Genomic DNA, 57671 nt, shown 5'->3' on the forward strand with positions numbered 1-57671 from the left:
AACCACCAGTTCCCCAGCCGCAGTTAAAATAGAGCCCATCGACCGATGTCTTGCTGATCACCGGGCAGGCATCGGGGCAGGTATCCACAATGCCGCCCCACTGGCGGTTCATGCGAACCCGGCTGAAGGCGGGAAACAGTTCGCAAATGGCCTGCAGGGTGTGTTCGATGACGTGAAACGATCCCCGCTGACCGTAACCGTTGTAGGCATCGGTGCCGGCTCCAATCACCAGATCACCTTTGTCAGACTGGCTGATATAGCCGTGCACCGCATTGGACATCACCACGGTGTCGAGACAGGGTTTCAATGGTTCAGAGACCAATGCCTGCAGCGGTCGGGATTCCAGCGGAAGTCGCAATCCGGCCATGGCCGCCATCACACCGGAATTACCCGCCGTGACACAGGCCACCTTGCGAGCACCAATAAAACCCTGAGTGGTTTCGACACCAATAACCGTCCCATTCTGGCGACGGATGCCGGTCACCTCGGTTTGCTGAATCAAGTCGACGCCTAATGCATCAGCACCCCGCGCATAGCCCCAGGCCACGGCATCGTGGCGGGCGGTGCCGCCGCGCGGCTGCCAGGAGGCACCCAGTACCGGGTAACGGCAGTCGGGTGAGGTGTTTAACAAAGGTACGATGTCTTTGATCTGGGAAGGTGTCAGCACCTCACCATCAATACCGTTGAGTCGGTTGGCATTCACCCGGCGCTCGATGTCCCGCATGTCCTGCAGATTGTGCCCCAGGTTGAGCACACCGCGCTGGCTGAACATGACGTTAAAGTTCAACTCCTGGCTCAGCCCTTCCCAAAGTTTCATCGCCAGCTCGTACAGATGAGCAGCTTCGTCCCAGAGATAATTGGATCGGATAATGGTGGTATTGCGAGCGGTGTTGCCACCGCCCAGATAGCCTTTTTCCACCACCGCGACGTTGGTGATCCCATGTTCTTTGGCCAGATAGTAGGCCGTGGCCAGACCGTGGCCGCCACCGCCCACAATCACCACGTCGTAGTCGGTCTTGGGCTTGGGGTTACGCCACGCCCGCTGCCAGTTTTCGTGGTAGCTCAGGGCATTTTTGATGAGGCTCAGGCCGCTGTAGCGGGCCTTTGCAGAAGGCAGTTTCATGGTGTCGGTCCATTTGCAGTGATACTGCCTATTGGACCAATTGCCGCTTAGTGGCAGCTAGAAGGGAACTGACGACCTCTGGGTACAAAAACGACATTAGGCTCGAAAATGTCATAATCAGACAGTGATTAATCCACCATAATTGAAAATTTACGCCATAACGCCTAAAGTACAATCACCTCATGTCGTTTATGGTCTGTTTGTCATCCTATTAAAATGTCTCAGTCACTCCCCCAAACAACCGCTGCCAAACCCCAGTTATCGGTAGGTTTTATTCTGTTGCCACACTTCACACTGTCGCCGTTTGCCGCCTTTGCCGATGCGCTGCGACTGGCCGCCGATGAGGGTGATCACAGTCGCCAGATCCACTGCCAGTGGACGTTGATGAGCACCAGCCTGGACAGCATTGAATCCAGTTGTGGCGTAAAGGTGGAACCCTGGGAGACACTGCGCGACCCCTCAGACTTTGACTATATCGTTGTCGTTGGCGGCTTGTTGCATCAGGGGCCTACCGTCAGTCGCACAATCCTGGATTATCTCAGGCTGGCGGACCAACAACACGTAACCCTGATCGGGCTCTGCACCGGCTCTTTTGCGTTGATCCGTGCCGGGTTGTTGGACGGTCGCCGCTGCTGTGTGAGCTGGTTCCATTATCAGGATTTATTGGCAGAGTTTGACCAGGTCATCCCGGTGGCCGACCAGCTCTATGTGGACGACGGTGATCGTATCACTTGCGCCGGCGGTACTGCCTCGGCCGATCTTGCGGCAACCCTGATCGAACGGCACCTCGGTCTCAGTTGGGCGCGCAAGAGCCTGCGTATTCTCGTCATGGATCAACCACGCCCGGCAAACACACCGCAGCCTCAACCCGCCACCGAGAAATTGGCAGTGAACAACAAATGGGTAAAGAAAGCGCTGCTGTTGATGGAGCAAAATATGAGTCGACCGCTGGCAACCGACGACATTGCCGGTAAGCTCAACTTATCCAAGCGCCAATTGGAGCGGCTGTTCAACCAGGAAACGGGAGAGAGCCTGCAAAAGCTGTATCGCTCCATTCGCCTTCGATTTGGGCAATGGTTATTGCAGCACTCGCAACGGTCGATTACCGATATTGCCCAGGAATGCGGCTTTGCCGATACCGCACATTTTTCCCGGGCGTTCAAAGCCGCCTATGGTTGCAAGCCCACTGACATCAGGGGCGAGAACGCCAATGTCAGCAATAACCACACAACTGCGGTTCAGTTTATGAACGGTGAACCCGCCAATCCACCCACGACTGAAACTGACAGCAAATAGATGGGCATCACTGCTGCTCTGGCAGTCCTCGGTGAGCAATAATCTGCTTCCAAAGTGCCACTTCGTCAATGGTGATCCACTCCATGGTGACCTTACCATTGACCATGTAAGCCTGCGTCAGACCCATGATATAAACCGGTGCTCCGCTGGGGGCACCGAACTTTCCCCAACCGGTGTGGGTGGCTTCCACGCTCCAACGGAACGCGATGCGCAGCGGCTGGCCCGGATCACGGTTGACGATCAGGTGGTCAACACTGAAACGGGCATCGGGGAACGACGCCAGATAGTCAATGGCAAAGCGGTCAATGTCGCTGTGACCAATCAGGGTCTCGCTCCCCGGTGCTGACACGCAGGCACCTTCGGCATAGAGTTCACGAATCACCGCGGGTTCTTTCTCGCCCCAGCAACGGCTCCAGCCATTGGCGTAAACCTGGGCCTGCTCACTGTCATCAATCACATTGACATAGGTGCCCGCCACATCCGTGGCTGGAGAAAAGAACAGCACCTTGCCGTGAGCTTCAAGGTCATTGCGCGCCTGATGCAGAGCCAATTGCTCGGCATTGGTGCCCAGGCAATTGGCAAACGCCGACTGGTCACGAACCAGCCACTCCTCCACCACCTGATTTTTCTTCACCACGCACTCGGCGATAATTCTCGAGCGCACCGGTAATCCCGTGGCCTTGCCGTAGGCGCCACTGCCGGTATGAGTCATCACCGAGATCAATCGGTGAGAGGAAATAAAACCGGTCTCCTCATTGCCCTGCCAGATCACATCCTCACCCACCAACTGACGGTCCGGGAACTCGTGCAGAGTCTGCAAGGTCGCGGCAGTAACACTGGTGTTATCAGTGAGGATACCGCTGGGTGCGCGCACCAGCACATCGTCTGCGTAATAGCGCTTGAGTTTGGGGCCAACACCCCGGTCTTCCCAGATCTCGCGGGTGATGCCGAGAATATAGTCTGGCAGGTCTTTAAAGTGGGGGTCGAAGTCTTTCATGGGGTGTCTCATACCGACATTTTCGGGTTCGAATGCAATTATGGCAAATATTGGGGCAGTTGAAAGCGTTTCGCCAGAATAAAAGTGACTAAGACGTGGAAGAAAAGCGGCATTTGAATCAAGGATTCGAATACGCCCGTGTGGTACGATGAGGCCACATTTTCTAGCAGGCGACGTCCCGACAACATGACGAGAAAAACATTGCGCTTGAAGGCGGCAAGACATAAAGGTCAAAAACATGTCGATGAAGTGGTTGACAACGTCACTGATGGAGACCCAAAGAAACGATTCTTCAATGGCATCGCAATCAATCCTTCGCCGCGCATAAATCTGGAGTCAGGCTCTCCGAAACTCACAACACGAGCGATAGATTTGATCACGCCTATTGGAATGGGACAGCGAGGTTTGATTGTCGCTCCGCCGGGCTCCGGGAAAACGACGCTCCTGAAACAGGTTTGTCAGGCGGTGGGGAACGCTTACCCTGAGATCAAGCTGTATGCATTGCTCATTGATGAACGACCGGAAGAAGTAACGGATTTTAAACGAAGTGTACCCGCACAAGTACACGCCTCCTCTTCCGACGAAAGCTATGAACAACACGTACGCGTTGCCAATGAGCTGCTTGATGCCGCCTGCCGGGTAGCCGGCGAGGGTCACAACGTCATGATCGTTATTGATTCTCTGACAAGGCTGTCACGAGTCCATAATGCGGAGAGAAAAAGCAGTGGTCGCACTCTGTCAGGCGGAGTTGACGCCAGAGCCCTGGAAATACCGCGTAAGCTATTTGGTGCCGCCAGAAAGATCGAGAACGGTGGCTCGCTGACCATTCTGGCGACCATACTCGTCGATACTGGAAGCCGTATGGACCAAGTGATATTTGAAGAGTTCAAAGGCACAGGGAATATGGAAATCGTTTTGTCTCGAGAGACGGCGAATCAGCGAGTTTTTCCTGCCGTGGATATTGCCAAAAGCAGCACCCGCCGTGAGGAGCTGCTTCTAAACCCGAAGGATTTCAAGAGAGTAAGAGCATTAAGGAGAGCATTGTCCAGTTCTAACTCTGTAGCAAACACAGCAAGACTAATTGAACTACTCAGAGAATACTCAACGAATTCGGATCTATTAAGTGCTATCGACAAGGACGTATTATCTTCCAAGAGCTGACCATTGGCGGGCAGTGTACTGAGGGTTTGTGTCGTTATTGTTGCAATTGCTGGAATTTTCATCCAGGGTATACTGGATACCTACTTTCCTGTGATTTGGCTTTCTCTCATTGTACTTGTTAGTCGTCCAGCTTCGGATAGAGCTCCTGCCCCGCTGCAGGCGCCGAAACACCCATCCGGTCAAGGGTGCCGACATCCAATACTGGCGATGCATCAATATGCTGTGCATCCATCATCAGAGCAACACGCTGCAATGAAGAGATGATCATCATTTGCTCCCAGTCCTGCAGATCTGAGAACTGCCGAGTAAAATGTTCCTGCAGTGGAATCGGCGAATCTTTAAGCATCTCCGTCGCCTTGTCGGTTAGATAAGCATGGACCTTGCGTTTGTCTTCCGTAGAGCGCTCACGATAGACCAACTCCCGCTTTTCCAACCGATCCAGAATATTGGTTACCGTCGCCTGGCTCAGACTGATTTCGTTGGCCAGCTCACCAATGGTCACCTGGGCCTTATCCCGAATAGCCTGGAGTAACAGGATCTGTGGGGCCGTCAGGCCCGTTGTCTTGGCCAGGTGTTTGGAGTGGAGGTCGGTGGCTCTGATCACTCGGCGCAAGGACACCAATACTTCGTCGATACGGTTCAATGTAGTGACTCTTTTAAGTTGACATCACCTCATTATCCGACAAATAAGCCGCCTGAGCCATACCCAGTATCAGCGAATCATATCCAGGAAGTGACGGTGCTTTTCATAGTGATCCAATACGTCATTAATCAACTGCTCCTTGCTGTAACCCATCACATCATAGTTCTGGCTGCCTTCATTGAGGAACGGCTCAGCACGGTAGTAGTGCTGGTCTTGGGAGTTCTTGCCACCCTCCATGGTCGTCGCCAGGGTAAAACCCGGTCGCTGCAACCGTCTAAGCCGGATACTGTACTTAAAATCGATTTCTGAGCCGTGGTTAATGCTCAGGGTCACCCGATCATTGGCATTGTTTACCTTGGCCTGATAACCGCAGCTCTCCAGCTCGTCGGCGACAGACTGCAATGCGCTGGTGGCAGTCGAGGCGATATATTCTTTCACTGGCGAAGCCTTGGGCAACTGTGCAAGATTTTCAATCCGCTCCTTCCAGCTGTCTTCACCAGGATGACCGACGATGGATGAGGGGGTGGTGTTCATGGTATGGCGTAAACTTCGTCGCTTTAACAACTCAATGTGAAGCGACTTGTAGAGTGCGTAGATAATCAGGAGCAGTACTACTGAAAACGGCAGAGCACCAATTATCGTAGCAGTCTGCAAAGACGCCAGTCCACCTGCCAACAGCAAGATGATGGCAACGATGCCGATCATTGAACACCAGTAAAGGCGCTGCCAAACAGGTGTTTTGTCCTCACCATTGGAAGACAACATATTCACTACCAATGCCCCCGAATCCGCGGAGGTAACAAAGAAGATTACCACCATCACGATGGCCAAACCGGCTAGCAGGTTAGATAGAGGGAAATACTCCAAAAATTTAAATAAAGCCAGGGCATTGTTGTTCTTAACCGCTTGAGCCAGCTCCGGGCCCTGTTGGTTGATGATATCGATGGCACTGTTGCCAAAGATAGTCATCCAAAGAAAGGTAAAACCAGCGGGCACCAGCATCACACCAAGCACAAATTCCCGAATGCTCCTGCCGCGCGAGATACGCGCGATAAACATGCCGACAAAGGGAGACCATGATATCCACCACCCCCAGTAAAAAATAGTCCAACCGCCCAACCAATCCGTGGGATCATAAGCATAGAGGTTAAAGGTTTTGCTGACCAGATCAGACAGATAGTTGCCTGTATTCTGGACGAAGGTTTGCAGTAGTAGCAGTGAAGGCCCAACAATAAACACCAGCGTCATCAGCGAAATCGCCAGCGCCATGTTGACCTCTGACAGACGGCGAATTCCGCGATCCAGACCCGACAGCACCGAGGCGGTTGCAAAGGCAGTGACTGCGATGATGATAAGAATCTGTACTTGTACTGACTCGTTCACACCGCCGAGATAGTTGAGGCCGGCGTTGATCTGGGCCACACCGTATCCCAGAGAAGTCGCCACCCCCAACACGGTACCAATAATGGCGAAAATATCGACCGCGTTACCAATACCGCCATGCACTTTTTCACCGATCAGCGGATAAAGTGCGGAGCGCAGTGTCAGCGGCAAGCCATGACGATAACCGAAGTACGCCAGCGACAACCCGACAATTGCATAAATCGCCCAGGCGTGTAATCCCCAGTGGAAGAAAGTGAGTTTTAGGGATTCTCGGGCAGCATCCAGAGTACCGGGCTCACCCAGCGGAGGCTGAATGTAGTGCATAACGGGTTCAGCAACACCAAAAAAAAGCAGCCCAATACCAATACCGGCGGAGAACAGCATCGCGAACCATGTGGAGTAGCTGTAATCTGGTTGGGAGTGATCAGGCCCCAGTTTAATATCACCGAAGCGACTCAATGCAAAGTACACTACACTCAAACTGATGGTGGCCACAACCAGCACATAAAACCATCCAGCGGCCTCGACAATCTGCCCCTGGATGGTTTGAAAGTAGTCGGTCGCTGCCTCAGGGAACAACGCTGCAATGGCCACCATCAGGAAGATGATGGCAGAAGAAATAAAAAAGACGTGTGTGTGCAGTGAATTATTTTGCTTCATGAATGCTCAATCGTATGTCAAAGCTGGGATTCAGCAGTAGAGTCAGATAAAGAAATTGAATCCGGCAAAGAACTAGCCGGCAAATAGTTAACCAGCGTTGCGCCCAGGGCCTCTTCTAGCGGAGCGAGGTACTCTTCAAAGTGGCGCCAATGATCCAGACCACCGCGATACAACGGCTGCCTGACCTGTTCAGAACTCGCGGTGCGTACTTCTCGGCGATTTTGATGAAACGACAGGCAGGCATCATCGAAGGGCAGCCCGCAATAATCCAATAAGCGACGCACCTGAGGCTCAAAGTCCTCGACCAGCTGTTCATATTGAACCTGCAGGATTTGATCAGGAAACACTTTTTGCCAGTGCTCCATCAGCTGGACATAATCTCGGTAATAGCGACCTATGTCGTCGAGGGAATAGCTGAACTCCTGGCCCTGGGCAAACAGCTGTTTGTAGCCGCTAAAGCAACAGGCCATCGGGTGACGACGGGCATCAATGATCTTGGCGTTAGGTAGCATCAGCTTAATCAGGCCAATATGACGGAAGTTGTTGGGCATTTTATCGATAAAATGAGGGGCCCCCTGCCGAAACACCTGCGTGTCCCGTATATACTCCTGGCCGTATTGTTGTAAGCGTTCTTCATTCAGCTCCTCCAGTATCGCCGGGTAGCGGTGGTGATCCTGCAGTTTGCGTCGGCCATTGAGTCTATGCGCCAGATTAAGAATATTGGGCAACTCCAAGGTGCCGTCCACCTCGGGGTGGGACGACAGGATCTGCTCCAGCAGTGTCGAGCCTGCTCGCGGTAACCCAACGATAAAGATGGGGTCCGGCGCATCGTAACCCAGCCCTGCTTTCAACTGCACCAACTCCTCTGTCACCACCTGTCGTTGAAGCACCATCTCGTGCTGAATCCGGTCGTGTCGGTAACCGCTTTGTTGTTGCTTGGCCTGGTTACCCTGGCGGTAATAGTCAAAGGAGGCCTGGTAGTCTTCGCTATCTTCCAAGGCTTTGCCCAACGCAAAACACAGATGAATCCTATCCTCACCAGACAATGTCGTCCGAGACAAGAGAGACTTCATGCTGACTCTGTCTGATTCATTAAAAACGTAGGTTTTCAGATTCGCCAGCGACCAGTAGGCATCACCAAAACCCTCTCTCAGTTCGCTGGCCCGACGATAGGCATTGATCGCAGCGCTTTGGTCACCGCTGGTTTTGTAGGCATGCCCCAGAGACAGGTAGATCACCGATGGATTCGGTGTGAGATCAGCCCACTTGCTGTAGAGGCTTATCGCTTCTTCGTAACGGCCCAAGGCCAATGCCTGATTGGCTAGAGCCACAGCAGCCGATGGATTTTCCGGCAGCCGAAGACTTAATTCCAAAGCTTGGTCATACGCGAGCTGAAACTTCTGACGCTGCTTGAGCACATCAACATAGTCAAAGCGTGCCTGCACAAAATCCGGATGCATTTCTAGCACACTCTGCAACAGAAATTCTGCATCGTCGAGTATATTGAGTTCCAGGCCCAACCGAGCCAGCAGTCGCATAGCTTCGGGGTGATGAGGTGTTTTCTGAAGGAATGCCCGGCACAGCTTTTCCGCTTTGTAAAGCTTGCCTTCATGCAGCATACTGGTAACGCTCAGCAACTCCGGAGGCAGCGACTTTAGCCACTGCAGTTGCTGTTGTGCCGCCTGTTTGGCCTTGCCTGTTTCTAGTTGAACCAGGGCCGACCAGCTGGCCACCAGCGCTGGGTTACCTTGCACCGCGCGGCGGTAGTCGACCAGCGCTTGCGGCTCTTGTTGCTGCGCGATGCGGATGTGGCCGCGCTCTTGCCAGAGGCGACCAAACTCTGGGGCCGCTGCCTGCAGTTGTTCCAGAGTGTCCAGAGCTTCCCAAAAGCGCTTGGCATAGCGCTGGCAAACGGCTAGAACGTAGAGCGATTCTACGTCCTCAGCGTTATCTCGGAGCTGGCTCTTCGCCACCGCAATAGCTTTCACCAAATCGCCGCGCTTTAGCCAATCAGCAGCCGAGAGAGTCTCGTTTCCGTCAACCTTGATATCACTCACGGGTATACTGAACCTCTTAATAGGTCCAGCTTACGCGCATCCCCAGTGTGCGGGGTCGATTAGTCACCGTTCTCGGAATGTCGTCCATGGTACTGATAAACAATTCCGCCCGCTCGTCAGTCAGGTTCTGGGCATAAAATTCCAGATTCCACTGGTCCGTGCTCACACCAATGGCACCATCAAAGGTTGCGTAGCTATCCATTTCGTAACGATCACCAATCACAATCGAGCTATAGGCACTGCTGCTGTATTGACCGCTCAGCTGCCAATAGGCCTCCATTGCACTCAGCGCAAAGTGATAGCGCAGTCGCAGATTAGCCTGAAACTCGGGCGACATGGCCAGATCGCTACCCTGCTCGACAATAAATTCGCCGGAGCGCTCAGGTTTTTTCACTAATTCCGAATCATTGAAAGAGAATGCACCATTGATAGAGAGCTTATCCGTGGGCCAGTAAATCAGATCCCCTTCAATACCGCGCACCTCTGCCTCGCCGGAGTTGAAGGTACTGGTCAAGTTGGTGCCCAATCCACCGTCCTCAATGGGTTGTGGGTTAAAATAGGAGGTTTGCAGATTGCTCCACTCTACGTAATAGATGGCACCATTAAACTGCATAGATCCATCAAGCAACGTAGTTTTCCAACCAAATTCCAGATTGTCCAGCGTATCGGACTCAAACGACTGAGGCACCACCTCATTGGACGCGCGATTGAAACCGCCGGGGCGAAACCCCTCCGAATAGGTAGCGAACAGAAGTACATCGCCATTGGGTGCCCAATTAACGGTGGCCTTGAAAATGGTGTCCTTTTCGTTCTCGGGCTCCAACAGCTCATCGTAATTGCGCCCCCACTGTAAATCTTCTGGGCCTCGGTTGATAAAGTTCGAGGAGCCTACCATTTCCATGTCGATATCGTAGCGGCGAGCCCCCAGCGTCATGCTCCACTGGTCATTGAATCGGTAAGTCACTTCACCAAAGAAGGCCAACTGCTCCTGAGTGCGGGTAATGTCGTTAATAAATGCCACACCCGCCGGACGAACATTGGGGTTGGAATTGCTGGCCTCGCGAATGGGCTCATTGGGATGAAACCCCTGCACGACGGTCCCCTGGTAAATCCAATCACCTCGGTTAATAGACTCGGAATCATCGTAATAGACACCACCCACGAAGTGCCAGGTGGCATCCGGGTCGGTAGAGATACGAATTTCGTGCACTTCGCGTTCATACTCGCTCTCTCCCACAAAACCCATGATCGGAGCCTCACAACTGCTGTAAGACGGGTATTCACAGATATAGTAAGGAACAAACGAGCCCACATTGGCGTAACCCGCGTAATCGATGGAGGATTCGACTTCACGATCCAGGTAGGAACCGGTATAGATCACATCGAGCATGCCCAGACGGCCTTCCAGCGTCAAGGAGACATGTGTAAATTCGTCTTCAAGATCATCTTCAAAAAAGCGTGTCGCTTCCAGATCCCCTACTTCAGGGTCGTAATCAAACACTCCGTCAGTACCCAGCTCCTGGTCGGTCACCTGAACCAATAGCTCCCAATCGTCATCAATCGCGAGTTTCGCGCCAGCACGAACACCCCGGTAATAGGAGTCGTTAAAGTCTTCCTCCACCAAGTGCGAATTGTCGGCGGACTTGAACTCGGAGGACTCGAATTGTCCGCCAGTTTCGCCAGGACCATTGCCGTTTGAAAAAGCCGGGTTATCGAACTGATCCAGAGATACGGTGCTGGCGACATTGTCGATGTAACCACCATTGCGAACATCGTAAGCCGCCAGGCGTATGGCCAGCCGATCCTTGATCACTGGTATATTGACCATTGCCTCCAGAGAATAGTTTTCCGAACCCTCGTAGGTACTGGAGCCCGACGCAGACACACTGGCCTCCACTTCATCCAGCTTAGGCTTGTTGCTGATCAAGCGCACTGTTCCGGCCTGTGAGCTGGCACCAAACAGAGTCCCTTGAGGACCAGGTAAAACCTCTACCCGCTCCATATCGGTCACATAGATATCCAGGTTACGGCCCGCCGCTGTTACCGGCGCCTCATCAAGATAGAGTGCAACATTGGGTTCTGACCCGGCCGCACTCGACAGCATAACCGCCACCTGATCGGTGGAAATACCCCGTATATAGATGTTGTTTTGGCCGGGCCCGCGGCCGCCGAAATTCACATTGGGCAGAAACTTCAGATAGTCGCTGAAATCACCAATATTCAGCTCATCCAACGCTTCTCCACCAAGAGCTTGAACCGTGACAGGGATATCCTGCGTACTGGCCTCACGTTTGGTAGCGGTTACCACCACCTCTTCGATCTGCATTGCACTCACTGGCATGGCGCACGAAATGGCCATAGCAACGGCACTCGCCAGGTGATTTCTGAGAAATTGGCGCTGGATCATGTGGGGTCCCTGGGGTTGAGTTTATTTATAGCTCTAAATTATAGAAGACAAATTGTATGATCTCTATGATATTAAAGAACACATTTTATCCATGTATAACGTAGTTCGCAGAAGATAGTGCAAATTTGAAGTATTTTGCCCCCATTTCCGACAAGTTGATCAAATTGAACACTATGAAAATTGGTGTTTTATGACAACTCTAGATGCTTTAGATGGCTTAGTTAGGGTCGAACTAGACAATTCACACTGGCCAGCCTAAGCTGCCTGGATGTCTACAATACAACCTACAGCTACTGCAGTTTCCCTCGTTCTCGGCAGCGGCGGCGCCCGGGGTCTCGCTCATATCGGCGTTATCCGCTGGTTAGAGGAGCATGGATACCGAATAAGCTCGATTTCCGGATGTTCGATTGGTGCCCTCATCGGAGGCATCTACACCGCGGGCAAACTGGATGAATTCGAACATTGGATTCGTGCTATTCAGGCGCTCGATGTGCTGACACTTTTGGACGTATCACTGGTCAAGGGCGGCTTTATTAAGGGTGACAAGATCATCGACACCCTTAAGACCCTGGTCGGTGATTTTACCATCGAGGATCTGGACATCCCCTTTACGGCGGTGGCGACCGATATTGATAACGAAAGGGAAGTGTGGATCAATCGCGGTTCGCTGTTTGAAGCGATCCGAGCTTCCATTTCCCTGCCTCTGTTTTTTACACCGGTAGAGCGCAACGGCGTAAAGTTGATTGATGGCGGAATTCTGAATCCAGTGCCCATTGCGCCAACCTTTAATGACGACACGGATTTGACCATTGCGGTTAATCTGGGCGCCAGCCGAGACTGTTATGTCGAACTCGAAAAGCCGGAAGCAGCCGCTGACAACAACTCCTTTTTTGAAAATGGCATTAACAACTTTATTAAAAGCCTGATGTCCAGCGCCCCGAAACAGAAAGCACAATGGGGGATGTACGATGTGGCCGACCAGTCCTTTGATACGATGCAGAGCGCTATCGCCCGGCAAAAGCTAGCGGCGTACCCACCGGACAAGGTGATTCAAATTGCGCGAAATCAATGTGGCATTCTGGAGTTTGATCGTGCCGAGGAAATGATTCAGTTGGGTTACCAAAGGACTGCCGAAACACTGGCCTCTATGGACCATTCCGGAAATTGAGTACTATTGAAGCCTGACCCGCTGCTGACGTCAAGACCAGGTTACGGGGTAAACCACAGTTCCCGGCGCTGAATGGGGGTACCGGTTGGCAGAAGGGGATTGACCAACTGGACTCGATGACGGGTTTCAAAGTTGGATCGCCGAATCTGCTCCCCATGCCGTTCCCAAAAAAGTTTGTCGAACTCGCCATTGGCGATCATGTATTCCAACCCCTGTAGCAGGTCCTGCGCCAGCACCTCGTCATCGTTGCGTACAAAGAAATAGACGGCGGCAGGATATTGCAACACCAGGTGCTGATCGACGGCGAGCGTCAGGTGTTTGCGCTCTTCGAACTCTGTCCATACCTCTAAAGCGGAGCGCGGATAGTAGTCAATTCGTCTGCTGGCCAGCATCTTGAAGAGGCCTTCGTAGGTAGAAGATGATTCAACCGCAAAATGATTCCATTTGAGAATTTGGGTATCCGGCCAATCGTGTACTTGACCGGCGCGCAGCGCTGAAACACTCTTCTCCGTGTTGGCCGCTTTGAATAGATCAAGATTGCTGTAGGATATCAGCGGTATTCGCCAGCCGATCAGTCCCTTGAACAGAGGAATGGGGATTGCGCGCAGTTTGATCTCCCGCTCCTTGGTGGTCATAGTCCAGACTATATCCAACTCACTGTTCTCGGTCAGAATCCTCAGAGCTCGCCCCTCCCGGATGGAGGTGGTATTGGGCTTCAAGCGATAAGGTCGTTCCGAATGTGACAAAGCCTTCTCCAAAAGCGGAAGGACATAGTTTCGATTTGGGCCAATCTCCGCGAATTGAGCGGGATATTCGATATCCCTGGCCTGCGTGAACCCAGAATCCACCAATAAGGTTAACAGTGTTGCAGCCCACAGCATACGGGTGACAAGTCGACCCGATGCTTCATCGGGTATTGGGGGCGAGTGAGCAATCATGTTGATCCTGTGCTGTGTTGATCACCTGCGCGAAAGTCTCCCATTCGCACTATTTAAATAGAATAGCAGAGCCGGGAGATTGCCACTGAAAGACTGATACCACCTCTATTTCATCAAGCCCAGTTCATCCATGAAGTCACACAGGGAGCAAGTTTAGTCAAAGCTTGGGAGTAATTGAGTGGCTGGCGACAGTTGGGAAGATAATTGCTCACCGCAAGCCAATTATGCCGAGATAACTTGATAGTGTTTGCGAACATAGCGCTTGCTGCAGGTTAGCACTTCGTTTTCGCCAACCTGGATTTTCCATGAACGCCCTCCGTCGGGGGCATCAATCAGCAAGGCAATTTTCTGAGTGGCCTTCGATAAAATGACCAGCGGCACCTCTGGCCATTTCGGAATGCGGTAGATTTCCGTGCACACGATCGGCCTTTATTCCATCAATGCTGACACGGGACCGCTTTGCTCCAGGGAAAGCAGATGATGATATTTGTCCCACAGACTTGCTCGTTTGATCTTCAAGGTGTGAGTCAACAGGCCATTTTCGACACTCCACGGCTCGTCACAGACAATCACTCGCCCCATCTTTTCGTGGTTTTCAAGCTGGCTATTGAGTTCAACTGCCCAGGTTGCCAATGCTTGTTGGACCGATTCAGGGTCCATGGTTTGCGCTTCGGTGGAAAGCACGACCAGCATCACCGGCTGTGCCAGACCCAAGCCTTGCAGGCACAATTGGTCCACGTAAGGGTGTTTGGCAAATTTTTCTTCAATGGGAACCGGAGCTACGTATTTGCCTTTTGCTGTCTTGAACAGCTCGCTGACTCGCCCCGTCAATGTGAGAAAACCATCTTCGTCAATCCTGCCCCGATCACCAGTGTGAATCCAGCCATCCACTATGGTTTTTGAAGTCTGCTCGGCATTCTTCCAATAGCCACTGAACAAATAAGGCGTTCGAGCCAGTACCTCACCTTCGGTGGAGATCTTTATCTGGCAACCGGCGATCGGCCTGCCAACGGTACCGGGCTTGCGAAAATCCGGATCGCTGGCGGTGGCCGGTAATACTTCCGTTTGGCCCCAGACTTCACACAGTGGCAAACCCGCTTGCTCGTACCATTGGTGCAAGGAAACGGGTGTGGGGGCCGACCCCACCAAAGCGACCTTAACGCTGGACAGACCGAGAAAGTCTTTGACCTTGCGACCGGCCTCTACCGCCGTACTCCTGTCAGCAAACGCTTGTTCCAGCGTATCCCGACCAAACTCCGTCATCGCCCAGGTCTGAAAGTTGGCGTAGATTCGAGGCGCACCGAAAAACTGCGTCGGCCTGGCGTAGGCGACGTCAGACTGAAAGGTTTCCAGTGAACGATTAAAGAAAACCTGACAGCCGCTGTACAGGGACGACCCCCAGACAATGACGCGCTCGGCGATATGACTCAAGGGCAGGTAGGAAAACAACCGGCCTCTTTCATTGGTCGCATAGTGGTCACTGTAGCCCTTGGACGCCTGGTAGAGAAAGTTGAGGCTGATCATTACGCCTTTGGGAAGACCTGTGGTTCCCGAGGTATAAACAATGGAGGTCAATTCCTCACTGCTTCTGGGCTTGATGGTTGCCAGTGGTTCGATCGAGTCCCAGATGTCATTGAGGCAATGCCTGCAATCGTTGACCGGACCATCTTCTGTTGCCAGCAACAGCAAGGATTCGGGCAGCGAGGCTTTTATGCTCTCCCAGTTCGAAGCCGGCCCAATAATCAGAGCTTGCATATCGGAATGGTCAATTACGTATTGGACGGTATCCAGGTTCATGGTGGTAAATATTGAAACCGTGACATAACCAGCCATCATGTTCGCGAGATCAGCGATACACCAGCTGGGCGAGTTGTCGCTCAATATACCAATGCGAGCACCACGCTCTATGCCCTGTTGTTGGAGAAAACGGGCCAATTGCCTGGCTTTTTTGCCCACGTCTGCACGGGTCAGCATTTCCCAATTGCCGGTAAGGTCCGGCTTGTGCAGGTAGGGCGCCTCAGGCGACTGCGCCTCAAACTGCAGAAAGCTATCCACGGTGTTGGTTATCTTGTTCATGGGTTTGCCCTCAAAATTGGCGGTTCCGTAAAGCGTTACAGATCCAATGACTTGCCGATAATCATCTTCATCACTTCAGAGGTACCGGCAAAAATTCGGGTGATTCTGGCGTCGGCGTAGAGTCTCGATATTGGGTATTCATCCATATAGCCATGCCCGCCAAAGAACTGCAGACACTGATCCACAACCTCGCCCTGCAGTTCACTGCAGATAAGCTTGGCGGTGGCCGCATCGGTTGAATCGACGCTGCCGTCGTTGATATCTTCCACTAGCCGATCGAGGTAGGCTTGGGCAATATCAAGTTTGGCCTTGAGCCCGGCGAGGGTAAATTGAGTGTTCTGATAGGCGCCCAGCGGCTTGTCAAATACCTGCCGATCCTTGACATACGCCAGGGTTTCTTCAAATGCATGAACCGCCGTTGCCAGATTCCAGATCGCAACAACGGCGCGCTCCTCAGCCAGACCGCTCATCAGATAGTAAAAACCCTTGCCCTGCTCTCCGATCAGGTTGCCTTTGGGGACCTTGACGTTGTCGAACACCAGCTCGGCGGTATCCTGCGAGTGCATACCCATCTTTTTGAGCTTGCGCCCCCTGGCAAAGCCCTCAACACCGGCCTCAACTACCAACAGACTGATCGCCTCTTTAGCTTGATCACTGGTGCGGGCGGCCACCACAAAGACATCGCCAATAACACCGTTGGAGATAAATATTTTGCTGCCGTTGAGAAGATAGTGGTCACCCATGTCTTTTGCGGTGGTCCGCATCCCCGCCAGATTGGAGCCGAAATCCGGCTCCGTCATGGCAATGGCAAGTACGCTTTCACCCCTGACGGCAGCGGGAATGTATTTTTCCTTTAACGCCTCACTGGCGTACTTCAGAAAGTAAGGAGCGACTATGGTATTGTGCAGATACACCAGCAACCCACTTTCGCCACAGAGCCCCATTTCCTCCGCCATGATCTGCTCGTAGCGAAAATCGTTTATTCCGAGTCCGCCCAGATTTTCCGGGGCTGCCGGAATCAGAAAACCATAGTCGCCGGATTTTTTCCAGACCTCTTTGGATACATAGCCCTGCTCAAGAAATTCGTCTCGACGCGGAACCACTTCCTGTTGCATAAATGCGCGAAACGACTCGCGAAAGATATTGTGCTCTTCTTCAAAAATTCGGCGTTGCATGATGCTCAAACCCTCTCGATAAGAACCGCCATACCCTGCCCCGCACCCAGGCACATGGATAAAATGGCGTAGCGCCCGCAAGTATCCGCCAGGTGATCCATAGCGGTCAGCGCCATACGCACACCGGTCGCCCCTGGCGGATGCCCGATGGATATGCCGCCGCCATAAAGATTGGTGCGCTCACGAGGAATGCCCAACTGCTGCTCCGCGTGCAGATTAACCACGGCAAAGGCTTCGTTGATTTCGAAATAGTCGATGTCTGCCACTGCCAGGTCGCGGCGTTGCAACAGATTGGCGATGGCCGGCACCGGGCCACATCCCATAATACGCGGGGGCACACCCACCACTTCCCAGTCGACGACTCGCGCTTTGGGAGACAAGCCATTGGCAACCGCGCTTTCGCGATCTGCCACGATCACAAACGCGGCTCCGTCGGTCATACCACTGGCATTGCCCGCCGTTACGCGGCCGTTTTCCCGAAATGCAGGCCTAAGCGTCTTGAGTTTTTCCAGCGTGGTTTGCGGACGAGGAAACTCATCCTGTTCGAACAGGCGAGTGCCCCTTCGCTCAGGCACCTCGATCGGGGCGATCTGACGAGCCAGAAATCCCGACTCCATGGCCGCAGCGGCGCGTCGCTGGCTGGTCAGTGCGTATTCGTCCATGGCCTCTCGCGTGTAGCCGAAATCATCGGCCAGGGCCTCGGCGGTCCCCCCCATCAAGGTCAGATCAAAAGGGTCACGATAGGCATAATCGATGGTGTCCACGACCTGACTGTTGCCGCGTTTCATGCCCCAGCGACTGTCCACCAGTGCGTAGGGTGCACGCGAAGTATTTTCATAGCCACCGGCCAGTGCCACTCGACTGTGACCGGTGAGAATCTGCTCGGCCGCCGAAACAATAGCCTGGGTACCCGAGCCGCAGGCCCGTGATACGTTCAAAGCCCGACTGTCTTCCGCCATTCCCGCTTTCAGGGCGATCACACGACTGGCGTGGTAACCCCCCTGATCCACCGGTACCACATTGCCACAGACCAGGTGGTCCACCTGTTGCGCTGAAAGATTCTCAGACGCCAGCGTCGCCTTGGCGGCATGCGCCGCCAGATCGGTACCGGCAATGGCGGCCAGGGATTTACCAAAATCTCCAAAGGGAGTGCGCTTTCCACCACACAAGACAATTTCTGTTTTCATGAGACTCCACTCCGGCAACAAATCAATAATTGAATTTCGAAAACCAACGGTATGACTTAGACAGACATCATTAACCAAACAAGTATTTGTTTTTCTATTAGATCAAGTTTACCCCGGTTCGTCAAGTCAGCCCCTGTTGAATGCTTAGTCATTGAATTTATTAGTGTTTTGTTTGAAAATCTGATCTCTGTGAAAACCGGATGAATACTCATGAGCGGCAAATCAACTTCGAGCTCCAAGACAACAACCAAAGCGAGACGCTCTCACAACCGCGTCCAACCGCTACTGGATGCTGCCGCCAAGTTATTTGCCACCAAGGGTTACAAAGAAACCACGATGCGTGACATCGGCTCAGAGATCGGCATGCTGCCGGGGTCGGTTTACTACCACTTCAAATCCAAACAAGAGTTACTGTTAGCGGTTTATGAACAGGCCGTCACGGGCATCAAGACTCGGTTGCTGGCTGCCATTGCTGACGAACAGGACCCCTGGCGAAAACTCGAAGTCGCTGTTGTCACACACACCGAGACCATCCTGGACCAAAATGACTATGCCCACGTGATGATCGGTGTGCTGCCCGACAAGGCACCTGAGATCCAGCAGGAGCTCACGGCCTTGCGAGACGGCTACGAAGCCATTTTGATTGAGCTGATCGATGAACTCCCCGTGCGAAAAGGTATCGATCGCAAGCTCTTGAGGCTCATGCTCTTAGGCGCCATCAACTCCACTCAAATCTGGTATCAGGAAGGTACGATTTCGCCCGAGGAAATTGCACGTACCTTCGTAGGTTATATCAAAGATCCGGTCGCCAAATAGCCGACCGTCAATAGTTATAGCTCAGTTCGACCCCCCAGGTTCTTGGCGTGCCTCCCCAGGCGATACCGCCCAGTACGTTCAAGCCCCAGGTAAAGTGCTCTTCATCGGTCAGGTTTTTTCCGAACAGGGCAACCCCCCATTTGTCGTCTTCACTCAGAAAACGAACGCTTGCCGACACATCCTCGAAAGACGGTGAATCAATAAAATTACCATCGTCGAGTTTCATTTCTGCCGTGTGGCTGTAACTGATTCGAGACACCAGCACACCCCAATCCGCCACTTCCTGTTCATGAGTTAACGCCAGCATAATTTGCTGATCGGGTACTCGGCCAAACTCCAGGTCCTTCGCCTCCGGGTCCACAGTGCCATCGCCATCAATGTCAAAGTTATCGTAGCTGTCGTAGGATGCATCGGTGTAGCCGTAGTTGAGGTTTAACACAAGATTGTCCAGTAGCTGCGCCGTCAACTCTAGCTCAGCCCCTGCTATGGTCGCCGCAGCCGCATTGAGTGTCGTTTGCAACAAGGTCACTGGATCAACAACGGTGCGCTGGAGATCGTCATAGGTGTTGTAATAGATAGCGGCGTTAACTCTCAGGCGATCGTCCAAAAAGTCCGCCTTCACCCCCAACTCAAAGGCATCGACAATCTCTTCGTCATAAGGTGTCGTCAGCGGTGACCCGCGCATGGCAAATCCCCCGCTGCGAAAGCCCCGGGTAGCCGTACCGAAGAGCAGCACATTCTCAGCGGCCTGGTAGGATAAACTCACTTTCGGGGAAAAGTTGGTCCACTGCTCACTGTCTTGCGGGCCAAAGATACAGTCCATGACAACATCCGCATTGGGGTCACAAAACCCAGGGGTTGCCGCTGCACCAAAGGCAGCTGTGCGGGCTGTTTTTTCTTCCCTGGTATAACGCCCACCCAGATTGAGTGTCAGAGCGTCTGACAAATTGATATCCACATCTGCAAAAACGCCTTTGGAATTGTGGTCAAGCTTTGCTTGAGTGTTAACGTTCACCACCGGGTTTCTTTGCTCGACGTAATCCCAGGACTGTTTAAAATAATAGGCGCCGACCGTAAAGCGATAGTTATCCGAGAACTCAGAAGCGTAGCGAATTTCCTGACTGAATTGATCCTGATCCAAAGCTGCGGACTGTGAGAATATGTCGGCCGACATTGCGTCTATATCCACGCGATCCCGAGCATCTACCGCTCGATAGCCGGTGACTGATGTCAGGGTACCGTGACCCAAATCGTAGTTGACTTCCAGGGCATAGAAGTTGACGTCGCCATCCGTCAAACCTTCATCGCCCTGGTTGGTGGTAAATTTTTTTCGATCAGAATCGCTTAGCTGGAAGGTCACACCGCCATCACCTTCATTGCTGTACTTTTCAGCGATGAGCGTGAGATCCAGCTCATCGGAGGGTGTGTACTTCAATACACCCCGCAGCATTCTCGATTCGGACTCTCCCGATTCCCCACCCAGCGAGTTATTGCGAATATACCCGGATCGATTCTTATCCTGGACAGCTACTCTGACTGCAAGCTTATCCTCTAAAATCGGAGCCTCGAGGTAGCCGGCAAAGTCACTTCTCCCATAGCTGCCTGCGGTTATCTTTCCACCAAAGCCAAAGTCGCCGCTCGGCCGGGCTGATCGAACATTAAATGCACCAGCGGTAACATTGCGACCAAACAGCGTTCCTTGAGGACCACGAAGAATTTCAACCGACTCCAGATCGTACGAATCAAGCAACCCACCATAGTTTACGCCCCAGAAAACACCGTCTTGAACGAGGCCCGCGGTAGGTTCATCAGTCGGTACAGAACCACTCAGCCCCATGCCTCGTATAAAGACATTGGCCACACCGGCTCGTGTACCTGCGTTTTCAACCTCAACATTGGGTGACAGGTCTCCGAGATCAGCAAGGTTCTCAGCAAAGACGGCCTCCATTTGTGAGCTTCCGAATACCGATGCCGATACGGGTACATCCTGGAGGCTTTCGGCAGCCGCCCTCTTCCTTGCTGTAACCACCACCTCTTCTAATAAACTGTTGATGGTACTGCTTGAGTAGACGTCCGCAGATGTCAAGGATATCGCGCCAAAGATGGCTACACTCAAGGCGGTTTTTGTACTCAGATCGCTCTTTATTTTCATGTTGATACTCTCTTCGTGATTATGGTTAGAGTATCTCGTAACCCTATGGCAACCGGTTATTCAGAATGCGTCAGTGTGTGTTCAGGAGGCGCACACTTTGCTGCGGACTGTTCAGTGCTTTCTCATGGTCTCACTGGGCGTACAACCATAGACTTCTTTATAGGCACGGGAAAAGTGACCAAAGCTGGCGACACTGTATTTGTGTAATATATCGGCTACCTGTTCTCCGGCGGCGCAGTTACGCAGTTCCTCGTGAATGGCACGAATGCGCTTATTGGTGATATATTCTTTAGGGGTCTTACCGGTATAGGTTTTAAAGCCTTTCTGTAAGGTTCGCGTGGAGACACATACCGCTGCAGCCAACTCAGACAGGGAAATAGACTGCCTCAGGTGCTCTTCGATATAAGTGATAGCGCTACGAACATGCCTGGGGTTTTTGAGCACCGTTTCGCGCTTTAGAAAATGGCTGTAGTTATGTGGCTGGATATCCAGGAGCAACGACATCAACATCTTGTTAACCGACTGCAAAAAATGCTCGCTCGCCCCGACGTCGCCAAACAGTGACAGTTGCTCGCAGAAATACAAAAGACTGCGCAGCCATGACTGACTGTGTTCGTTTCCATCCGGCATACTCAAGTCAAAAACCAGGGGTTGTTTGATATCGGCGTTAAGTAACTGACAAAGATGCTGCTCCAGAGCTTCCCGTTCAAACAAAATGGTCAACCGGCGACTCCCGCGCCACAAACGCATCCGGTAGTTCTCAGAAGGAGAGATAACAACGGTTGAGCCCTTTACGGTTTGCGCTCGGTTGCGTTTGCTTTCGACTTCCGTGCACCCGGCCAATGTGGTCTGGGTAATAAAGCAGTCGCTCTGCTCGGGCAGTATTTCTATATCTTCGCCATAGGAACTGCAGAACAGCTTGGTGCCATAAAAGGAGATGCCATTCAACTGTGTAGCGGTGTTGGTTCGTCGGCCAATAACATCAAGCTTATGCGGACTGAGTTTTCGGACCACGAAGTCTTCTACCGCGTCGATGTCGGTCGATTGAAACATTGGATAACCGGTCAGGAGCATCGCATGATCATTATTCATCGTGTTCACCATTTTCCGCTACACCTATGGGTTAAAGTATTGCTCCGTACCGAATGCGAATAAGATCGGTAATCGCCTTCTCGTTGTCGCAGTTGCCTTCAATAACTGCAGTAATAATGCTGGCGGATTCGGGGCTGGTGTCGCCCTGCAACCAGCACTTAAGCTGTTCGGCAGCCTGTTGCGCCAGTAATCGGCGGGTACGGTCCAACAAGCGCTCACTCTTGCTGGCGTTAAACTTCGACTGTGATTGACTGCCGATGGCCGACACCAATTCCTCGATGCCCGATCCCGCCGTGGCGATGGTGCTGACAACCGGCACCTGTTGCGACTCTTCCCTGCGCAACTGCAGCATTGCTTTTAGCTGGCGTTCCGTGCGCTGCGCCAGAGGCGAGTCGGCCTTGTTAACCACCAGCACATCGGCGATTTCGAGAATGCCGGCTTTAATGGCCTGCACGTCATCACCCAGGCCCGGTGCGTTAATCACCACGTTAATATCTGCGACCTCGGCCACTTCAGTTTCGGACTGCCCGGCGCCGACGGTTTCCAGAATCACCACATCCCAACCGGCGGCATCGATCAGATCAACAACCCGGAGCACACTGGCCGACAATCCGCCCAAGTGACCGCGGGCAGAGAGCGAGCGAATAAACACGCCTGGGTCATCCGTGTGTTCGCCCATTCGGGTGCGGTCACCCAGCACCGAGCCGCCGCTGATCGGGCTGGAGGGATCAACCGCCACCACGGCTACGCGTTTATCCTGACCGCGCAGTTCTGTGATCAACGCGTTAATCAGCGTTGACTTGCCGGCACCGGGCGGCCCGGTGATGCCTATCACTTCCGCCTGGCCCGTAAACGGGCGAACGGCGTGATGCAGGGCATTACCGACATCCGCATGGGAGTCCACAAGACTGATGGCCCGCGCCAGCGAGGCCACCTCGCCGTTGCGCAGTCGCGACAGCAGGTTATCGACATAGTCGCTCACTTTGCTCATATCTCCCTCCCGGCATTTACGCCACAATCAGCGGATGACCGAAACCCAATTCCTCGCGCAGCAGCGCAATGATCTCGCCATGGGTTGCGCCCACTTCCGCGGCTTCCACCACTCGCGCAAACACATTTTCATCATCGCTGTTGGCGGCGCGGGTGAGATTATCAAGCGCCTTGTTGATCGCTTGCTGGCTGCGGCCCTCCTTAAAGGCTTTGAAGTTGTCGATATGGGCCTGCATTTTAATCGGATCCGGGCGACTGGTCGCTACTTGCTCACCGCTGTCCTCGTCGTCCCGGTAGCAGTTTACGCCGACGATTTTCTCTTCCCCGGTTTCGATCTGCTCCTGACGCGCCATGGCGGATTCCCCAATCATGCTCTGCACCAAACCGGTTTCAACGGCTTTGTACATACCGCCGGCGGCATCGACCTTTTCCATCACTTTCAGAATCTCTGCTTCCATCTGATCGGTAAGGCGCTCCACATAATAGGAACCGCCCAGAGGATCGATCACATCACACAGGTGCGCTTCTTCCCGCAGGATATTTTGGGTGGCCACCGCGATCTTGGCGGTCTCTTCGGTCGGGCAGGTGATGGGCTCGTCATAGGCATCGGTATGCATGGACTGAATACCGCCGAAGATGCCGGACATGGCTTGTACCGCCACTCGGGCAATATTATTGAGCGGCTGTTGGGCGGTCAGATCCACACCGGAGGTTTGGCCGTGAAACTTGAAGCGCCAGGAACGCGGATCTTTGGCGCCAAGGCGGTCGCGGGTAATGCGAGCCCAGATTCGACGCGCAGCTCGGAACTTGGCCACCTCTTCAAAGAAGCTGATAGAGATATCAAAAAAGAAAGTAAAACGCGGCAGAATCGAATCCGGATCCATACCACGAGCGATACAGTCTTCGGCGTGCTGGATCGCCGAAGAGAAGGTAAAGGCAATCGTCTCCGCGGGCGTCGCACCCGCCTGTTGCATGTGCTGCCCCACTATCGACATAGGATTCCAGTTGGGCACATGCTCGCGACAGTACTCGATATGGTCCACCAACACCCGGCGCGACCCCGGCAATGACAAGCGGTAGAACATATGGTTGGCCACAAAGTGGGAGATATAGTCACTCTGGTTGGAAGTGCCGGTAATCTTGTCCCAGGAAATCCCCCGGCGCTTGGCCACATTGAGCATAAAGGCAAACAAGGTAAACGGCGACGGATCGTTCATGGCCGCTGAAATCTGGTCCAGGGGAACACCATCGAGGCAAGTATCCATATGATCAACGGTATTAACCACTGTGCCGCAGGTGCCCAGCAAAGGCAGGGGAACTGTATCGCAATCCACTCCACGGAAACCGGAGTTACAGGGCAACAGGCTGATGGCATTGGCCCCCAGATTCAAAATGGACCGCACTCGCTCGTTATAGTCATCCGGCGTGCCTAAACCAATCAGCTGGCGCTGGGTCCAGGTGCGGCCGCGGTGCATGGTGGGGTAGATGCCCCGGGTGTAGGGGAACTGACCGGGAAAGCCCTGTTTATCCAGATACTGAGCTTGATCCGGTAACTGTTCCGGGGTATAGAGCGGCTCGATTTCGATGCCGGATATATTCTTGATAACGCGGTCATTGGAGCCGATTTGTTGGGCGTATTCCGACTGCCACTGTGCCTGCGCCTGTTTGACGCCTTTACTGTTTTTCTCGTAACTGCCCATCTTTAACCCCCGAATGCCTGTTGTTTCTTCTCACGAGATTCTGCCGCCAGACCTTTTGCACACTCGACGATATCGTCGCGCTGGGAGCCCGGTCCAAAAATGGCGCGCACGCCGGCTTTCAACAACATGGGGCGCTCCTGCTCAGGAATAATGCCGCCGACAAATACCTCCACGCTATCCAACCCCGCCTCGCGCAGCGCCGCCATCATTTCGGGGATGATCAGATGGTCTGTCGCCAAGGAGCTGATACCGATCAGGTCCACATCCTCCTGCAGGGCCAACTGCACCACGGACTGAATCTCTTGCCACGGTGGCGTGTAAATCACCTCCATGCCGGCATCGCGCAAGTAGGCCGCCACGATGCGGCTGCCGCGATCATGGCCATCCAGGCCAATTTTGGTGATCAAGGCACGCGCGGGACTGCCCTCAAGGTTGTGGGAGGTGACGGTAAGCGGTTGATTCATGAAAGCTACTCCAATGCCAGTGACTGTGAAGGGATCGAATGAAGGGAACTCAATTCCTTAACCAAACAACTATTTGCTTTTCTATTGGATCAAGATTTGAGCGCGTCGTCAAGTAGAGGTTAAAAAGCGGGCGTTTTGGTCAATTGGGGCCAAACGGTGGTTATGTTGTCTGACCTATGAGGAAGCGGATCGCTTGTTGGAGGTAGCCTCCTGACCCACCATTGAAATGACGAATTGTGAGGGGCATTTGTCCGAAATTTACAAATTTGGCAAAATTAAGAGCTTGAATAAGATTCATAAGCCTTAAACCAATGACAACCGAACAGCACCCACTACAGCAAGAACTAGACAACAACCTCACTAAATTCCCCCAGCAGGTCGCTAGGGTGTTTCATGGCCGAGGGCGTTTTTTTCCGGCACTCGAAAGCATAAATATTGAGTGGTATCCGCCGGTGTTGTTCGTTCAGTGTTATGAGGGGGAACTTGGCAGCGACGTTAGGTCTGCACTCGAGCAAGTGTTTGAACTCCATGCCAATGTTGAAACCGTGTTGGTACAATCCCGGCCCTGGCCCGATGTTGAAAACCAGATTCTGTTTACCCGCCGTAACGAAGAGCAATCGCTGCCTTTGGAATTTCATACCCCACTCACTGAAGAGCTGGTGTGTCACGTCAGCTTGGGTAAAAACCGCAATACCGGTGTGTTTCCCGATATGCGCAGCGGTTGGGCCTGGGTGCAAGAACACGCCTCTGGCAAGCGCGTGCTCAATCTGTTTTCTTATACCTCGGTATTTTCCCTGTTTGCCTTAAAAGGCGGCGCCAAGAAAGTTGTCAATATCGACATGTGCGGCAGCGCCACCAAAACCGCACAACTCAATCACGAGTTGAACGATCTACTCGATGAAAGAGTCTCGATTTGGAAAAAGAATATTCTTAAATCCAACAGCCAAATTGCCAAACAGTCAAAATTTGACATCATTGTTCTTGATCCGCCGCCTTTTCACAAAGGGTCGTTTAAGGGCTGGTCGGATTACCAGAAGCTGTTGCGGCGCTGTCGTAGTTATTTGAAAGTCGACGGTATCATTTTGGCAGCGCTGAATAATCAGCAGGTCACTTTTGCTGAGTTTGCAAGTGACATACTGGAGACGATTGAGGCGCCTGCAACCATTAAACAGTTGGCTCTTAACGAAGAAATTAAAGAACTGGAGCCCGATAAAGGGCTAAAACTTGCCTTGATTGAGTTGGGTTGACAATGTTCGATGGTGGGCTGTCGCAAAATGGCCTGAACGGGGCGCGTCTGCTCATACTCAAAACAGACTGTCGCCCCTGATTGTAAGCAGCTGTCAAGTGGCTAGTTTCCGTAATATACACTTCGTGCTGACTGACAAGTATGGAGAGTTTCACACTTTGATCATGATGCGTATAACAGGTACGAAATTTCTTTCTGAAATCCATTCTCTACGTCGCAGTATGTCATCCCAAAACCATCAATGAACCGCCAATGACAATGCCACCTCGCCCTGCTCTTCAGACTGACCAAGGTCCCCCGGCTTTCCATTCCCTAGAGAAAACCGTACCTTCCATTACAGGTGATGCGGCCGAGTTGCATTTTTTCATGTGCTCAGTCTTTCCCATGTATGCCGTCCCTGAATTAAGATCTCCGTGAGCTTTAGACCCAGGCCCTACCAAAAAACGGCCGTGGAAGCCGTGTTCCGACGTTTCGAACACCATCACCGAGAGGGTCGAGATCCGTTCCGGGAAAGCCGCTCGGTGCAACAGATGCGCGTCACCTGCCCTGAGGCCTTTATATAGGTTCAACAGACCCAGTCGTTCGAAGAGTTGTAGTCGGTACTGATGTCACTGCCCCCGGATGTGATTACCGCCGGTCTCGACGGCGAACCGGTGCTGCGCTGCGGAAACCGACAACGAGCACTATGTGTATCTGCTCTGGCATCTGGAGCGGGTATCACAGCGCGTCGTCAGCTTTAGGAAGCCTAACCGATGAAGCACACATCTACCTGGCCGAACAAGATAAACTGGACCAAGACGAAGAGACGGCTACCTTACGCCATCTGCTAAGCACCACGTTGAGCTATAGAATTGCCATCGGCCCGCACGCCGGCGTGCAGCCACTGAAAAGCAAAGGGCTTCAGACGCAAGATTTGGATATATAACTTCAGGTTAAGTGAATATCAATAAACATGAATATTATTAGCCTTAAGACTGGCTTAACATACCATTGAATTCTGGAGAAGGCCTAGAATTCACGGGTTAATATCGTGCGTTTAGGCTCAGAATCAACATCGTGAATATTTCCAATAATAACTTTCAACTTGTTACACGAGTTTCAGCCGAGGAGAAACGATAGTGATGAAGAAACCCACGTTGAATGCCATGGCCAGTGCCCTTGTAGTGATGGCAGTTTCCACCCCTGCCGCTTATTCGTTTGAGCTTGAAGAAATTGTGGTTACTGTGAACAAGCGCGAGGAAAACCTGTTGGATGTGGCCGGTTCAGTGCAGGTTCTCAGTGCGGATATGGTTCAGGATTTCAAGCTGGATGACGTAGACGCCGTGGTCGACTTGGTGCCCAACGCGACGTTCAATGCCGCGCCCAGTGGTACACCGGTGATCGCAATAAGAGGCCTGGGCACTCGGCCAGGATCGGCCATGCTAGAGCAGGACGTAGGTCTGTTTGTTGATGGCGTTTGGCTGGGACGCAACAACCAATTGCAAGCAGCGCTGATGGATGTTCAAACCATTGAGGTGTTGAAAGGCACGCAAGCCACCTTGTACGGGCGCAATACGCTTGCCGGCGCAGTGAGCGTTACCACGAAAAAGCCGGGCGATGAGTTGGAGGGCTATTTGAAAGTCGGCTATGAGTTTGAGAACGACTCAAGCACTGTGGAAGGCGCGGTGAGTATTCCGGTGAGCGACAAGTTTTCGTTGCGTTTAGCCGCCAATTACGAGGACCAAGACGGCTGGGTTCAGAACACTACTCTGGACCGTGAAGAGCCTGAAGCGGAAAATAGTACCGTCAGGCTGACTGGTGTGTATAACACCGATAATGACTGGGCTATAACGGGTAAAGTACAGGCTACCAATAAGGAGCGAGTGGGCAATAGCTTCGTGCGATCTACAGGAGAATATGACGGTTCGACGGAGTTTGCCCCAAGTGTTTTCCCTACCCCCGCCGGAGTCGGCTATGATGAAAATGCAGCTGGAACCCAAATCACAGTACCGATAATAGACCTCAAAGATGTCGGCACTGAAGTCGACTTCACGGACTGGTCTCTGCAATTTGACATTCCGCTGGGCGAACACACTCTGACGTCGGTGACAGCTGCTGGAGAAATGGAACTGGAGACTGTGTTTGATGTGTTTCTCCGTACCCCTGGTCCCCGCGTCATCGGCTATTTTGACGAAGATTACGAGCAGTTTACTCAAGAAATCAGATTGACGTCTCCTGCCGGTGAAAAATTGGATTACATTGTGGGTTTGTACTATGTCGATCAAGCCATCGATCGCTTGACTTTTCAATATGTCAACGCTGCTGACCGCTTCTGGTATGGCGAACAGGATATGAATTCCTGGGCCGCTTTTGCCAGTGGTACTTTGTCGATCAGTGACTCCGTCCGAATTATTGCTGGTGCTCGCTATACTGATGAAACCAAAGAGGCTGATGTGATTGTCCATGGTCAACAGGAGGCCGATGCCGAATTTGGGTATAGACGTGAGACTATCGACGAAACGTTTCTGAATGGCTCAGTCACACTTGAGTGGGATGCTACAAGTAATGCCCTGGTATTTGCGGGTGTTGCAAAGGGCACCAAGTCCCCAGGCTTGGCGGATGGCGCCGCGATCCCAACGAACGCACAATACCTCGCGTCGTCCTCTCTGTTTATCCCAAAGGAAGAGGTCGTGACCGTAGAAGTGGGTGTTAAGTACGAGATGGAGAACGGCTACATCAATGCCACCTTATTCAACATGAATGTATCAGATTTCCAGAATGCGGCTTTCGTTAATGGTGAAATTCAAATTGGCTCGTTTGACATGAGTATCGTCGGTCTGGAGGTTGATACTTTCCACTACTTGACTGAACAAGTCAGCTTGTCCGTTGGACTCGGCCTATTAGATGCCGAGAACGACGATACCGGGTCAGACGTTACCAGTGCTCCGGAGTTTTCAGCAAACGTGACCTTGGCCTATGAAACTGAAGAATGGATCAGTGGATTTTCCAACCGCGCCAGCTTAAACGCCAACCATAAGTCGTCACATTTCCTCAATGCTGTTAGCAATCCGAATAATGAGATTGATGCAGTAACCTTATTCAACGCGAGCTTAACACTTTCTCATCTTGCCTCAGGCGTTGATGTCTCCTTGTATGGAAAAAACCTCACAGATGAAGAGTATGCTGATTTCGCTTTTGGTGGACAGGCATTTCTTGGAACTGAGCACATGTATAGTGCGGCGCAAGGGCGGACCTTGGGTCTAGAGTTAACGTTCAACTTCTAACTACCCAATTCGGGAAATTTACTTTCTTTGCTTGAAGGAGTAAATTTCCCCTCGCCATCCCCGGTAAAATTTCCAACTTAATATTGTGCGGTTATTAACCATAGTTGCCCTCCTCTCGCGCAACCGAATCTGACAAGCTGTTGGGAAATAGGACAATCAAAATGCTTTTTCGAATACCCATAACACTAGCCTTTTTCGTGTTGTTCACTTCTATGTGTTCAGGTCAGGAAGACCGATTAGACACCCATAGGCCCAATGTACTTATCATCGTTGCTGATGATTTGGGCTATTCTGATCTGGGAAGTTTTGGTGGAGAAATAAAAACGGAGAATATGGACATCTTGGCTCACAGGGGAATTCAGTTAACCAACTTTTATGCTGCCCCCACGTGCTCGCCGAGTCGAGCGATGTTACTGTCGGGAACGGATAATCATTTGGTGGGGCTGGGGACTCAAAAATATTATTGGTCTGAAGAGCAAAAAGGACGACCTGGTTACGAAGGCCAGCTGAATAATCGTTTTGTCACTATCGCCACTCGGTTCAAAGATGCCGGTTATCATACCTATATGGCTGGAAAGTGGCATTTGGGATACGACCGCGAGAGTTACCCCTCTGCCCGCGGCTTCGAGGAGAGCTTTGCGTTATTGGAGGGAGGTGCTAGTCACTTCGACCAAAGGGGTGTAATTTCGAAAGCTCCAAAAGCCAACTACCGAAAGAATGGTCAGGCGGTGGATTTGCCGAAAAATTTTTTCTCCTCCGAGTTTTATACGGATACCTTGATCAATAACATCGAACGTAATCGCCAGGATGGAAAACCGTTTTTTGCATACGCCGCCTATACTGCACCGCACTGGCCACTACAGGCTCCGGCAGAGTTCAGTGACAAGTACAAACACATTTATGATGTTGGCTATGAAGCCATTGCTGAAGCTCGACTAAAAAGAATGAAGGAAAAGGGCATACTATCGGAATATACCCTAGCGAATCCGGGCACGGCCTATTATCCTCAATGGAAACAATTGACCACTGCTCAGAAGGTCAGAGAAGCGCGATTGATGGAAATCTATGCCGGCATGGTGGAGTCTCTGGATTTTCACATCGGTCGATTGATTACCTATCTTGAGGATACGGGCGAGCTGGACAACACCGTTATTTTTTTTATGTCCGACAATGGCGCTGAAGGAAGTAATCCGCTGGATATTCGGGCAGGAAAAACACCGAATTCAAGTTGGATACCTGAAAATTTTGATAACAGTTTGGAAAACCTGGGTAAGGCTGGCTCCTATGTGTCCGTTGGTCCAGGCTGGGCTCGTGTGAGTAGTACGCCATATCGATTGCACAAGGGATTTACAACAGAGGGAGGAATAAAGGTGCCTGCCTTTATTTACTACCCAAAGATGGCGAGGTCGACCGCAATCTCCAGTGAGTTTATCACGGTCCGGGACATCGCACCGACATTGATGGAGCTGGCGGGACTTGAGCCGAGTCTGAATTCCTATCAGGGACGCAAGGTTTTACCGGTAACGGGAAAGAGCCTGATTAAACACCTTTGGGGAAAAGAGCGTTCTGTCCACGGTGAACAATTCACAGCGGGCTGGGAATTATTTGGCCGTCGGGCAATCCGTTACGGCACTTGGAAGATGATCTGGCTTAACGAACCTTGGGGAAAGGAGGTTTGGGAGCTTTACGACCTGGCGAACGATCCAGGCGAGATGAACGACCTTGCTGCTGCTCGCCCGGACATCGTCAAGAAACTCAATTCTCACTGGGAAAGCTACGTCAGGCAGAATGAAATGGTTGTGGTGGATAAGGTGGATATCCTCTATACCAACGGGAGGTCTCATTATCAAGAGAACCCCAACAAGCCACTTGAGAACACGTCGATAAATTACTAGATCTACACGGTTGCCCCATCGTTGATCAGTGTTGTAATTAGTCTTTAGGAAACACGTTATGCCATCAAGTTTTATTGAACAAATGAGGAATAGCCCTGGGTTTGTAGCTTTGTCCCGCAAAAGACGAGAATCCAGGATAGCAATGGTTGGCTTGATGATGCTGGTCTTTTTGACCTATCTGACTTGCTGGGCTTTTATCCCCGGGGTGATCAATGCTCGGGTGCCAGAGGATAGTCCGGTAAGCATAGGTATATGGTTTACAGTGGCCGTGGTTGTTCTCAGCATTATCCTCTCGGGATATTACACGCTTGTGATCGGCAAAAAGATGGACCGGTTAAACCAGCAGCTGCTGAAAGAGGTCGATCATGATTAAATATGATTTCGATGCGGCACAATCCCCAATATTCCGATTGTCGATGATCATCGGTAGCTTTTTACCATCGGGGTTGACTCAAGCAGCAGAGTCGCTATCGGGTATTGTTGAAAAACAAGCTCTCAATACACCTGCTATTGCTATTTTCCTGACTTTTGTCCTGGTTACCTTGGGAATCACCTACTGGGCGGCTACACGCACCCGATCTCGAAGTGATTTTTATACGGCAGGAGGGGGAATACCTGCCTGGCAAAACGGCATTGCTATTTCCGGTGATTTTTTGTCGGCAGCCACGTTGCTTGGTATCACCAGCAGTATTTACGCCATGGGTGCTGATGGCCTGGTGATTATTGCCGGCACTTTAGGCGCTTGGCCAATCGTACTTTTCTTGATCGCCGAACGTTTACGAAACCTGGGTAGATTTACGTTTATCGACGTCGTTTCCTATCGGCTGTCCGCCACTTCCATTAGGCCCATTGCCGCAGTGGCATCACTGTTTGTCTTGATATTTTATTTGATTGCCCAGCTGGTCGGCGCGGGCAAGCTCATCCAGTTACTGTTCGGTCTGGATTATTTGCTGGCGATTATCTCAGTCAGTCTGCTGATGGTGTTTTATGTGGCTTTTGGCGGCATGCTCGCGGCCACCTGGGTGCAGTTTATCAAGGCGGTACTGCTCATTGTCGGTGGTACTTTAATGAGCCTGCTATTGCTGAATCACTTTAGCTTTGATCTCGGCCAGATTTTCACCCGAGCCACGGAAGTGCACCCGAGGCAAGAAAGCTTAGTAGAGGCAGGCGCCTGGTTGAAAGATCCCTTGTCAGTGATTTCTGTAGGCATGACCATGGTTTTCGGTTTTATAGGTTTGCCCCATATTCTGATGCGTTTATTTACAGTCAAGGATGCCGCCAACTCTAGAAAATCGGCTTTCTATGCGATTTCCATCATCGGCTATTTCCAGTTGCTCATCATCATTATCGGTTTTGGGGCTGTTGCCTTGATTATGGGTAATGGAGATTACCACGATGCGGAAGGTGCGATGATCGGGGGAAGCAACATGGTGGTGCTGCATATCACTCATTTCCTCGGCGGAGATCTTTTTCTAGGGTTTATTGCTGCGGTGACCTTTGCGACTATTTTGGCGGTGGTATCAGGGCTCACCATTTCCGCTGCAGCCACCATCGCCCATGATCTCTATGCCGGTTCCTTTGCTAAAGGTCCTGTATCGGAAAAAACAGAAATATTAGTATCAAAGCTATCGGTCATTGGAATGGGGTTGCTGGCCATAGTCTTCGGTATTGTATTTGAGCATCAGAATGTTGTCTTTATCTCCAATTTGGCAATGGCGATTGCCGCAAGTGCCAATGCACCAGTCTTGCTGATGGCAATGTATTGGCGTGGTATAACAACTAGGGGGGCGCTGGCGGGAATAATTGCTGGCCTTGTCTCTTCCGTTATGCTTATCCTACTTGGCCCCCAGGTAATGGTAGATGTAATGGGGATAGAGCATGCGATCTTTCCCTATACTTATCCTACAGTGATATCCGTACCTCTGTCCTTTTTGTCAATTTGGTACTTTTCCTCTACCGACAAAAGCTTGCGCGCGGAAAGGGAGCGTGAGGCATATGCAGAGCAATTTGTACTGTCAGAGACGGGGGTCGGCGTTACCGACGCAGTGTCGCACTAGGCGGCATAACGATAAGACATTGATGGCGGCTGAGCGTCTGCATGAGCGCTGGCGCTCCCCCCAGAATGTTATGCCCATAAAAACTGGCCAAGGCTCCCTTGCAATACTTCAATCTGAAACTATCTGTATCTACAGTGGATCGATCTCAAAATAATCACATTCGTATCTTTTGATGCCTGTTAAACCTGAGGTTATACTCGAATAGAATTTTCAGATTACTGGTTTTAGCCACGGCCCCGTGGCGACCTTGCCGATTGGAGATAAAGCCATGAAATTCAATCAATTAGAAGCTTTCATTGCCATCGCCGAAGGCAGTGGTGTGGCTGGTGCTGCAGAACTGCTCTGTGTGTCGCAACCCGCGATAACCAAGAGCATCAGTAATCTGGAAGAAGATCTCGGTGCGCCTCTGTTTGATCGCTCTCGTAATCGGCTGGCCTTAAATCAAAATGGAACCATCTTACTGAGACGGGCCAAAGCGGCGAAAGCGGAGCTGCAGAGAGCGCGAGAAGAAATCAGCCTGATGAGCCAACACCAAAAGAACAGCCTCAAATTTAATTGTTCTCCGGCACTGTTGCCTAAGCTGATTCCACAGGCCATCAATCTGTTCAAAACCACCCACCCCGATACCCACGTAGAACTGGCGGGTCTGCTTGAAGACGATCCAAAGAACAAGATCACAGCACTGCTTAACGGCGAGTATGACCTGCTGTTTACAGTTCTCAATGAGAACGAAGAACTCTTAGGTGTCAGCTACGAAAAGCTGATGGAAATTGAGGTGATCTTTGTCGCCAGTGAAGGCCATCCCGCATTGCAGATGCAACACCCCAACTTTAAGCAGTTGGAGCAGTACGACTGGCTGTTGCCTGGCCACGGTGGTCTTCCCTATCAGCTAATACGTGCAGCATTTCGCCGAGTCGGTGCACGAATACCCCACAGCGCGCTGACCATCGCCAACCGTCAGATCACCTTTTCACTATTGGAGCATGGCTCTTACCTGGCAGCAGTCCCATACCACTCCAGTTGTTTTGAACATACTCTGTCAGCGCTCCATGTCATCACGGTGGATACGGAACCTATGCACTGGCCTATCTATGTCATTCAGAGGGAAAACACCATTATGTCTCAACCGGCATCCGATTTCGTCGAACAAATCAAGCAGCTCTTGTAAAGCCCAGTATCACTTGGTGATACCTTTCGTGGGTTTTATCCTGAGTCAGCGTTATCTAATCAGTAAGGTTCCATCACGAACTAAACAGCTTCCTATAGGAAAGGGTTTCTATATGGAAATACAACATTTTTAAATCAGAACCGTTCGCGAATAAACTCACGCCTGATTCTCTTTATTAACCCTTCTTTATCCATGTCCATTAATACGGAGCTTAAATCATCGACCAGATGCTTGTTTTTCTTATGGAGATAGTGATAAAGGTCGTAACGTTCTAAGGGTCGGCCAAGCATTGTAATCCCGGTAATTCCATTGGCTTGCATTGCATTCAGACCACTCAGTCGAGAGGCTACGACAACTTCAATTCTTCCTCCTTTGAGCATTTTAAAAAGTTGCGCATAGGTGTTGACCACTTGGATATTATCTCTCTCAGTTACCAAAGATCCCCTATCAACGAACTTAGCTCCACGCTGTATGCCAAGCCTAAATGGCTTTAAACTCTCCCAGCCATTCACACTGAAGTGAATATCTTCCGTAAAAACCACTCCTTCCATGACATTGATGGGCACTGTAATGGGAACCAGATTCGGATATTCTTTGTTCACTCCGCGTATGCGGTAGAGTTCGCCATCATAGACGCCGATATTGGATTCATGCAGAGCGCGAGCGGCAGGAAGCTTCCTTATTTTTATATCGATTTGAAGGCGCTTGTATGCTTCTTTCAAAACCCTTTCGGATACAAGACAATTAATAGACCCTTCAACAGCTGAAAAAGTAAGCGTTTTGTCGGCATATGATCGCATTGTAAGCACGCACGCAAGAATGGAAAAAACAGCAGCACCAGTGAATTTCATATCGCTGATTTCCTTAAAAGCAGGCAACTTTGTATATTGCCCTTATCTATCGAACAGGGAATCCATATAGTTACGTATATCCTCTATAGGCAGCATACCGCTGATCAATCCTCGTCATCCCCGGCGCTCCTATCTTCAATAACAATTATAGTTCTTTTGCAGGACGGTGCAGTGGTATTGGTCTTCTTTGTAAGCAAGTATTTGGGAAATTGTTTGGACCAAGACCACCTTGGGCTTTTGAGGACAAAAAGAAGTCCTGTAGAAATGTATTTTTCTGCAGTGGCCTCATACAAACTAAGTCTAAGTCTGCGACGGAATCGGGTGTTTCACGATTATCAATCGAGATTCTTGATATCCTGTGGCGGGGTGTCAAGGTAGGACCAAGCTTCGGTTGAGCTACCGTTTTCCTGAGGGGATTACCGAAGAAAATCGCAAACACCACCGATTACTATTTATTGTGATCCTTAAGAGGATCAATCACAAATCAGAATAAGTCGTCTGAAAACCGCACGGCTTAAACACCGATCATACGGCTGAAAACAATTAGGAAGAATATTGTGTGAATAATAACGTGACACTCTATACGCATGCATTGAGTCCCTACGGACTAAAGGTATTTTGGGCGCTTATCCACAAACGAATACCATTTGATATGGTCTGCGTATCTCCTCCCGAATTTCCAGAGCTGAGTTTTACCGGGCAGACAGTGGTTCCCGTTCTAAAAGTTGCAGAAGAATGGCGACTTGATTCCACACCACTGATCCACTGGTTAGATGAAATCTATACTGACATCTCACTGACCGACCATTCGAGCGACCGATATGAGTGCGTTGAAGCCCTGGATAATTGGGTAACCGAAACACTCATTCCGGTCTTCTTTCGCCATCTCATAGACGGTGAAAACTTTTGGAATTGGATCATTACCGGTATAAAGCTCGCTTCAACAATGAACAAGACCACGGCTAAGGTGCCAAAATGGATGTACCTATTCTGGGGCTATGCGCTCAGGAGAGCTGAATTTCTGACCAAATCTGCCGCTAAAGTCAATCATTACCCCAGTCTGGCGACGATGAATTCAGCCGTAATTGGTCAGCTTGAAAAACACATAGGCGATGGACCATTTATGGGAGGGCATGAACGCCTGACTATCGCAGATATATCAACCTATGCTCAGATCTATGCATGTGCAGCGCCTTCATTGCCAGGTACCCCAGATTTCCTAAACTCAACAAAAATTCGAGATTGGGTGGCTAGAGTAGAGTCCGAACGTGTCGGATTCAACTTCCAGCCGATTTATCCCGGTGCGCCTGAGTTTATCGCACTGGACACCAGCCAAACGCGCTAAAAGAAAATAACTCCATGATGCTTTACTGCTCGTATTGCCAGAGAGCTAATTGACACGGAGAAAGTTTCGCAAGGATTTTACGAATTCCGCCTCACTTTACAGGTATCGTTCTAACACCAGGTTACACACCTAAGTCAACAATGCATGACAAAAAATCGACCCCAAGTGTTGTCTCTCGTTGCTGGGAACCGGGGTACTATTGAATTGTTTTTAATAATGTGACAAAAGGTCAGGCCCAGGAGATACTATGATCGAACGACCAGAGTACCGTTATATAGATGCGGACAATCATTTTTACGAACCCGTCGACCGGTTTTTTTCCTATTTCGATAAGAAGACCATAGAAAAGGGTTTCAGAATAGAGACGATAGATAATGAGCGCCGCCTCTTCGTGGGGGACAAGCCAATGTTTTCGTCACCTCAAATGTTTTTGGATCACCCTATGGCGCCAGGGTCACATCTGGAGGTATTCACGACAGGAAGGTTTGACCATGAAGTACACGACACTCACGGATCCTTACCCATGGAAACTCCGGAGTGGACTGATCGTGACGCCCGACTCAAAGCGATGGATGCCCAGAATGTGGAGGCTGGAATTTTCTATGGATCACTGGGGTTACTTCCTGAAGATCAATTGGCCGAGCAAGGGGATAATGAGACCTTCTACAACTACCTTAGAGGTTACAACCGATACGTAGAAGAAGAGTGGGGATTCGACTATCAGAATCGTATTTTCGGTGCGCCACTACTGGCATTGGAAGATCGGGATCGAGCGATCGAGGAACTGGAATACGTTCTGAGTCGAGGAGCTCGAGTCATATTGATTACCCCGCGCCCGAATGCCCAACGTCAATCCCCAGCAGATCCCTACTTCGATCCATTCTGGGCCCGTGTCAATGAGGCCAAGGTCACTGTTGTCGTGCATATTGGGATGAGCGCATACCATTACGTTGGCCAAGGAGCAGCCTGGGGAGAAGACCCCACTCCTTCCGTCGTTGAGTGGACGCGCTTCCAAAGGTTCCTCGCCATTCAGGACCGTCCGATTATGGATTTCCTGGGCAACATTATCTTTAGAGGTCTTTTTCAGCGCCATCCGAATCTACGGGTGCTCAGCGTCGAAAACTCCACCAGTTGGCTGCCGTACTTCATGCGCAAACTCGAGGAGGAGCATGACCACCCGTTCAGCTCTCTGGAGACATTTAAGCAGCACGTCTACCATACGACAATGTCGACCGACGATATCGGCGAAGCCATTAAGCTGGTCGGTGATGACCGAATTGTTTTGGGTTCGGACTTTCCACATCCTGAGGGCCCTACGGAGCCGGATGCATTCCTTAAGTTTCTGGACGGGGTTGAGGAGTCGTCCGCGCGTAAATTCCTCCGCGGGACCAACGCCGATCTTCTATCGTTGACCGCCTAAATTTCGCCTTCCCAGAAGTAACGGTGCATCCCCAGCGGGGTGCACCGTTATGCTCGTCTGGAAATATTTTTATTCCCTCATAATGGCCTACTGATTGTTGGAGGCCTCATACTTCCTGCTGACTTACAACTAATTATTGATAGAATGAAATGGGTACTTTAGCGATGAGTTTACAAAACAAAACCTTGGTGATTACCGGCGCTGCGGGTGGCTTGGGACGAGAAGTTGTGCGTGTGGCACAGGAGCAAGGTGCTGACGTTATTCAGCTGGATCTGACCTTCCCTGAAGAGTTACAGGCTGAAAATACTTACAGCGTGGATCTAACGGACACAGATGCGATTAAGGAGGTTTTCGCTCCGCTAGATGCCATCGATGGTTTGATCAATGTCGCCGGTGGCTTTGACATGGGACCCACCCTTTACGAGTTGACGCAAAATGGCTGGGACAAGATGTTCTCCATTAATGTCACTACCGCCAGAAATGCCATTGCTGCGGCGGTGCCTAAGATGCTGGCTCAGGGAAGAGGTGCTGTGGTTAATGTTGGGGCGTTTGGCGCCTTGTCCGGCAATGCGAATATGTCGGCCTACTGCGCCTCCAAGAGCGTGGTGATGAATATGACTCAGAGTTTGTCTGAAGAGGTTAAGCACAAGGGGATCAATGTCAATGCGATATTGCCCAGTGTTATCGACACTCCAGCGAATAGGGTCGCCATGCCCGAGGCGAACTACGAAGAGTGGGTAACGCCAACGCAGTTAGCTCATGTGATGTGTTTTCTGGTGTCGGAAGAAGCCAATGGAATCCACGGTGCGTTGATTCCTGTGCGAGGATTATCTTGAGGGTGTCGACCCAGCGCCGTATAGAATTGGAATAGCGAGCACTGGTTAAGGTGCGCTCTAAAAAACGCACCTCCGCCAGTGCTCACTTAGCACCAGGCTTTAGAAATTGACGCCCAGCTTTACACCCCACAGCAGAGGGTCATTATAATTACCCAGCAGGTAATCAAACCCTGGAGCAACGGGTGTCAAAGCCGAGATATACTTTTCCTCTGTGGCATTGTTGACATAGGCTTGGGCTTCCCAGCGGCCATCGGCTGACTCCCAAAGCATACGCGCATTAACCAGAGTGTGGTCTTCGGTGTAGCTGAAGGGGTTATCACCAAGGCCCGTGGTTTCATCTTCATAGGATGCGTCCAGCTGCAAAGTCAGCGTGCCTGCTTCTGCCATGTCGATGTGGTAGCGGATCACGGTGTTAAAGCTCCATTCAGGCGCCGGCAATTCCGACCCGTCTAATGTGAAGTAGTCACCAAATCCCGCATTGGCACCCTGGCCAAAGTTGGAACGGTAACCGTTGGACGGGTCCGCACTCACTTCGCTGCCAAGATAACCAGCGCCAAGAATCAGTTCAAGGTTTTGGGTCAACGCCAAGTTGACTTCCAGCTCCGCGCCATATATCTCTGCGTCCCCCACGTTGAGCAGGACACCGCTGGGTGAATCCTCTCCAGTATAAACAATACCCTGTTTATCTGTGACGTCGGAATAAAAGACGGCGCCGTTAATACGAGCCCTTCCTGCCCAGGTCGTCGTCTTGAAGCCTAATTCGAAAGAGATCACCTCCTCGCTATCGACCGAAGTCAGTGCATCAATATCACCAAACAGGAACTCTGTATTAAAATTGCCGCTGCGAAAACCGCTTGCAACAGAGCCGTAAACCAGATGGTCGTCCTCGCTCCACTGCAACGTTACCTTATAATCGAACTCGGTATTGGAGACCGCCCGTGTGTTTGAAACCTCATCTGTTAAGTCGAATGGCGTGCTGAGATCACCGGTGATACCAACCACTTCTTTTTCATCGTCGGTATAGCGTGCACCCACAATCAATGACCAGGTTTCGCCAAGCGGGTAATCCACCTGCCCAAAAAGCGCCCAGGACTGGGCATCAATAAAGGTTTCGGTGTCAGGCGCTCGGGTTTGCAGGTCGTCTACCGATGTAAAAGTCTCTCTTTCATCATCGTAATAATAGAGCCCACTCACCCATTGAATACCGTTATTCTCACCCGAAAGGCGGAATTCCTGGGTAAACTGCTCGGTGTCCGAACCATAATGATCATTAAACTGAAAGAAGCCACCGAGAACACCGCCAACGCTGGCATCTTCATCAGGATTAAAGTAGCGCTCCTGCTTGTCCAGTGCGCTGATGGAAATCAATTCAAGATTATCGTTGATGTCCCAAGTGGCTTTGACGATCACGAGGTCAGTTTCAAGAGTGGAGCGCGCATCTCCTGCATCGACATCCTGATCCGTGGCGATGACGGTGGAAGTACCCGTATTCTGTACACCCGAGAAGTTGGTGCACAGACCGCTGCGTACGCGATCAACAGAACATTGCTCAAAGGTCACGGGATCAAGAAGCCCCCAGAGATTGAAACCTCTGAGTACATCGTCCTCGTTGGACTTGTCGTAGGTAAGCAACACAGTCACATCTTCGGTCACATCAAATTCGAGGTGCGCCCTGGCTGCCCATTGATCGATAACGCCAAATTTGCCACCGGTGGGGCCAATGTTATCCTGAAAACCATCGTTTTCGTAGAAACTTGCGGCGATTCTCCCACGAATACCTTCCGTCAACTCGCCACTGAGCGCCCCTTCAAACTTCTGGGTATCGTATTTACCAAGCTCGGCCGTCAGATAACCTTCGAATTCAGAGGTGGGCTTACGGGAAATATTATGCACTAAACCGGATGTACTATTGCGGCCAAATAGCGTTCCCTGAGGCCCGCGGAGCACCTCAATACGTTCAACGTCGAGCAATTGACTGCCATTGTAATGTGCCGTCGGGCGATACACCTCGTCGAAGTAAAGCGCCACGTTGCCTTCGCCCGCCAGGGAGTCGTTGAGCGTCGAGTTACCCCTGATGGTCAGCTTACCCGTGAAGCTTGCTCCCGAAATTTTAACGTTGGGGGTTTGTGCAAAGATGTCGTTAACATTGTTGAACCCCATGTCCTCAATCATCTCTCCTGAAAAGGCGGACACAGAAATGGAAACATCCTGAAGATTAGTTTCGCGCTTCGAAGCTGTGACTACTATCTCTTCCAGGGCGAAAAGATCATCCGTATCGCTGGACTGGGCGCTCGCCATATTGGTTGTCAGTGCACAGGAAAGTATGCTGGCAGACGTACCGATAAAACGTTTGATGCCGAATTGACTCATTATATAGACCTCACAGTAATTAGTAGTTTTTATTCTCTCTTTGCCAGGTGCGAAATCTGACTGGGGTCTCTAACACTCCCTGTATAAGACCCGACCACGCATATGGTCAAGCCCGCTTTCGAGACTTCGTTCTGTCTTAGAAGGCCCAATTCCCACTTAGGCCAGAATACTCTAAGAACATCAGGTCCGCTGTAGCAGATTTATATATAGTTGACGGGACCTATCTTCACTGGTTGCCGCTATCATTCCCATTTAATTCAGTTTAGCGTATCCCTTGCTCACTGAATGTACGATTATCCGGGAGTAATGCTGCTGTACCCTCCTCTGATTTAAATTGCGTTGGAACCTCTTCCATCGAAACCAATGACACTGTGTTGCCTTGCGAAGGCTAAGCGTGGACGAGGGATAAGAACTTACATAGAGTGTATCAACTCGGAATAGGTCTGATGTGATCCCTAGGGGACCAAATTCTGGTATCAGATGACCTATCGCCAAGCTTGGATCTGCAGAACTGAATAACCAGGGGATGAGGTGCCCTCTAGCCCTGAATATTCGCTCTAATCTGCAACAGATGAATTGGAAAGGAGAACGCCGTAGCCTGGAGAGATAGCCGGTTGGTTCGATCATTCAAATACAGTGGGTCTTCCGAAATTGGCTGGGTGTGAGCAAGGTTGACCGCCTGAATGCCCGTTCAAACGAGCTTCGTTCCGTATAGCCCAACCGGTCAGAAATTGTCGTAACCGTTTGTTCCGTGTGTATCAAATAGTGTATCGCCAATAGAAACCGGCAGTAGGACAATAGACCGGAGTAGGAAACTTTGTTCGCCAGTAACTTTCTCTGCAGGTTTTTGGTGTTCGAATGTAACATTTCCGCTACCCGTGTGATGGGCAGCTTTGGATCTTCCGGCTCCTGGTTATGGTAAAAATCCAGAATCGCAGAGGCCACCTGATTGGTAAAGCGGTTTCCCCGGCAGCAATCATTAATCCCTTGCTCCAGATCCTCTTTGGCAATACTGAAAATAATGTGATTGCTGTTGGGCATTGCCACATCCAACGTCTTGGCATCGAATACAATCAAGTTCGTTTGTGCGCCGTAATATACCGGTGATCCAAAGAAGTCCTCGCTGGGTTTCAATTCTTCGGGTTGTTGATGTGAGAAATAGACTTCTTCAGGAACCCAATCAACCCCCGCTGCACCCCGAATCAGGTTCGTATAACTACTGGTAATAAACTCATTGAACTGCCTGTGGGGTTTCAGGTCGGCATTATTAATTTGAAAACTCAGATACGCCCATTGGTCGATAATATGCAGCTGGATATCGAAATAGGTGATATAGAGGTTTTCATATTGAATCAGTGCACCCAGACCCGCCCTCAAGGTTGAAGCAGCCTGTACCAGCGAGTAAACCGGCCCGTAGCGATGGAGATCGGGGGCCACCGAGTGCCTGTATACAACGTAGGGATCTATACTTTCTTTCCAAGCTTCCTCCATGATCTCCAACTCGACGGCGAAGGGGACATAGCTGGGAATCGAGCTAAGATCATCCAGATCAAAGGAATATTTTTCTAGAACGGCGTCCAGATTGGCTCCCTGACTAATGAATATATGAATGAGTATGACAAACTGAGAACGTCTGATCATTGAGTGATTGCCGTCGTCGGCGAGAGAGAGCAAGGGCTTTTGACTCACTGGAATACCAAATCTGAATAGGTTATCAGTAGTAGTTAACGATCATGGCTAGGAGTTAGGTCAGATATCCACACCATGAGTCAGAGTATAGGTCCATCCCTGAGCTTTCGCTAGCTGGAGAAAGGCAGATTATCCCCCTAACCTGCCATCTGAAGATCACCATTCTCGACCTTTGGCTCACTATACATATTATTGATTTTGGTACCTCTAGGCCTTATGCAATAACAAAGGTAGGCTCGATAGACCACGCAGCGTGTTATTCAATCGGCGTTGCGGCTCCCCCACCAACTCCAACCGATCGACCTTTCTGAGCAGCGCCGTCAGCACGGATTCCGCTTCTAACCGAGCCACCATTTGACCCACGCAGACATGTATCCCAGCGCCAAAACCCACATGGCCTATCGCGCGACGAGTGATGTCAAACGTATCCGGGTTATCCCATTTTCTCGGGTCTCGATTGGCCGCGGCAAGAAACAGCAGTACTTTCTGATCCTTTTGCAACAGGGTTTCTCCGACTTGGACCTCTCTAGTGGTGGTGCGAAAGAATGTCTGCACTGGCGACTGAAAACGCACCACTTCTTCAAACGCCGGCCGTAGCATCTTCGGCTGTTCTCGCAATTTCTGCCACTGTTGCGGGAAACAGGCAAAACTGTAGAGGGCACTGGTGATACCGTGAACGGTGGTGTCCAAACCGGCCGTTAACAGAGACCGAACCAGCATTCCGGCTTCTTTTTCGGTAACCTCACCGGCATCAGCCGCTGCAAACACCTGGGCTCCAAGTCCATCGGCCGTCAAGGATTCCCGTTTGCACTGCTCCATGATCCAGCTTGATACCGTTTCTGCTTCCGCAAACGCCGCCTCAAACAGTTCGTTGCGGGGTCCAAAGGCATTGAAGGTCATATTGGCATAGGGCAGTAGGTTTTCTCGCCCCTCTTTGGTCAAACCCACGGCATCCGGGAAGACCCTAAGTGGAAACACCTCCGCCAGGTCCATCACACCGTCGATGTGTCCACGGGCCAATACTGACTCGACCAACTTCTCTGCCTCCAGTTCAAAGCCAGCTCGCAGCTTTTCAATGGCCGTGCGAGTGAGAATTCTCTGCAACACACTACGGGTTCGGTTATGTAGCGGTGGATCGGCTTCCAAAATTATACTGGGCGGCCGCCAGGGTTCCTCTTTGTTAAAATTGGCCAGCCCACCACCAGCACTGGAGCAGTAGGTTTCCCAATCTTTTAACGTTGCATGAACCTGCTCGTAGCGAGCCATCGCCCAAACGCGATACTTGCTCAACCAAACCACCGGTCCGGCTTCACGCAACTGCTCGTGAAAGGGATAGGGATCTTGTAAAAATTCCGTGGAGAAAGGGTCAAGATCCAAGACCGGAAAGTGATCAACGGTCGCTGTTTGATTCATCGGCTGCTCCTATTAACTCGTTTTTGACGACGTAAAGTCCTTTGGTGGTGAAAATCACCTTTATGAGTAAACTTCTCTCAGATCACGCTTTAGCACCTTGCCTGATGCATTGACCGGTAAAGAGCCTACGAAATGATAATGTTTGGGGCGCTTGTAAGGTGCCAACTGACCCTCGACATATTGATTGAGCTCACCTTCACCGATTCCATCCGCATCGGGCGTCAGTACAACAACAGCGCAAACAGCTTCAATCCACTTGTTGTCAGGAACGGCGATAACGGCAACATTTTCCACCTTGGGATGGCGTAGCAGCGCCTCCTCAACATCCCGGCTGGCAACCAATACACCTCCGGTGTTGATCACATCTTTGATACGGTCAACGATGTACAGATAGCCATCTTCATCGATAGTAGCGAGATCCCCAGTGCGAAACCATCCGTCCTGGAACGCCTCGGCGGACGCCGTTTTGTTGTTCCAATAGCACTGGAGTAGTTGAGGCGAACGATGTACGATTTCCCCTTTGCCCCCAGGCTTCACATCGTTGAATTCCTCATCGACAACACGAGTCTCCACATTGATCACAGGTCGGCCTATAGAACCGGGCTTTGTCAAGTGGTCTTCATGCTGAAGACAGGTAGCCAGTGGCGAAATTTCCGTCTGTCCATAAAGATTGAATAACCTTCCTTGCGGCATCAAGGTCAACAAATCGTCGATCACTGGAACTGGCATAATGGATGCACCATAGTAAAGCTTCTGCAGTTGGCTCAGGTCCTGATCACGAAAAGCCGGGCTTGCCAAGAAGTTTATCCACACCGTCGGCGGCGCGAAAAAGGCGTTGATGGAATATTGCCTAAACAAGGCAATACACTGCTCCAGGACTGGCTTTTCCACTAAATAAGTAAAAGCCCCCATGAGCAAGTAAGGCATGACGAAACAGTGCATCTGAGCGCAATGGTAGAGCGGTAACGCAGCGATTTGTCGATCCTGACTTTTTATATCACAGTGGATAATGCAACTGAGGTGCTGCATAAATAGCGCTCTATGAGTTAGTACAACGCCCTTTGGGTTTCCGGTTGTTCCAGAGGTATAAATAATCTGTGCAATATCGTCGTCCGACACATCATAGCCGTCAAGAACGACACCCGTCCCACTATTGGCCATATGGATAATGTCCAAAACATTACCGCCATGCAGAGTCCCCATAACTTCGATGTCATTGTTTGTGGATAATTGGTCCACTGTGCTTTGGAGAAAAGTATCGTGGAACAACGCGCATGAACCGGAGTCCTCAAGCAGGAAGCATACCTCCTCAGCATTGAGCGAATAGTTAATCGGTACATGGATAGCACCGATCTTGCAGCAAGCCAACCATAGGATCATATACCCATCGGAATTCATCCCCAATGCAGCAACACGATCTCCATGCCCTATTCCCTTAGCTCTTAGGTGCTCTGCTACATTATCTACCGCTTGAGCCAAGGCCGAATATGTCCATTGCCTGGCATAAAACTCTAATGCGACATTTTCCGGGTTTTTCCCGGCAGATCGTGAGAATGCGTCAAAAAGTGTGTTGCGTGTGGCCCTAGATACATCCATGCTCAGCGCTCCTGGTTTCATTTCGAACGGTATTGATTGATAGTAAGTAGACCCATTGATTCATCACTATTATTCTGAAACCTTCTCAAGATCATTCAGTATCATTTTGTTAAAATGGTGATGCATTTTGTCCCAGAAGGGTGCGTAAAAGTGCTGACGGTAGACAGGCGATTTTCTGGCTCGCTGCACCGATTCAATGATGCGACCGTCTTCTTCGTTCGCTTCGTTAAACATACCGGTCAACATCTGTACCTGTTCATGATGGTCGCTGCCTTCTTCTGAACAGTTGGTGAGAAATGTATAGCGCATGGTAGTCTGAGCGGGGCCATTCGGTAACGCGAATCCGATCATGATGAATTCCGGAAAGACTGACACATAGAAGTTGGGGTAGAGCGTGCCAAACATGGTGCGCTCCGGGGCCAACTCCGGTTCTTTACCAAGATGTGGTAAACCAAATGGAGGATAGGTGTTTAAGAAATCTGACTTTCTAAACTCCAGCGCCAGATAATTTTCATCAATCAGATCTTTCCATGCTCTCTGCTTTTCACCGGACAACCTTGGTACTTCCTGCGATATCGCATAGGCGGCGTGCACAAAGTTTTCATGCAGAACATTGATGCACTTGTTCTCAAAAAACGTCTTCCAGTTGGTATTGGCGGAACAAGCGGCCGTTTGCAGCGCTCCATTCACAACGCTGCTTCCGAGTTTTTCCAGGTCATACTCATCCAATGACCGGATCAACGGTGCAATGTATTCGGAAAATGGCTGATGTTGCTCAGACAGATTGACAAACACGGCTCCTAAATAGGTCTCGCAGGATACCGCTATCAGATCCACTTCCATGTGGGCCAAAAAGTCGGAGTTGCCCTGGGGCGTTCCATCCCAGTAAGGCGTTTCGATAAGCTTGCCTTCCAGATCAAACTTCCATCCATGGTAGGGCGACGTCAGCTTTTCCTGATTGGTTGCTCGTTCTAAGGCAATTTCACAGCCATCGTAGGCACAAACATTGTGAAACACCCGAAGCACGCGGTCCATACCTCTGACCGCGAGCAATGGCATTTCACCGATATCGAATGGCAATACATCGCCGGGCTCAGGAACTTCGGCCTCGAACAAACAAGCCACCCAATTCTTTTGGTAAATAGCCTCAATTTCAAGTTGGTAAAAGCCATCGTCGGTATAGCACTTGGCGGGCAGCGTCAGTGCCCGTTCTATGGGTGCCCTGATGGTATCACGCACTTCACGAGGTAATAGGTCCTCTAATTGCATAGCACTCGCATCCTCAGTCGTCGAATCCAGTGGAAAAGATAGGCATTGATCTTATCTCAACCGGAAGACCGGGATTCAGACCTTCTGAGACGTCATTTTGGCTCCAAATGACGAAATAACACACACTGTTTAGGGCCTTTATTTTGCACACGACAGGACAAACTAATGTCGCCTAGGGATATCATCGATACGGTTTTGGCTGCGTATCATCGTCCGAATACTACGCCGTCAATAACACTATCTAAGAAACGGTCTGCAATGTAACGCAGCATCTGTGGAAAACGCCGCAGAAGATGTCTGTAGACCTTCAGGGGAGAATAGAATAATGCAAACGTTAGGGCAGATCCTTTCAAGTTCAGCTGCCGAGTACGGAGAGAAGATCGCCTTGGTGATCGGGGAAACGTCCTGGTCGTATCGAAGACTATCCGGATTAGCAAACCGAATGTCGAATTCCTTGGCTGAAATGGGTATAAAGCAAGGTGACCGGGTGACCCTCTACGGTGCCAACAGCCTTGAATGGATCGTCAGCTACTACGCGATATTGCAGGTGGGAGCGGTCGTTAACCCCATTAACGTCATGTTGACGGCAGAAGAAGTTAAGTATGTTCTTGGTGACTGTGGCGCTAAAGCCATTATCGCATCCGTGGAAAAAGGGTCGGCCTTGGTTGGGCAGTTGCAGGAAACGGATGTCGAAGCCCTGATTCTTTATGGTAACGACATTCCTGCTGGTGCAGTTGCATTTGATGATTTGATCTCTAATGGCAGTGATCATTACGACATCAAAGTGCCACCGCTGGAGAGTCTATCCACCATTTGTTACACCTCTGGCACCACTGGCAAACCGAAAGGTGCAATGCTGTCTCATCGCGCTGTGGCAACCAATATTGCCATGACCAAATTGATGCATGGTCGCACTGTCAATGACGTCGCGGTAACAGCCCTTCCCTGCCCCCACGTTTACGGCAACGTGGTGATGAGCGCAATGTTTCAGAGCGGTGCGAAGCTGGTGGTTCATCCGGTGTTCGACCCCGATGTCATGCTGACGTCGATGCAGAAGCATCGCGCAACTGTCTTTGATGGTGTGCCGACCATGTATATGTTTATGTTGAATCATCCTCAGGCGGCCAGTTTTGATCTGACTTCCTTACGTCTTTGCACAGTGGGCGGACAGCCGATGCCGCCTGCAAAAATGAAAGCAGTCGAACACTTATTTGGTTGCAACCTGATTGAGTTGTGGGGCATGACCGAACTTGGTGGACTCGGCACAACCTTCGCATGGAATGGAGAGTATAAACACGGTTCGATCGGAGTACCGATTCCCTATGTCAGTGCTCGAATCGCAGACATTGACAATCCATCAGAAGAAATGCCACGAGGAGAAGTTGGAGAGTTGATGATCCGGGGTGGCATTGTAATGGACGGCTACTTCGGCAATGAACAAGCAACAAGAGAAACGATAGATCAAGATGGCTGGCTTCATACCGGAGATCTGGCCTCGATGGATAAGCAGGGTTACATCAGCATTGTTGATCGCAAGAAAGATATGATCCTGACGGCCGGGTACAACATCTACCCTGCAGAGATTGAGCGAGTACTGTCTTCTCACAGCGACGTGGCGCTGGCGGCAGTGGGCTCAGTCCCTGACGAACTGAAAGGTGAACTCGCTAAGGCCTATATCATTGCCAAGGAAGGTTGCTCTCCTACACAGGAGGAGATTATCACCTTCTGCAGAGAACACCTTGCCGCCTACAAAGTGCCGCGTGCGGTGCAATTCGTGGATGATGTTCCCAAAACCAGCACTGGAAAAATCATGCGGCGAGAGCTCCACAAACTCAACGCTTGAATACAAGACTCCTACCAGGAACCCAGACATGATCAATTTTGATACTGATTATTCCATGACTATTGACGGTAAACCAGTGTTTACCGACAAAACCCATCCCGTCTATAACCCCGCGAATAAAACCGAGATTGCAACCGTGCCAGACTGTTCAGAAGAACAGTTGAACGCAACAGTTAGCAGCGCCCGTCGTGCGTTCCGAGCTTGGAGCAAATTACCCCTGTCCGAACGTCAGCAGAAGGTAGCCGCACTGGGTGAACTGCTGGAATCCAATGCTGAAGCATTTATGGCATTGCTTACCCGAGAACAGGGAAAACCTCGTTACGGTGCCGAATGGGAGATATATGGCTCTGCCGCCTGGCTCAAAGAGATTGCCACCCAGACCTTGGAAGTCGAAGTGTTGGAAGACAATGCCCAACGCAAAGTGATAACCCGCTTTACGCCGCTGGGCGTCGTTGGCGCCATCGTCCCCTGGAATTTTCCGTTGTTGCTGGCTGTCTGGAAGATTGCCCCGGCATTGGTAGCTGGCTGCACCGTAGTGCTAAAACCCTCACCCTATACGCCGTTGTGTGATCTTAAGTTTGTTGAGCTTGCACAGCAGGTACTGCCACCGGGCGTATTGAGCTGCGTGACTGGAGTCGACGATCTGGGTAAATGGATGACCTCTCACCCGGATATTAACAAGATCGCTTTTACTGGCTCTACTGAGACTGGCCGTCATGTGGCACGCTCATCGGCGGAAACCATCAAACGGGTGACATTGGAGTTGGGCGGAAATGATCCTGCCATTGTGTTGCCCGATGTCAACCTCGACACCATTGGCGAGAAGCTCTTCTGGTCGGCGTTCCAAAACAATGCTCAATTTTGCAATGCCACCAAACGGATCTACATACACGAGGACATCTATGATGAAGTTCGCGATGCAATGGTCCGTTTTATCAATGAAAACGTAAAAGTTGGTGATGGCGCAGACCAGGGTACCACCTTGGGTCCGATTCAGAACTCGATGCAATATGAAAAAGTGAAGGAGTACTTTGCCGACTGTAAGAGTAACGACTACAAATTCGCGTCGGGTGGAGAAATCGACGGCGATGCACCCGGTTGGTTTGTTCCCGTCACTCTGGTGGATAACCCTCCTGAAAACTCTCGAATCGTTGCGGAAGAGCCCTTCGGCCCCATTTTGCCGCTGTTGAAATGGTCTGATGAGGCGGATGTTATTGAACGTGCGAATGACACTATCTATGGCCTTGGCGCTACCGTCTGGGGCGAGGATTTGGAAGTGGTCCAGCGTATTGGTGAGCAGCTGGAAGCCGGCACCGTGTGGTTGAATGAGGTCCATCAATACTCGCCCCATCAAGCCTTTGGCGGCCACAAGCAGTCCGGACTGGGTTGCGAAAATTCCATCCACGGATTGCTGGAGTATTGCAATTGGCAAACGATCACTCTTTTTAAAGCGTAGGTGAGGCAGGTATCCAGGCGCACTCGACTATTGTCTATTAAACCTGTAAACCCGGAGCCACCTATGAGCAACTACGTTTACTTGTCAGCAACTGAGATTGCAGACTCGATACGACGCGGAGAGGTCAGTTCAACCGCCGTCGTCAAGGATCATATTGAGCATATTCGCAAGCACAATCCGAAACTTAACGCTTTCGTTCTCTTGCTAGAAGAAGAAGCGTTAGAACAAGCAGCGGTGTGCGATCAGGAAACATTGGCGGGTATCTCAAGGGGTGCTCTGCACGGCGTACCGATTTCGATTAAAGAACAATTCTGGATGTCGGGCACCAAAACCACGGTTAATTCCAATATCTTTGAAGATTGGACTGCCCCGGAAGATGCTCTGGTTGTAAAAGCACTTCGAGAAGCTGGCGCCATCATATTGGGTAAAACCAATGTTGCGAAGGAGTTGTCGGACTTTCAGGTGTCGGGCGATATTTATCCCGACGGTAAAAACCCTTACCAGCTGGATTATTCCCCAGGCGGAAGCGGCGGAGGCTCTTCTGCGGCATTGGCCAGTGGGATGGCGCCCATCGACCTGGGCGTAGACTTTGGAGGATCGATCCGAAATCCCGCCAGTTTCTGTGGTCTCTATGGCCTCAAGCCCACAGATGGTGCTGTATCCTGCCACGGTATTTTTCCCAAGCTTGAAGATTATCGGGGCCATGTCACCCATATGATGCAACCAGGTCCGATGGCAAGATGTCCGGAAGATCTCGAATTGGTTTGGCACACTATTCGCGGCCCGCTAAAGGGTGACCGGGATGTCCCAAGGATCCATTGGAGCGGACAAGAAAGCAAACGACTGCAAGACTACAGTATTGCCTGGATTGACCGCTGGCCAGATTTTGATACCAGTGAGAACACCAAGTCAGTGATTCATGATGTTGTTAGCCGACTTACCGAATTACGTTGCCGCACGACACACTTCGAGTCTGAAGGCGATTTACATTCACGATCATTGTCTGTGTTCTTTCGACTATTCGGTCAAATCGTGTCTCAGAATGTGCCCTTCTTTATCAAGCCACTTCAGAAGCACGGAATTAAAAAGGGTCTACTAAAAGGCGTAAAAAAGTTCCATTCAGACCTGAATACCGGCTTCTCGGATAGCTTTCTAGGTTATTCAGAAACCATGGGACTTCGTGCGGGAATTACCGATGAATGGGAGACAATTTTCGAATCGTTCGATCTTTTGATTTGCCCGGTCAGTTATGGTCCCGCCTATAAGCGATGTCGCAAAGGCGATCCTCTCGAATATCAGGGACAGCAGCTTAGTTATCTGAATTATGCGTTCCCGTTTTTGGCGTGTTTTAACGCCAGTGGGCACCCGGCAATCCATATTCCCTGTGGGCTCAACAGTGAAGGGCTGCCGATAGGCGTTCAGGTAGTCGGTCCGCTATGGAGTGAGGATCGTTTAATTCATTTTGCCAAATTGCTTGCAGGAGAAGTCGATGGTTATGTCAGGCCGGATGGATTTTGAATTGGAAAGCGAGTTTAGTGGCCAACTGAAGAGCTTCCAACAATAAGATGTAAAATCACGGAGATTTATTATGAGTTTAAATCTTACCAATCCCATAGCTGGCGAAGGTGGCTACACCACCACACTGCCAGCGGGCACTCATTGGTCGCTGGTAATACGCCGCGGCATGGGACTGACCCTCACCGACCTCGAAGGTGGGGCTAACGTTGGCCTGCTGATGTACAACCCCACGCAGTTGAGCGAAAAGTACAACGCACCCGACAGTCTCAAGTGTCAGCACACGTTTAAACTTACCCGTAGCCACTGTCTGTATTCCGATATGGGCCGCATTTTCTGTTCAATTATCAAAGACAGCTTTGGCTGGCACGACACCGTGTGTGGCAACAGCCACGCCAGTCATATCGAAGCGTGCTGGGGCAACCGCGACTACCAAAACGACCGCAATGAATGGCAACAGAACGGTTACGACAGCTTTTTGGTGGAGTTGGCCAAGTACGAGCTCACCCGTCGCCACATGGCGGCTAACGTTAACTTTTTCAGCGAAATCAGCACCGACGACGAGGGCAACCTGCAACTCAGTCGCCAGGCCCAGGCCGGAGACCGAGTCACCCTGCGTTTCGAAATGGACACCTTAGTGGTGCTGCACACCTGCCCTCACCCTCTCAATCATGCGGATCAATACCCTCGCTCTCCAGTACAGATCACACTTGCTCCAACAGCGCCGCTGCAGGCCGACGATGAATGCCTGAACCTCTGTGACGAAAATCGTCGCGGTTTTGCCAACAACGCCCTTTATCACCTGGGTCAATAGGCCGGCAAGACCACCACCCTTATAGCGAACACTACAGGATACGACCATGATAGTTCACAGCAACTTAAGCCCTTGCAGCGCTGTCCATCGTCAGGTAATCGAGGCCGGCGACTATGGCATACATACCGTCAAGCAAGGTCAGGTACTGCGCATCCTTGATCTCGAAGGAAATCAGGCCGCCGACACCCTGTTTTACAGTGCTGCTGACCCCAGTGAGCGCTACAGCGCCATGGACACCGTGCGTGAACAGGGCAACGTCTATCTTACCGTCAACTCTATTTTGAAAACCAACGAAAACAATAACATGTTGGAAATTGTCGCCGATACCTGCGGTCGCCACGACACTCTGGGCGGCGCTTGTGCCACAGAATCCAATACAGTGCGTTACGATCTGGAAAAGCGCTGCATGCACGCCTGCCGCGATAGTTGGATGCTGGCCATTCAGGAGCGCGAGGAGTTCGGACTGACGAAAGCAGATATCACTCACAACATTAACTTTTTTATGAACGTGCCCATCACCGCCGAAGGCGGCCTCACCTTCGCTGACGGTATTTCCGGCGCTGGTAAATACGTGGAGCTGAAAGCAATGATGGATGTGATCGTGTTGATCTCCAATTGTCCCCAGCTCAACAATCCCTGCAATGGCTACAATCCCACGCCGATTGAATTGCTGGTATGGGACCAATAACAGGTAAGACTATGAAAATACAACGGCTTTTTAACACGGTACTGATTGCCAACCGTGGCGCCATTGCCACCCGCATTATCCGTACCCTGAAACGACTCGGCATACGCGCGGTAGCGGTCTACAACGAGGCCGACGCCCAATCCCTGCATGTGCAGCAAGCCGATGAGGCTATCAACCTGGGCTCCGGCAGTGCCGCCGACACCTATCTAGACGTAGAGAAAATTCTCCAGGCCGCCGCCGACACTGGCGCCGAGGCCATCCACCCCGGATACGGTTTTTTGAGCGAAAACACTGACTTCGTGCAGGCCTGTGAAGCTCAGAACATTGCCTTTATCGGACCCACCGCCCAACAGATGACACTGTTCGGACTCAAGCACCAGGCCCGCGAGTTGGCGATACAGGCCGACGTGCCCCTGGTGCCCGGGTCACCTCTGCTGCAGGAACTGAGCGAAGCCCTGGATTGGGCCAACGACGTGGGTTACCCGATCATGCTGAAGAGCACCGCCGGCGGTGGCGGTATTGGCATGCAAGTGTGCCACGATCACGACGAGTTAAAAGGCGCTTGGCAAAGTGTGAAGCGCCTTGGCGAAAACTACTTCGCCAACGACGGTGTGTTCTTGGAAAAGTATGTGGCTAACGCCCGTCATATTGAAGTGCAGGTTTTTGGCGATGGCCAGGGAACGGCGATTTCCTTTGGCGAACGCGATTGTTCCGCCCAGCGGCGCAATCAGAAAGTGATCGAGGAAACCCCTGCGCCAAACCTGGCTGAAGAAAAACGCGAGCAACTGCACCGTACAGCTGAACGCTTGATGGCTTCGGTTAACTATCGCAATGCCGGTACCGTGGAGTTTATTTACGACGTCGACAGTGATCAATTTTATTTCCTTGAAGTGAACACCCGTCTGCAAGTTGAGCACGGAGTTACTGAGGAAGTGTGGGGCGTAGACCTGGTGGAACTGATGCTCAAGCAGGCCGCCGGTGTACTGGGCGACTTGCAGGCTTTGAAAGCCCAGTGCCAACCTCGCGGTCACGCTGTACAAGTGCGTGTTTACGCCGAAGACCCGAACCAGGACTTCCGACCCAGCGCCGGTTTGCTCTCGGAGGTGAGTTGGCCAGAGGCGGAGGGCCTGCGCATTGACCACTGGATTGAATCAGGCACCCAAGTACCCGCCCTGTTTGATCCCATGCTGGCGAAGGTGATCGTGCACGCTAACAACCGTGAAACAGCACTGGCCCGGCTCAACGCCCATCTAAGCGAGAGCGCCATCTACGGGATCGAGACCAACCGCGACTATGTGCGCAGTGTTTTGCAGTCCCCGGTATGCACCGATGGACGACTGCTCACTCGCAGCTTGGCCACACACAGCTTTTACCCGGCGACCTTCCAGGTGCTCAATGCCGGCACCCAAACCACGGTCCAAGACTACCCTGGTCGTCAGCACCTATGGCATATCGGAGTCCCACCATCGGGGCCCATGGACTCCCTGTCCTTTCGTCTCGCCAACCAACTGGTGGGCAATGACAGTGAGGCCGCCGCCCTGGAAATCACCCTTAACGGTCCCACCCTGCAATTCAACCGGAACTGCTGCGTTGCGATAACCGGTGCGTCAATAGAAGCCGAGCTGGATGGCCAGGCGGTAGCCTTGCAGCAAACCCTGTACATCAACGCCGGCCAAACCCTGCGCCTGGGCAAAGTGCAAAACAGCGGCAGCCGCTCTTATTTGGCAGTGGCCGGTGGTATCCAATGCCCGGATTACCTGGGCTCCAAGTCTACCTTTGCCCTCGGCCAGTTTGGGGGGCACGCAGGCCGTGCTCTGAGGGTAGGAGACGTGCTGCACTTCGCGCCCGATACCACGCAGCCCCCCATCCGTAAACTGAGCGACAGGCAGCAACCGTCCCTACCCAAGTGCTGGACCCTGCGTGTGATCTACGGTCCCCATGGCGCCCCGGACTTTTTCACCGACACTGCTATTGAAGAATTTTTCAACCATGAGTGGGAGGTACACTACAATTCCAGTCGCACCGGCGTGCGCCTTATCGGACCCAAGCCTGAATGGGCGCGCGAAACCGGCGGGGAAGCGGGCCTGCACCCCTCAAACATCCACGATAACGCCTACGCCTTTGGCACCGTGGATTTTACCGGCGACATGCCCGTCATCCTCGGCCCGGACGGCCCCTCCCTCGGCGGTTTCGTCTGCCCCGCCACGGTGATTCAAGCCGACTTGTGGAAGCTGGGCCAATTGAAAGCCGGCGCCAGGCTTCGCTTTCAACCGGTGAGTTTGGCGCAAGCATTAGCGCTGCAAGAACAACAGGAAAAACTGATTGCCGAACTGGGCGACCAGCGCCAGATCGATGCCCCAACAGAGATCGCACCGCTCACCATTAAAGAGCTGGGCAGCCCCATCGTCGCCCGAGGCAGAGTGGCAGACGAAGAAGTGGTCTACCGTGTGGCTGGCGATCACTTCCTGTTGATGGAACTGGGTCCCCAACAACTGGATATAGAACTGCGCTTCAAAGTGCACGCCTTGATGTTGTGGCTGCAGGATAACCCGCTGCCGGGTATCAAAGAGCTCACACCTGGCATTCGCTCCCTACAGATTCACTACCAGCCGTTGACACTGGACATAGATAGCCTGCTCACTCACCTGCAGGAAGCCTGTGAGAGTTTGCAGCAGGATCAAGATTTGAGCGTTCCCTCGCGCATTGTACATCTGCCTTTGAGTTGGGACGACGACGCTTGCCAAGAGGCCATTAGAAAGTACATGCAGTCGGTGCGCCCCGACGCACCCTGGTGCCCCAGCAACCTGGAGTTTATTCGCCGTATCAACGGCCTCGACAACATCGAAACGGTCAAGCGCATTGTTTTCGGCGCTGCCTACCTGGTGATGGGGCTCGGCGATGTGTACCTGGGCGCACCGGTTGCCACCCCTCTGGACCCACGTCAGCGCTTGGTGACCACCAAATACAACCCGGCCCGTACCTGGACTGCGGAAAACTCCGTCGGCATTGGCGGCGCCTACATGTGCGTGTACGGCATGGAGGGCCCTGGTGGTTACCAATTTGTCGGGCGCACCCTGCAGATGTGGAACCGCTATCGCCAGACCGAAGCCTTCAGCAAGCCCTGGCTACTGCGCTTTTTCGACCAGATCCGATTTTACCCGGTGAGCCCGGAAGAGCTGGAAACCATTCGCCGGGATTTCCCACTGGGCAAGTACCCGCTGAAGATCGAGGAAACCGAGTTCAACCTCGCCGACTACAACGACTTCTTGCAGCGGGAAGCCGATTCCATTGCGGCCTTCGAGCGGCAGCGCGAAACGGCCTTTGCTGAGGAGCTGGCAGACTGGAAAGCCAAGGGTCTGCTCACTTACCAGCAGGACGAAGGCGAGGCCAGCGAGGCGCCCGAACTTACCCTGCCGGAAGGTATCACCGGCGTAGATAGCCCGGTGTCCGGC

Annotated in this window: 41 protein-coding genes (2 of these 41 cut by a window edge); 20 read left to right on the top strand and 21 right to left on the bottom strand. The window is 51.5% G+C overall.

The features are described 5' to 3' along the window. Window positions 1-1123, bottom strand: partial view of a sarcosine oxidase subunit beta family protein gene (locus HBA55_RS13700; protein ID WP_166992068.1) — the 5' portion only. 146 nt of this gene lie to the left of the window's left edge; 1123 of the gene's 1269 nt are visible here — the first part of the coding sequence; it begins with the start codon at window positions 1121-1123; the stop codon falls past the left edge of the window. A gap of 216 nt (window positions 1124-1339) precedes the next feature. On the opposite strand from HBA55_RS13700, the gene HBA55_RS13705 reads away from it, so the two are divergent. Then, window positions 1340-2419, top strand: coding sequence for a GlxA family transcriptional regulator (locus HBA55_RS13705; RefSeq protein ID WP_166992070.1), 1080 nt, complete (start codon window positions 1340-1342; stop codon window positions 2417-2419). A gap of 7 nt (window positions 2420-2426) precedes the next feature. Here HBA55_RS13705 and HBA55_RS13710 read toward each other — a convergent pair whose 3' ends face one another. Continuing rightward, window positions 2427-3416: a nuclear transport factor 2 family protein gene (locus tag HBA55_RS13710; RefSeq protein ID WP_166992073.1), complete on the bottom strand. Its 990-nt coding sequence runs from the start codon at window positions 3414-3416 to the stop codon at window positions 2427-2429. 186 nt (window positions 3417-3602) lie between these two features. Between HBA55_RS13710 and rho the strand changes: the two genes are divergently transcribed. Further along, window positions 3603-4577, top strand: coding sequence for a transcription termination factor Rho (gene rho, locus HBA55_RS13715; protein ID WP_166992076.1), 975 nt, complete (start codon window positions 3603-3605; stop codon window positions 4575-4577). Window positions 4578-4695: 118 nt separating this feature from the next. On the opposite strand, the gene HBA55_RS13720 is transcribed toward rho, so the two are convergent. The 4 genes from HBA55_RS13720 to HBA55_RS13735 form a co-directional block, all read right to left on the bottom strand. Continuing rightward, the gene (locus HBA55_RS13720; RefSeq protein WP_166992079.1) at window positions 4696-5220 is read right to left on the bottom strand and encodes a MarR family winged helix-turn-helix transcriptional regulator; all 525 of its coding nucleotides are present in this window, start codon (window positions 5218-5220) and stop codon (window positions 4696-4698) included. 69 nt (window positions 5221-5289) lie between these two features. Then, on the bottom strand, window positions 5290-7263 hold the full coding sequence (locus tag HBA55_RS13725) for a BCCT family transporter (RefSeq protein WP_166992082.1): 1974 nt from the start codon (window positions 7261-7263) through the stop codon (window positions 5290-5292). 17 nt (window positions 7264-7280) lie between these two features. Further along, window positions 7281-9320, bottom strand: coding sequence for a tetratricopeptide repeat-containing sulfotransferase family protein (locus HBA55_RS13730; protein WP_338109409.1), 2040 nt, complete (start codon window positions 9318-9320; stop codon window positions 7281-7283). 16 nt (window positions 9321-9336) lie between these two features. Further along, on the bottom strand, window positions 9337-11727 hold the full coding sequence (locus HBA55_RS13735) for a TonB-dependent receptor (protein WP_166992085.1): 2391 nt from the start codon (window positions 11725-11727) through the stop codon (window positions 9337-9339). Between the two features lie 268 nt (window positions 11728-11995). On the opposite strand from HBA55_RS13735, the gene HBA55_RS13740 reads away from it, so the two are divergent. After that, the gene (locus HBA55_RS13740) at window positions 11996-12895 is read left to right on the top strand and encodes a patatin-like phospholipase family protein (RefSeq protein ID WP_166992088.1); all 900 of its coding nucleotides are present in this window, start codon (window positions 11996-11998) and stop codon (window positions 12893-12895) included. A 41-nt stretch (window positions 12896-12936) separates the two neighbouring features. On the opposite strand, the gene HBA55_RS13745 is transcribed toward HBA55_RS13740, so the two are convergent. The 4 genes from HBA55_RS13745 to HBA55_RS13760 form a co-directional block, all read right to left on the bottom strand. Continuing rightward, complete coding sequence (locus tag HBA55_RS13745; RefSeq protein ID WP_166992091.1) at window positions 12937-13641, bottom strand: transglycosylase SLT domain-containing protein; 705 nt, start codon at window positions 13639-13641, stop codon at window positions 12937-12939. Between the two features lie 621 nt (window positions 13642-14262). Next, on the bottom strand, window positions 14263-15909 hold the full coding sequence (locus HBA55_RS13750; protein WP_166992094.1) for an AMP-binding protein: 1647 nt from the start codon (window positions 15907-15909) through the stop codon (window positions 14263-14265). A 35-nt stretch (window positions 15910-15944) separates the two neighbouring features. Next, a complete protein-coding gene (locus HBA55_RS13755) occupies window positions 15945-17084 on the bottom strand; it encodes an acyl-CoA dehydrogenase family protein (protein WP_166992096.1) in 1140 nt (379 codons plus the stop codon). A gap of 5 nt (window positions 17085-17089) precedes the next feature. Then, the gene (locus tag HBA55_RS13760) at window positions 17090-18271 is read right to left on the bottom strand and encodes a thiolase family protein (protein WP_166992099.1); all 1182 of its coding nucleotides are present in this window, start codon (window positions 18269-18271) and stop codon (window positions 17090-17092) included. 210 nt (window positions 18272-18481) lie between these two features. Between HBA55_RS13760 and HBA55_RS13765 the strand changes: the two genes are divergently transcribed. Next, window positions 18482-19087: a TetR/AcrR family transcriptional regulator gene (locus tag HBA55_RS13765; RefSeq protein WP_166992102.1), complete on the top strand. Its 606-nt coding sequence runs from the start codon at window positions 18482-18484 to the stop codon at window positions 19085-19087. Window positions 19088-19094: 7 nt separating this feature from the next. Here the strand turns inward: HBA55_RS13765 and HBA55_RS13770 are convergent, their stop codons facing one another. From HBA55_RS13770 to HBA55_RS13790, 5 genes are all read right to left on the bottom strand, one after another. Further along, window positions 19095-21239 (bottom strand): TonB-dependent receptor, encoded by a 2145-nt coding sequence (locus HBA55_RS13770; RefSeq protein WP_166992104.1) that lies wholly within the window; start codon window positions 21237-21239, stop codon window positions 19095-19097. 111 nt (window positions 21240-21350) lie between these two features. Continuing rightward, on the bottom strand, window positions 21351-22331 hold the full coding sequence (locus HBA55_RS13775) for a helix-turn-helix transcriptional regulator (protein ID WP_166992107.1): 981 nt from the start codon (window positions 22329-22331) through the stop codon (window positions 21351-21353). Window positions 22332-22362: 31 nt separating this feature from the next. After that, a complete protein-coding gene (gene meaB, locus HBA55_RS13780) occupies window positions 22363-23322 on the bottom strand; it encodes a methylmalonyl Co-A mutase-associated GTPase MeaB (protein ID WP_166992111.1) in 960 nt (319 codons plus the stop codon). A gap of 16 nt (window positions 23323-23338) precedes the next feature. Continuing rightward, a complete protein-coding gene (locus tag HBA55_RS13785; RefSeq protein WP_166992114.1) occupies window positions 23339-25021 on the bottom strand; it encodes an acyl-CoA mutase large subunit family protein in 1683 nt (560 codons plus the stop codon). Between the two features lie 2 nt (window positions 25022-25023). Next, window positions 25024-25485 (bottom strand): cobalamin B12-binding domain-containing protein, encoded by a 462-nt coding sequence (locus HBA55_RS13790; protein WP_166992117.1) that lies wholly within the window; start codon window positions 25483-25485, stop codon window positions 25024-25026. Window positions 25486-25796: 311 nt separating this feature from the next. Between HBA55_RS13790 and HBA55_RS13795 the strand changes: the two genes are divergently transcribed. The 7 genes from HBA55_RS13795 to HBA55_RS13820 all read left to right on the top strand — a co-directional run bounded on the left by HBA55_RS13795 (window position 25797) and on the right by HBA55_RS13820 (window position 35114). Beyond that, the gene (locus tag HBA55_RS13795) at window positions 25797-26732 is read left to right on the top strand and encodes a class I SAM-dependent methyltransferase (protein WP_166992120.1); all 936 of its coding nucleotides are present in this window, start codon (window positions 25797-25799) and stop codon (window positions 26730-26732) included. A gap of 604 nt (window positions 26733-27336) precedes the next feature. After that, on the top strand, window positions 27337-27471 hold the full coding sequence (locus HBA55_RS37835) for a hypothetical protein (protein ID WP_277345593.1): 135 nt from the start codon (window positions 27337-27339) through the stop codon (window positions 27469-27471). Window positions 27472-27852: 381 nt separating this feature from the next. Then, window positions 27853-29994 carry a TonB-dependent receptor gene (locus HBA55_RS13800; protein WP_166992123.1) on the top strand — a complete coding sequence of 714 codons (2142 nt, stop codon included), beginning with the start codon at window positions 27853-27855 and terminating at the stop codon, window positions 29992-29994. A gap of 161 nt (window positions 29995-30155) precedes the next feature. After that, window positions 30156-31889 carry an arylsulfatase gene (locus tag HBA55_RS13805; protein ID WP_166992126.1) on the top strand — a complete coding sequence of 578 codons (1734 nt, stop codon included), beginning with the start codon at window positions 30156-30158 and terminating at the stop codon, window positions 31887-31889. Between the two features lie 58 nt (window positions 31890-31947). Further along, complete coding sequence (locus HBA55_RS13810; RefSeq protein ID WP_166992129.1) at window positions 31948-32262, top strand: DUF485 domain-containing protein; 315 nt, start codon at window positions 31948-31950, stop codon at window positions 32260-32262. After that, window positions 32255-33946 carry a sodium:solute symporter family transporter gene (locus HBA55_RS13815; protein WP_240946059.1) on the top strand — a complete coding sequence of 564 codons (1692 nt, stop codon included), beginning with the start codon at window positions 32255-32257 and terminating at the stop codon, window positions 33944-33946. The genes HBA55_RS13810 and HBA55_RS13815 overlap by 8 nt, the downstream gene beginning before the upstream one ends. 268 nt (window positions 33947-34214) lie before the next feature. Further along, a complete protein-coding gene (locus tag HBA55_RS13820; RefSeq protein WP_166992132.1) occupies window positions 34215-35114 on the top strand; it encodes a LysR family transcriptional regulator in 900 nt (299 codons plus the stop codon). A 134-nt stretch (window positions 35115-35248) separates the two neighbouring features. Here the strand turns inward: HBA55_RS13820 and HBA55_RS13825 are convergent, their stop codons facing one another. Then, window positions 35249-35965 (bottom strand): substrate-binding periplasmic protein, encoded by a 717-nt coding sequence (locus tag HBA55_RS13825; protein WP_166992135.1) that lies wholly within the window; start codon window positions 35963-35965, stop codon window positions 35249-35251. Between the two features lie 559 nt (window positions 35966-36524). Here HBA55_RS13825 and HBA55_RS13830 point away from each other — a divergent pair. The 3 genes from HBA55_RS13830 (at window position 36525) to HBA55_RS13840 (ending at window position 39566) form a co-directional block, all read left to right on the top strand. Further along, window positions 36525-37310 (top strand): glutathione S-transferase N-terminal domain-containing protein, encoded by a 786-nt coding sequence (locus tag HBA55_RS13830; RefSeq protein WP_166992138.1) that lies wholly within the window; start codon window positions 36525-36527, stop codon window positions 37308-37310. A gap of 247 nt (window positions 37311-37557) precedes the next feature. Beyond that, window positions 37558-38730, top strand: coding sequence for an amidohydrolase family protein (locus HBA55_RS13835; RefSeq protein ID WP_166992141.1), 1173 nt, complete (start codon window positions 37558-37560; stop codon window positions 38728-38730). A 164-nt stretch (window positions 38731-38894) separates the two neighbouring features. Beyond that, the gene (locus tag HBA55_RS13840; RefSeq protein WP_166992144.1) at window positions 38895-39566 is read left to right on the top strand and encodes an SDR family oxidoreductase; all 672 of its coding nucleotides are present in this window, start codon (window positions 38895-38897) and stop codon (window positions 39564-39566) included. A gap of 99 nt (window positions 39567-39665) precedes the next feature. Here HBA55_RS13840 and HBA55_RS13845 read toward each other — a convergent pair whose 3' ends face one another. From HBA55_RS13845 to HBA55_RS13865, 5 genes are all read right to left on the bottom strand, one after another. Then, window positions 39666-41936 carry a TonB-dependent receptor gene (locus tag HBA55_RS13845; protein WP_166992147.1) on the bottom strand — a complete coding sequence of 757 codons (2271 nt, stop codon included), beginning with the start codon at window positions 41934-41936 and terminating at the stop codon, window positions 39666-39668. A 627-nt stretch (window positions 41937-42563) separates the two neighbouring features. Continuing rightward, the gene (locus tag HBA55_RS13850; protein ID WP_166992149.1) at window positions 42564-43625 is read right to left on the bottom strand and encodes an AraC family transcriptional regulator ligand-binding domain-containing protein; all 1062 of its coding nucleotides are present in this window, start codon (window positions 43623-43625) and stop codon (window positions 42564-42566) included. Window positions 43626-43832: 207 nt separating this feature from the next. Further along, on the bottom strand, window positions 43833-45038 hold the full coding sequence (locus HBA55_RS13855; protein ID WP_166992152.1) for a cytochrome P450: 1206 nt from the start codon (window positions 45036-45038) through the stop codon (window positions 43833-43835). A gap of 60 nt (window positions 45039-45098) precedes the next feature. Further along, window positions 45099-46634, bottom strand: a complete 1536-nt coding sequence (locus HBA55_RS13860; protein ID WP_206019792.1) for an AMP-binding protein — start codon at window positions 46632-46634, stop codon at window positions 45099-45101. Window positions 46635-46703: 69 nt separating this feature from the next. After that, window positions 46704-47903, bottom strand: a complete 1200-nt coding sequence (locus HBA55_RS13865) for an aromatic ring-hydroxylating oxygenase subunit alpha (protein WP_166992158.1) — start codon at window positions 47901-47903, stop codon at window positions 46704-46706. A 325-nt stretch (window positions 47904-48228) separates the two neighbouring features. Between HBA55_RS13865 and HBA55_RS13870 the strand changes: the two genes are divergently transcribed. From HBA55_RS13870 to uca, 6 genes are all read left to right on the top strand, one after another. Further along, window positions 48229-49746 carry a class I adenylate-forming enzyme family protein gene (locus HBA55_RS13870; protein WP_206019793.1) on the top strand — a complete coding sequence of 506 codons (1518 nt, stop codon included), beginning with the start codon at window positions 48229-48231 and terminating at the stop codon, window positions 49744-49746. Between the two features lie 28 nt (window positions 49747-49774). Continuing rightward, a complete protein-coding gene (locus HBA55_RS13875; protein ID WP_166992161.1) occupies window positions 49775-51202 on the top strand; it encodes an aldehyde dehydrogenase family protein in 1428 nt (475 codons plus the stop codon). Between the two features lie 63 nt (window positions 51203-51265). Continuing rightward, window positions 51266-52720, top strand: coding sequence for an amidase (locus tag HBA55_RS13880; RefSeq protein WP_166992164.1), 1455 nt, complete (start codon window positions 51266-51268; stop codon window positions 52718-52720). 70 nt (window positions 52721-52790) lie between these two features. Beyond that, entirely contained in the window at window positions 52791-53531 is a 741-nt protein-coding gene (locus HBA55_RS13885; protein ID WP_166992167.1) for an urea amidolyase associated protein UAAP1, read from the top strand. Window positions 53532-53577: 46 nt separating this feature from the next. After that, window positions 53578-54219 (top strand): urea amidolyase associated protein UAAP2, encoded by a 642-nt coding sequence (locus HBA55_RS13890; RefSeq protein ID WP_166992171.1) that lies wholly within the window; start codon window positions 53578-53580, stop codon window positions 54217-54219. Window positions 54220-54230: 11 nt separating this feature from the next. After that, window positions 54231-57671 carry the 5' portion of an urea carboxylase gene (gene uca, locus HBA55_RS13895; RefSeq protein WP_166992174.1) on the top strand. 186 nt of this gene lie beyond the right edge of the window, so 3441 of the gene's 3627 nt are visible here — the first part of the coding sequence; its start codon is at window positions 54231-54233; its stop codon lies beyond the right edge, outside the window.

Source organism: Pseudomaricurvus alkylphenolicus, from assembly GCF_011683955.1.
Taxonomy (GTDB): Bacteria; Pseudomonadota; Gammaproteobacteria; order Pseudomonadales; family Cellvibrionaceae; genus Pseudomaricurvus; species Pseudomaricurvus alkylphenolicus.

Excerpts from the sequence above, each read along its gene's own strand:
- HBA55_RS13805 (WP_166992126.1), top strand. The coding sequence starts at position 30,156 with ATGCTTTTTCGAATACCCATAACACTAGCCTTTTTCGTGTTGTTCACT.
- HBA55_RS37835 (WP_277345593.1), top strand. The coding sequence starts at position 27,337 with ATGTCACTGCCCCCGGATGTGATTACCGCCGGTCTCGACGGCGAACCG.
- HBA55_RS13765 (WP_166992102.1), top strand. The coding sequence starts at position 18,482 with ATGAGCGGCAAATCAACTTCGAGCTCCAAGACAACAACCAAAGCGAGA.
- HBA55_RS13880 (WP_166992164.1), top strand. The coding sequence starts at position 51,266 with ATGAGCAACTACGTTTACTTGTCAGCAACTGAGATTGCAGACTCGATA.
- HBA55_RS13790 (WP_166992117.1), bottom strand. The coding sequence starts at position 25,485 with ATGAATCAACCGCTTACCGTCACCTCCCACAACCTTGAGGGCAGTCCC.
- HBA55_RS13875 (WP_166992161.1), top strand. The coding sequence starts at position 49,775 with ATGATCAATTTTGATACTGATTATTCCATGACTATTGACGGTAAACCA.
- rho (WP_166992076.1), top strand. The coding sequence starts at position 3,603 with ATGACGAGAAAAACATTGCGCTTGAAGGCGGCAAGACATAAAGGTCAA.
- HBA55_RS13755 (WP_166992096.1), bottom strand. The coding sequence starts at position 17,084 with ATGCAACGCCGAATTTTTGAAGAAGAGCACAATATCTTTCGCGAGTCG.
- HBA55_RS13890 (WP_166992171.1), top strand. The coding sequence starts at position 53,578 with ATGATAGTTCACAGCAACTTAAGCCCTTGCAGCGCTGTCCATCGTCAG.
- HBA55_RS13870 (WP_206019793.1), top strand. The coding sequence starts at position 48,229 with ATGCAAACGTTAGGGCAGATCCTTTCAAGTTCAGCTGCCGAGTACGGA.
- HBA55_RS13800 (WP_166992123.1), top strand. The coding sequence starts at position 27,853 with ATGAAGAAACCCACGTTGAATGCCATGGCCAGTGCCCTTGTAGTGATG.
- HBA55_RS13740 (WP_166992088.1), top strand. The coding sequence starts at position 11,996 with ATGTCTACAATACAACCTACAGCTACTGCAGTTTCCCTCGTTCTCGGC.
- HBA55_RS13760 (WP_166992099.1), bottom strand. The coding sequence starts at position 18,271 with ATGAAAACAGAAATTGTCTTGTGTGGTGGAAAGCGCACTCCCTTTGGA.
- HBA55_RS13855 (WP_166992152.1), bottom strand. The coding sequence starts at position 45,038 with ATGAATCAAACAGCGACCGTTGATCACTTTCCGGTCTTGGATCTTGAC.
- HBA55_RS13725 (WP_166992082.1), bottom strand. The coding sequence starts at position 7,263 with ATGAAGCAAAATAATTCACTGCACACACACGTCTTTTTTATTTCTTCT.
- HBA55_RS13785 (WP_166992114.1), bottom strand. The coding sequence starts at position 25,021 with ATGGGCAGTTACGAGAAAAACAGTAAAGGCGTCAAACAGGCGCAGGCA.
- HBA55_RS13750 (WP_166992094.1), bottom strand. The coding sequence starts at position 15,909 with ATGAACAAGATAACCAACACCGTGGATAGCTTTCTGCAGTTTGAGGCG.
- HBA55_RS13810 (WP_166992129.1), top strand. The coding sequence starts at position 31,948 with ATGCCATCAAGTTTTATTGAACAAATGAGGAATAGCCCTGGGTTTGTA.
- HBA55_RS13815 (WP_240946059.1), top strand. The coding sequence starts at position 32,255 with ATGATTAAATATGATTTCGATGCGGCACAATCCCCAATATTCCGATTG.
- HBA55_RS13885 (WP_166992167.1), top strand. The coding sequence starts at position 52,791 with ATGAGTTTAAATCTTACCAATCCCATAGCTGGCGAAGGTGGCTACACC.
- HBA55_RS13840 (WP_166992144.1), top strand. The coding sequence starts at position 38,895 with ATGAGTTTACAAAACAAAACCTTGGTGATTACCGGCGCTGCGGGTGGC.
- meaB (WP_166992111.1), bottom strand. The coding sequence starts at position 23,322 with ATGAGCAAAGTGAGCGACTATGTCGATAACCTGCTGTCGCGACTGCGC.
- HBA55_RS13820 (WP_166992132.1), top strand. The coding sequence starts at position 34,215 with ATGAAATTCAATCAATTAGAAGCTTTCATTGCCATCGCCGAAGGCAGT.
- HBA55_RS13770 (WP_166992104.1), bottom strand. The coding sequence starts at position 21,239 with ATGAAAATAAAGAGCGATCTGAGTACAAAAACCGCCTTGAGTGTAGCC.
- HBA55_RS13835 (WP_166992141.1), top strand. The coding sequence starts at position 37,558 with ATGATCGAACGACCAGAGTACCGTTATATAGATGCGGACAATCATTTT.
- HBA55_RS13710 (WP_166992073.1), bottom strand. The coding sequence starts at position 3,416 with ATGAAAGACTTCGACCCCCACTTTAAAGACCTGCCAGACTATATTCTC.
- HBA55_RS13775 (WP_166992107.1), bottom strand. The coding sequence starts at position 22,331 with ATGAATAATGATCATGCGATGCTCCTGACCGGTTATCCAATGTTTCAA.
- HBA55_RS13795 (WP_166992120.1), top strand. The coding sequence starts at position 25,797 with ATGACAACCGAACAGCACCCACTACAGCAAGAACTAGACAACAACCTC.
- HBA55_RS13860 (WP_206019792.1), bottom strand. The coding sequence starts at position 46,634 with ATGGATGTATCTAGGGCCACACGCAACACACTTTTTGACGCATTCTCA.
- HBA55_RS13865 (WP_166992158.1), bottom strand. The coding sequence starts at position 47,903 with ATGCAATTAGAGGACCTATTACCTCGTGAAGTGCGTGATACCATCAGG.
- HBA55_RS13705 (WP_166992070.1), top strand. The coding sequence starts at position 1,340 with ATGTCTCAGTCACTCCCCCAAACAACCGCTGCCAAACCCCAGTTATCG.
- HBA55_RS13735 (WP_166992085.1), bottom strand. The coding sequence starts at position 11,727 with ATGATCCAGCGCCAATTTCTCAGAAATCACCTGGCGAGTGCCGTTGCT.
- HBA55_RS13845 (WP_166992147.1), bottom strand. The coding sequence starts at position 41,936 with ATGAGTCAATTCGGCATCAAACGTTTTATCGGTACGTCTGCCAGCATA.
- HBA55_RS13825 (WP_166992135.1), bottom strand. The coding sequence starts at position 35,965 with ATGAAATTCACTGGTGCTGCTGTTTTTTCCATTCTTGCGTGCGTGCTT.